Raw genomic sequence first — 45,833 nt, 5'->3', positions numbered from 1 at the left:
CCTCCCTTCCACCGTGCCACGTGGCAGCGGACATGGAGTGGCGCCCGTCGCCGCGCAGCGGGGCCGCTCCTGCTCTGAACGCGGCGGGCGGCACAGTGAACCACCCCGGGTTCGGTGGAGGCTCGATTTCGTGTAAGGGTTCGAGTCGTGGCACGTCTCTCTTCCTACCCGCCTGAGCTGCGCCCTCGTGCGGTGCGCATGGTCGCCGAGGTCCTCGGCGACCACCCGAACGAGTCGGCCGCGCTGCGGGCCGTCGCGGAGAAACTGGGCACCGGCTCGGCCGAGACGCTGCGCAACTGGCTCCAGCAGGACCAGGTCGACGCAGGGCAGCGCCCAGGGGCGACGACGGAGGAGTCCGCGCAGATCAAGGCGAAGAAGGAGATCGCCGAGCTGAAGCGCGCGAACGAGGTCCTCAAGGCCGCGGCGGGTACCTTCGCGGCCGGGCTCGACCGGCCACACCTGCGCTCGTAGCGTTCATCGACGGGCACCGGGGCCGCTTCGGCGGTGTCGAGCCGATCTGCCGCGTACTTCTCCGAGCACGGCTGCAGCATCGCCCCCTCCACCTACTGGACAACTTCCGGGTCTACGGCGCCCGCAAGACCTGGCGCGAGCTGAACCGCCGCGGCCACGCGGTGGCCCGCTGCACCGTCGAGCGGCCGATGCGCGAGCTCGGCATCACCGGAGCCGTCCGCGGCAAGCGCGTGGCCACCACAGTCCCCGACCCGTCCGCCCGACGGGCCCCCGACCCGGTCGACCGCGACTTCGTCGCCTCCGCACCGAACCGGTGCCGGGTCGCGGACCTCACCCACGTGGCAGCATTCGCCGGCGCCGTCCACGTCGCGTTCGTCGTGGACACCTTCTCCCGTCGCATCGTCGGCTGGTCCGCCGCGACCACGCAGCAGACCAGGCTCGTCCTGGACACCCCGGAGAAGGCCCTGTGGCAGCGCGACCGCGACGGACACCCGCCCAAGCGCGGCGAGTTGACACACCACAGCGACGCAGGCAGTCAGTACACGCCTTCCCGCCTGGCCCAGCACCTCGATGCCGCCGGCATCGCCGCCTCCACCGGGCCGGTCGGCGACGCCCACGACAACGCCCTCATGGAGTCCACGATCGGGCTGTTCAAGACCGAACTGATCAAACCCCGGCGGCCCTGGCGCACACTCTCGCAGATCGAACTCGCCACCGCCGAGTGGATCGACTGCTACCACCACCGCCGACCCCACGGCGAGATAAGCCACGTCCCGCCCGTCGAATACGAGAACACCTACCACCTCACAACCACAAAACCACAGGTCACAACCACAAACTGAGGCCTCTACCGAACCCGGAACGGTTCAACACCCGGCGCCTCGAAGCCGGACAGCTGGTCACCACCCCGGCCACAGCCTGACCGTAAGCCCCTCGGCAACCACCAAACCAAGCTGACCAAAGAGCAACCCAACCAGGCACCACCGGCCAGCCTCAAACGACACCGGCCCACCCGGACCGCCAGCACGTCAGCGCCGCAGCAGCCAGTGCGGGCCCACCGTCCAACCCAGGAAACGCCGACCGTCGGCACCGTCCGGCTCGACCCCGCCGCCAGCGGTCGCGAGCTGCAGGCCGGCCACCGCCGGGGCGAGCCGCGGCGGATGGTCGCGCTCGATCTCGGCAAGGACGGCCGCCTGCTCCTGCGGCGGGCAGAGCGACAGGTGGAAGACCAGCTGCCGCCAGGCGAACGCGGCGTTCTTCACCACCGGCAGCGGCCGCGGCAGCCGCTCGGCCAGCGCCACCAGCCGCCGCGCGGTGGTGAACGCGCCGAGTGCCGCCGCCGACCAGCCGCCCGTCGGCACGACGCCGACCGGTCCGGCGAGGACGGCCAGGTTGTGCGTGGTGAGGATCTGCGCCTGCTCGATCACCGTCCCGTTGGCGGCCACCGATCCGCGGCGTGCGGGGCTGCCGGCGCGACGGCGGCACAGCTCCGAGAATTCCCGGGCGACCACCGACCGCTCCCTGTCCTCCTCGGCACGCTGGGCGAGCGCCCACACCCCGGCGTAGTCGATGCCGAAGTACCGCTCGTACAGCGTCCCCTCGAGCAGGCCCGCGGCGATCCCGGCGGCCGCCGCGAACTTCGGGGTGAAGCCGCCCATGAAGATATCCGCCGCCAGCTCCTCGGTGAACGGCAGCGCGGAATCGGCCCGCCGCGCCAACCCGGCCAGCTCGCTGATCAGCGGGTTCGGCAGGATCGTCCCGGGGAAGGTGCCCACGGCCAGCTCGCCGAGCCGGCGCAGCGCGGCCAGCCCGCTCTGCTGGGCGGCCGGATCGCCGCTACGGTACGGGCCAACCGCCCGGACCCAGGGCAGTTCCTCCGCCCGGACCTGGTGGGCGTAGTCGAGCAGCAGCAGCGACCGCCGCCCGGCGAACGCGCGGTGACCGGCCGACACCAGGCCGCGCAGCGCCGGATCGGCGTGCGCCCCGGCCTCCGCCGCAGCGGCCAGCTGCGGCGCCAGCTCCGCCAGCACTTCGGCGGACGGCACCAACCCGCGCTCGACCAGCGTCTCGACGGGCGCGCTGGTCGCCGCCAGCACCGGCTTGAACAGCGCCGCCGGCACCGCGGCCCCGGCCGGGACACCGGACTCGGCCGCCTCGGCGGCGGTGACCGGCATCAGCACGGCGTCCGGATCGGCCAGGCCGTCGCCCTGGCCGAGCACCGCGAGACGGCTCAGCAGCACCTGCGCGATCGCGTGGTGGGAGGGCAGCGCGGCCTGCTCGGCCTGGGTCGCCCGCAGCGCGGAGTGGGTTTCGGACCCGGGCAGTCCGCGCTTGCGCACCATGCCGTCCACGGCTGCCCGCAGCAGTCCACGCAGCCGGGGGTTGAGCGGCTCGCCGGTGGCCGCGGTCTCCAGCGCGGACCGCAGCACGGCGAGGTTGGTCCCGTGCCTGCGGTGCTTGCCGCACAGCGGGTGCGCGGCGGCCAGCGTCCGGTAGCGCAGCAGCAGTTCGGCGCCGCGCCGCCGCCATTCGGGGCCCGGGTCCGCGTCGAGCGGCTGCCCGTCCTCCGTTGCCTCCAGCCAGTGCGCCAGCAGCTCGTCGGAGAACGGCAGCCACACCGTCAGCGCCTCGCGCTGGCTCTCCACCGACCGGTTCGGCCTCCGGGAGGCCAGGGCGGTGACGGCGTCGCCGACGGACCGCCGGTGGACCGCGTCGTGCGCAGCACCGGCGCTGTCACCCGGCGGGGGCGTGAAGCGCAGCCGCGCCGCGAAAGGCGCCAGCACCCCGACCAGTTGGAGAGCCGCCGACTGCTCGCCGACCCGCACCAGCCACGCCACGGTCAGCAGCGCCGCCTCCTCGGGCACCGTCACCCGGTAGCGCCCGCTGTCCAGCAGCGCCCACAGCCCGGCCAGCCCGGCCTCGGTGAGCGAGTACGCGAACAGCTCGGCCCGACCCTCCGGGATCCCCGCAGCCCGGCAGGCCGCCACCTCGTAGGGCTGCAACGGCCCCTCGGCGCAGGCCCGTCCGGTTGCGAACCCGCCGCGCTCCACCTCCGGCGTCACCCAGGCGGGCAGGCCTGCCACCGGCGTCCGGGAACCGATCCGCAGGCTGCCGTCCAGCATCCCTGCCAGCACCGCGCGCCAGCGGCCCGCCCGTGCGTCGGCGCGGGAACGGGTCGCCGGATCCGGGTGGGAGAGCGCCGTGGCGAACGCCCGGGCCAGCTGCCCGTGCGCGTAGTCGGTGGAGGCGGTCGTCGTCGAGTGCTGCTGCTCAGCGTTGCTGTCCATGGCCGACACGGCGGGCCCTGCCCCCGCACCCCCAGGCCCCGAGCCTGGTGCTCTCACTGATCGAGCTACGTGCCGCTGACCCGAAAAGTACGCGGCGAAACGAACGGAGGGCAACCGGAATTCCGGCCGCTCACCGTGTCCGCTCGTCGGGATCGATGCTGGTCCGCTGCGGTTTGAACGCGGCCGCGGCGCGCGCCCGGCCGGTCGGCTGAGGACCCGTCAGTCCACGCGGGCCTGCAGGTCGGCGAAGACGCTCCCGGCCGGGATGCGCGCGGGCACCATCGCGGCCGGGCAGGGCGGCCGGGTGCTGTTGTGGGAGCGGCGGTAGGTGCGCTTCCCGCGGCTGTTGTTCCTCCTCACCGGCACCGGTCGGCCCTGGAAACGCCTCCGGAAGACCTTCCCGTGCCTACTGATCGTCCTGGTCGGCACCACTACCGCCCAGGCCCGCACTGCGGTGGCGAACCTTCGCCTGGCCGCCGAGGAGTAGCGCGTCCTCGCCGAGATGCTCACCGCCGTCCCGGCCGCCGCCGCCCGCCTCGAGGACCTCCTCCAGCACGACCTCGCCTCCCCGTCTGGCACCCCCTCGCCGGACGGGAACGGCGGCCGTGCCCCTGGGTCGAGCCCTGAAGGGTCGAGCGCCGAGCAGGTTTTGAAATCAACTTGCGCAAAGCCAACTGTTTTAACTGTTGTTGCTCTTAGGTAGAGTGTTGAAAACTCGACAGCATTGGAGAGGCCATGAAGTATGCGTACACGCTCCGGGTCACCCTGGACTCGGGAGCGACCTGGAAGGACCACGCCGCCGACCCGTACGGGGTCCGGGAGACCGACGCCACGGCGGCCCAGCTGGCCTCCGACCTCCTGAACGAGGCATTCGAGGTCCGGCTGAAGATGGACGGCAGCGAGCCGCTCGGCGAGTTGCAGTGCTGCGTTTGGGACGGCCCCCGCGCGCAGGGAGCGCCCGCGGCCGTCGCGGCCTCGGGCACCGACCTGCAGTGGAAGGCCTTGGAGCGGACGCTCTCCGAGGTCGCCAACGACATCGCGCGCTTCGAGGAGGAGAAGCGCAAGGCCGACCAGGCGGCGGCCTCCGCCCAGACCGCGATCCTCAACGCCCGTCGGCGCCTGGAGAACCTCGCCCTCGCCGGCCTGCGCAGCAGCATGCCGCAGGTCATGATCGCCCACGGGGCGCGCCGCAGCCGCGAATGGGTCCGCCGCATCGAGGACGACGGCACCGGCAGCATGGCCGACGACCTGCGCGCCGCCGTGCTGGAGCAGCGCGGCACCTGGAACGCCAGGCGAGCCGTCGAAGCCCTGGCCGCCGCTGGCCACGACACCGACGACAAGGGCGCCCGCGCCGTCCTGCGCAAGCTCGCCGCCGACAGGACCATCATCAAGACCCACCCCACCTCGGCCATCTACGAGCCCAACCCCGACCAGCCGTAGGTACCCGCCTGCCGCCCCTGACCGCGCTCACCTCGACGACCCAGGCCTACCGGGCGGGGCTTCAAGGCGCCTCAACGAACGCTGGCGTGCCCACCAAGGTGCCGGCGCACCGCAGGCGGGAGCGTCCGATCGGGTGGGCCTGGCCGTAGCCGCCCTGAGCGCCGCGCCGGGCCGCTACGGTGCTGGCGGACCGGCCGGGTCCGCGGGCAAGGGGAGGATCGCCGTGGGACGTCAGAAGCCGGGCAGGGAGCGTCGGCAGCGGCCGGGGCGGAGCACGACCACCCCGGTTGGGGCCTGGAGGCGATCCCGCAGCCGGGCGGCTGGCAGGCCGACAGCAGGCTGTTCGAGGAAGTCACCGGGCGGCCTTCGCGGCGTGCCCGTCGTGCCAGGACGTGGCGCTGACGCTGCTGGTCTAGGACGCGGTGACCACGGCCCGGCTGGTGGAGCTGGCGTGCGGGGCGATCATCGAGCTGGTGCGCGAGATGCCGTCGGCCCTGACCGACCCCGGCGTGCCCGGCGCCGCCGGCCCGGAGTTCCGCCGCCTGGCCCGCGGCGGTCAGGGCGCCACCACCGACGGCGTGTACCGCGCGTGCGAGCTGATGACGACCCCCGAGCGGCGCGGCGCCGCGAACACCACCCTCGACACCCTCGTCGGCTACCGCGTCACCCGCCCCTGACCGGGCATCTGCCCGCGCTGTACGGCAGCCCCGCGCGCAGCTGACGTGCCCAAGGCCGGTTCTTCTCTGCGCTGTCGGGCTCTGGGGCCCCGAAGGCGGGAGCCTCGGCGCCTCTTCCCCACAGGGGCGGGTTCGCCGATACTGCGGAGGCTATCCGCTATCTGACCGCCCCACCGCTCCCGGTGTCGGCCGAGCCGATCGGCGCGCCGGGCCGCGGGGTACGGGCAAGGGACGCGAGGGGACGGCTCGCCTACCGTTCAGGCGGCAAGCCGTCCAGGAGTCTCAGCTACTGCGGCGGGTTGTCCTGCGTTCCCTCGTTGCCCAGCTGTTCCTTGAGCTTGTCCTGTGCCGTGTCCACCTGGCCGTTGTACTTGCCCTGGGTCTTCTCGTCAGCGAAGTCCCCCGCCTTGTCGATCCCCCGCGAAGCCTGGTCCTCGTGGCCCTTGAGCATTTGCTTCAGCTTGTCCATGACCGACATGTCAGCACTCCTCAGAGCCGGTTCGTCAGCAGTGGATCTCAGGATCACCCCCCGCGGCCGCCTCCGCATCCGCGGGATCCTGCCCTGCCGCATGCGCCGCCGGTTCACACCCGCACGGGTAGGACCCGGTGCGCTGCAAGGTGGGTGGCGAGATCCTGCCCGAGTGCCGGTGCAGCAGGGTGAGGGCGTCGGCGGGGCGGAGGGTGGCGGCTTCGACGCGGCGGCCGCAATTCATGGGGCGCTGCTCTTCGCTTGAGCGCCGCGTCGGCCGGTGAGGAAGGTCTGTTCTAGGCGGGCGGGGTCAGGGGGCCAGGAGGCGGACCTGCTCGTGGGAGCAGTTCAGGACCGCGGCGATGCGGCGCAGGGTCCAGCCCTGGGAGCGGGCGGCGGCGACGGCTTCGCGCTGCGCGCAGTGGTGGAGGTCGGCGAAGGCGGCGTTGAGGGTGGCCAGTGAGTGCAGGCGGTCGTGGACGGGGGCGTCCTTGAGCTGGTCGCACAGATCGGTGAGGTGTTGGGCGGTGCGGTCGACGGCCGCGCTCCAGGGGGTCGGGTCGGGCACGGGCGGCCTTCCGTTGTGCCAGGGGCGAAGGGGGGCCGCGCCCGCGCAGGCCTACCTACCCTACGCCTTGGCCCGTGACGCGCAGGGCGAGCAGGACGACGTCGTCATCGTGGTCGGGGCCGGCCAGGGTGTCGGCCAGCAGGTCGAGGGCCTGCGGCAGCGGGGTGTGGTCGGCGACGGCCCGGGCCAGGAGCGCGGCGGCGCGGTCGATGCCCTGTTCGAGGTCGCGGCCGCGGTGTTCGACCAAGCCGTCGGTGTAGAGGAGCAGGACGGAGCCCGGCTCCAGCAGGCGTTCGTGGACGCGACGGCCTTCGGGCAGGGCCAGGCCGGGGTAGAGCAGCAGGCCGTGCTCGGTGAGGCGTTCGGTGTCGCGGTTCGGGTGGACGAGCTGCGGGGAGGGGTGGCCGGCGTTGGTCCAGCGCAGCAGCCACGCACCGTGGGGGCGGGGGTGCAGGTGGGCGTGGACGAGGGTGCCGCTGATGCGGGTGTGCAGCTGGTCGTTGGCGCGTTCGAAGGAGACGAGGGCGTCCGCGGGGCTTCCCCCGCAGTCCACGTCGGCCTGCCGCAGCATGCTGCGGGCCTGGCCCATCAGGGTGGTGGCGTGCGTGTCGTGTCCGGTGATGTCGCCCACGGTGACGGCCAGCGGCCTGCGCCCGCCGACCGCGGTCAGGTGCGGAAGGATGGGGTAGGCGTCGTACCAGTCCCCGCCGACCATGTCGTGGTGGGCGGCGGGCCGGTAGAGGGCGGCGAGTTCGAGTCCCGGCGTGCGGGGGAGGTCGGTGAGCATGGCCTGCTGGAGTTGGCGTGCGACGCTGGTGCGCTCGTCCAGGTGCAGGGCCCGTTCGACCGCCAGTGCGGTGTATCCGGCGATCACCGTCAGGACGGCGCGTTCGTGGATGTCGGTCTCGTGCGGTTCGTCCCAGGCGGCCACCAGCGTGCCCAGGGTGGGGCGGCGGGTGCCGGGCAGGGGCACGCACACGGCCGAGTGCAGGCCCATCTGGTCGAAGACGACCACGGTGTGCGGATCGTAGTGGTCGACGAGTGTCTGGCGGTCGGGGACGCTGACCACGCGGTTGTCCCGCGCGGCCTGCGCGGTGGGCCACCCGTCGGTCAGGGCGTACAGGGGGACCTGTTCCTCCAGGGGCACCGGCCCGATGGTGGTGTCGACGGCGCGCCGCAGCTTGTCGTCGTCCCCGAGCAGGACCAGCCCCACGTACGCCGGTTTCAGGTCCCCGCTGACCAGGTCGCTCACCGTGGTGCGCACCTGGTCCAGGCCCAAGGTGTTGCCGAGTAGTTCGGCCGCCCGCAGCAGCAGTTCGGAGCGCTCCAGTTGGATCCGCAGTTTCCGCTCGCTCGCCCTGGCCGCTCCGGTGAACGCCTGCGCCTCTTCGAGGGCCTCCTGCGCGCCGTGGTGCGCCTCGTTGGCGCCCCGCATGCTCACCCGGAGCCGCAGCTCCGCCGCGCACACGCCGGCCAGGTCCTCCAGATCCTGGCGGTTGTGGCCGCTCCAGGCCCGCGGGCGGGGGTCGTGGACGGCCATGACCCCCAGGCACTCGCCCCGCGCGCCGTACAGGGGGGCGGCGGCGAAGGCCCCTTCGGCGCCGTCCGGCGCGGCCGCGTGACCGTCGGCCGCCCATCGGGTGAGGTCGTCCACCATCAACAGCTCACCGGTGCGTGCTACGTGCCGACGCAGCGCCGCGTGCCAGGGCTCTGCCGGTGAATGCTCCGGCGGCCAGCACTCGAGCACGTCGGCGTCAGCCGGGCCGGCCAGCACCGCGACGACCGCCTTGGGTGCGGCCAGCACGCTGGCGGCCAAGCGGGCGAAGCGGTCCACGAGTCCTCGCACCAATCTCACAGCGGGCGCATCGCCGGATCACGACGATGTCAACACAGTTGACAGACTCTACCCCGACCGCCCCGATCCACGGGCCGATCATCAAGCCGGTGGCCCGACCCGCCGCTCGTCGGTGGCCTTCGCGGCGCAGCGGGCGCAGGCGGGGCGGCGGGCTTGGTCGGCGGCGGCGCGCTGGGCGGTGAGGAGCTGGCCGTCGCCCGCCGGGCGCGGCGAGCCCCAGGCACTGACGCTCCTTGTCCGGCAGGCTGTCCCGCCCGGCCGTGACCGGCGGCGGGGCCGGTCGAGCACGGGTGAGCACCACCAGCACCCTCGACCTGATCCTGTTCGGCGGCGAGCCGGACTACGACGGTCTGAGCGGCCGGAACGGGGGCGATCGCCGAGGCCGCCGCCACGGGCGTGCGCACCGCGGCCTGGCCCGGACGCCGGCCGAGCGCCAGGACGACGAGGACAACCGGCAGGGCCTGGAGCGCTACGCGCGGGCCGTCGAGCGGACCCTGTCCCGGGAGATCGTGCTCGACCCCGACGGACCGCTGGAGGGTGAACTCCTCTACGAGTCTACGAGACTACGAGCTCGACGCGGCCAACTTCACCATCAGGTCGTGGAACGCCTCCGGGCCGACGGGCCTCCAGCCGACCGAGTGGAGGGCGGCCTGCTGGGTGGTGGCATCGCCGAGGAAGCAGCCCTCGTAGACGGCCACCCGGCCGTCGCTGTCGGCCAGGTAAAGCGCGACGCCCCAGGTGTGCAGCACGCCGGTGAAGGGCAGGCGACACAGCGGGAGACTCTGTCCGCCGGGCGACTCGGCTGCCGCGTAGGCGAATCCGGCACGGAAGCGGATCGTGACGGCGTTCACCTGCGGCCATCGCTCACGGGCGTGGGAGTTCAGGCGCTGGCGCAGGTGGTGCTGCATCGATTCCGGCGGGTTCTTCGGCGCGGCCCCGTCCTGCCGGGCGTGGCGTCGGCTCGCCATGATCGTTAGTCGTGCGTGGTGGGCAGCAGGCAGGGACGGCAGTTGCGGTGGTGCTGGGGAAGGCGGTGTGCGAGCGGCTGGTACGGGCGGTGGCTTCGGCCGAGTCCGAAGTACGGGCGGCGCTGCGGGCCCGGATCGTGCTCACGGCAGCGGACGGGTTCACCGATGGGGCTGTCGCCCGGGAGTTGGAGGTCGGCGTGAACACCGTTCGCAAGTGGCGCGGGCGGTTCGTTGCCGGCGGGGTGGAGGGCCTACGTGACGCCGTGCCGTCGGGACGGCCGAAAGCCCACGGGCGCGGGGACGCGAATCGCCAGGGTCGGGCTGCGGTGGGCGAGGGGTACCGGCGGCTTGCCGCCGGACCTGTTCAGGTTTCAGCAGGGCAGCTACCGGTTCAAGGGGGTCAGGGTGAATCACCCCGAGGTCACCCGGGTGGACCTGCACGCCTCGCCGCCGACCGCTGCGACCAAGGATTGCCTGGACATCTCGAACTGGACGGTGCACTCGACCGTTCCCGGAGGGAGCGCCTCGAAAGCGCCTGGCACCCGCCGCAGATCCCCGCGACGGCACGGGCCCGGAGGATGCCCGGCGGCACGTGGCGCAGCAGCTTGAGCTACGGCCGTGCGAGCGGACAACGGGAACGGGTCGGCGGCCGGTCGGTCGAGGGCGCTGCCCCGGAACGCGGTACGGCGCCGTGTCACGGCGCCGCGTCGCAGTGCCGCGTCACGGTGCGCCTGGTCGGTGTGGGTCGGGGGCCTCGTCCAGGGCACGCAGGCTGCTCTCCCAACGGTGGCGGCGTTGTGGGAGGGTCTGCTCCCACCAGGGAGCGCCCCGTTCGCCCAGACCGACTTTGGCGAGCTGGACCCGGGCCCGGGCGGCCTGCATCGCATCTCGGTCGTCGCCGATGAGGGCGAGCGCCCGGCGGGCCGCCATGAGGTGACGGGTCAGTTGCTCCCGGACCTCGTCTGGTAGTTCGGGATCGGTCGCCCGCCAGCGTCGGCCGCTGATCACGATGTAGCGGCCGTCAGGGGTGCGTTCGACGTGCTCGTTCTTCGCCATCCGGCCATGGTCGCGTGCCGGGCCGCGGGGCACACCCCTGCTCGTTCCGGCGTGATGCCCGCACGCACTTCGCGCAGTGACCGGCGCGCCGTCTGGGCCGAATCCGAGCAGCGGTACGGCCGCGTCACCGCCGCGGCGCGCAACGTCGGGGCCCCGCGTCCTCGGACGCGGGGCCCCGACGGCCTGGGTACGACGGATCAGATGGCGGTGCCGCCGTAGTAGCCGCCGACCTGGTTGCGGTAGGCCGGGTCATCGGCGTGCTTGTCCTTGTCGTACTCCGGGGAGTTCTTCACCTCGTCCTGGGTGCGGTTGACCCACACCGTCTTCTCCGCGTCGTCGACCCGGGTGATGGTGCCCGCCGGGAGGAGCACCTCGCGGCCGAAGATCCACGGGCCGGTGTCGACCACGATGTAGCCCGCGCCGACGTCCACGGTGTGCTTGTCGACCTTGCCGATGTGCCCGTCGCTCGCCTCGACCCGGTACCCGGTCAGGTCGGCGCCCGCAGCGTAGCCCTCGGCGCCCTCGTAGCCCCACATGGCCTCAGTCATTCGCTGCCTCCTCGTTCTCGGTGTGCCTCGTTCTCCGTACAGGGGGCCGCCTGCCCGGTCTCCGGGGAGACATGCCACACCTGTTCCGTCGCGGGCGGGGTCGGGGGGCCCGGCCGGTGGTCGTCTCATCCGCTGAGAACGGATTCGCTCCACTTGAACGGTTCGCTAGCGTTTCTGCTGACGGTCCGTCAATTTCCTGAAGGCGACGGCCGTCTTCGGCCTGCTCGGGCCGCAATCCGCCCACGGAAGGATCGAGGATGTTGAATCGCCTACGGACACGACTGGGCCGACACCGCCGGGCAGCCGCCCGCCTGGCGTCCGCACTGACGGCCCTGGCCGCCTTCACGGCCACGGCCGGCGTCGCCGCGACTCCTGCCCAGGCCGGGGACCGGCCCGGTGACGTCTGGTACACCGGGATCATCCGCAGCTGGGCGCAGGGCCGGTGCCTGGACGCCAACGACAAGAACGAGGTCTACACGATCCCGTGCAACGGGGGCCAGTACCAGCAGTGGCGGATCATCATCGTGACCCATGCCGAGAACGAGTGGGCCACGGTGCGACTCCAGAACGTGCAGACCCAGCGCTACCTCGACCCCGTCTGCGACACCTGCGGCTCCTGGCAGCCGGCGGTCGGGACGCATACCTGGCTGCCCGCCAAGGACTGGCTGCTCTTCCCGTCCAACGGTGACTGGAGCGCCTGGCGCTTCGCCTGGAACCCCGGGATCACCCAGCGGTGCCTGGACGCCGACACCCCGACCGACACCACAGGAGGCCACCCCTACATATCCTTCACGGACTGGCGCCCCGATCCGCCCGCGACGCTCCCCCCGAACTTCTGCAGCTCCAACTTCCAGGACTGGAAACTGGGCTTCTGAGCGACGCCCGCCCGGCAAGACATCCCCCCGCAACGGCGACGACCGTGGAGCGGGGAAGGGCCCCGGCCCCGAACGCCCGCCGCGCGCTACCGGGGCCGTGCCGCGGTGCTCGGAGAGGGAGGGGAGGAGGAGGGGGAGGAAGGGGAGGAAGCGGGGCAGACGGAGCTCCGGGTCGGTTGCGGGTAGGCGTCGGCCTGGGCCCTGTCCAAACCGGTGAGGATCGCCGGAAGCTGGGCCGGGTCGTTCAGGTAGTCGAGCACCGCGTGGTTGAACGCGGCCGCCATGGTGCTGGGCATGCTGTCCGAGGCGTCGAAGCACAAGGTGGCGGGCGAGGCCAGCAGCCCGTTGATCCGGCCGGCGATGCTGCCGGGCGCCTCCCGCGACAGCGCCTGCGTGACGGTGCGGTTGGCGGAGAAGGCCGCCTCCGGCTGGTGCTGCGGCCAGATCCGCTGGGCCTTCCGGCTGGCGAGGAAGGCCATGAACTTCTCCGCCCCGGGCGAGTCGCGGAACATCGCGACGAGGTCCCCCGACACCTCGTACGCCGGGGCCGGTGCCGGTGCGGACACCGGTGCGGATACCGGCCCGAGGTCGGGGAACGGGACGAAGTCGTAGTCCTCCCCCGGGAGGGGCCCGGTACGGGCCGCGGGGTCCGGGGTGACGAGGGCGCCGTGCCCGAGGTGGCAGCCGGGCGGTGCGGTGAAGAGCGGGTAGGCCCCCTCGCCGTAGCTGGTCAGGAGCGCGGTCAGCGGGCCGCCGTACACCGCGCCCTGGGCGGTGACGCTCCGGCCCCACTCCTGCCAGGCCGCGCTGACCTGCGGGGACGTCCACTTGAGCCGGCCGTCGACCCAGGCCGTGTACGCGTCGGCTCCCGACTGGTGCAGCAGGATGTCCTCGATCCAGTCGGTACCGGGCCACCCCGAGTTGGGCGGGTCCGCCACGGCCAGGCACCAGGGCGTCTCGCCGCGCCGGACCATCGACCGGCCGACGCCGACCAGGCCCTCCCAGCTGTCGATCGACCGGGCGTCGAGCTGCCGGCGGTCGTACCAGATCAGGCTCTTGACGGAGGCTTTGACGACGACGGCGTACGGGTGCTCCGTACCCGCCTGCCCGAGCCGGTACCACTGGGGGTCGTAGTCGGACTCCAGCAACTCGACGAGCCCCCTGCCCAACGCCCCGTCCCGGAAACCGTCCAACGGAACCAGGACCTGCTGCTGCGCGTAGGAACGCAGCGCCCCGGGATTCGCCATGACCGCCAGATCCGGCTCCTCGCCCTTCTGCACACCGGCCCGCAGCACCTGGTCGAGCGCCCGGGTGGGGGACGCGTGGACGGTGATGCCGGGGTTGTCCGCCTCGAAGGCATCGATGACCGCCTGGAAGGCCTCCTGCTCGGCTCCGGCGGTCCAGGGTGTCAGGACGGTCAGGACGCTCCGGTCGGACGGACCCCCGAGGCAGGAGGCGGACGCCGCCAGCAGGGTGAGGACCAGGAGGAGCCGGAGGGCCGTCCGGCGCTGCTGCCGCATCACCGGCCCCCGAACCGGTACTCGTCGATGCGCGGGTTCAGCGCACGGGCCGACGCCGCGGCTGCGGCCAGAGCCAGCAGCGTGACGACAGCCGCACGCCGGGAGGAGGCGGCGTCCGCTTCGGCGACCCCGTCCGTGAACTCGGCCACCGCCTGCCCCGGCCGGCGGCCTCCTTCCGCCGTCCCGCCCGCCGCGGGCCCGGGCGGCGGCGCCGTCAGACCGGTCCCGCAGGACCTGCTGGCAGCCGGGCAGGCCTGCGCGACGACGGCGAACAAGTCCTCGCCGGCCGCGGCAGCAGACCGGCCCGCCTGCTGCTGCGCCAGGGTGACCGCTTCGACGAACGGGCCGTCCAGGGCCGAGCGCAGGTGTCCGTGCGAGGTGTGCAGCGACTGGCCGCACCACAGGACCGCCGCGGCGAGGGCGAGCACGGCGGCCGTCAGCCAGGTGCTCGACCGGCGCCGGAACCGGCGGCGCAGCACGAACTGCGTCCGCGCGAACAGCACCAGCACCAGCACGAACGGCACCAGGAACAGCAGGTCCGTGGTGCCCGCCAGCCAGGCCGAGCCGCGCTGGGCGGCCAGGGTCGCGCGGCCCTGCGTCCGCAGCCGGTCCAGCGCGCCCGAGATCTCCCGGTACTGGAGGGTGGCGTACCACAGGGCCGGCAGGGCGCGGGTGAGCTCGCCGGTCTGCTGGTAGTCGGCGGCGGCCTGCTCGATCTCGGCGTTGTAGGCGACGACGAGCCCTTCGACGAGTTGCAGGTCGCTGGTGCCGGCCGGGCCCGCGACGTTGTACCCGGCCAGTTCCGCGAGGTTCTGGTTGATCGCGGCGATGTCGTTCTGGTACTGGTCGCCGAGCCCGCCCAGGACCACGGTGCCCTGGAGGAAGCCGTGCACCGCCACGCGTTGGGCGTCCGCGAGCGCACCGTAGGCGGCCTCGGCCCGCAGCAGTGCGGGGGCGGCCCGCCCGCCGACGGCGTCCGTCCCGCTGTGGGCCCGGCCGGAGACCAGCAGGCACAGGGCCCCGGTCAGCAGGCTGCCCGTCACCAGTGCCGCGCGCAGGCGGCGCAGGGTGCGCGCGGTCATGGAGGGTGTCGCCGGTTCGTCCGCCACCGGCTCGGGCGCCGGCGCGCCGGAGGCCGTCATTCGCCCACCGCCGGTGCGCCGCCGATGAACTCGTGGTCGCACGCGAGGTTCTCGCAGTACCGCGCGCCGGCCACCGAGACCCGCCGGCACTTCGGGCAGGCGGGCCCCGGGACCGACGGCCGCCCCGGCGGCGGGTCGGCGCGCGGCGCCGGGCTGCGCGAGGGGCCGTACGAGCTGCTGGTGACCGTGCCCATCATGGCCTGCAGGACGTAGTCCGGGTCCGTATCCGGCAGCAGGCTGACCAGGCCGCGGGCGGCGTCCTCGATCCGGACGACCTTGCCCAGCCGCCGCAGCGCGTCCTCGTTGCGCAGCTCCGTCGCCAGGGCCACCGCCCGGCCCCAGGCCGCGCACGCCCCGCGGGAGTCCCCCTGGCGCAGCAGCGCCCCGCCCCGCCACCTGAGCGCGTACAGCTCCTTCTCCTGTTCGTGGCGGTGCCGGTCGGCGCCGATGACGGTCTCCGGAGCCGACTGGTCGAGCCAGCGCGCGGTGACCACCTCCACCGGGCTGACCGGGGTGGCCCGTTCGGTGCCGATCGCACCGACGACCACCTCCACGGAGGCCAGGGTCTCCGCATCGGCACCGGCCCTCCGCTCGCCGGACACGGTGAAGGTCGCGACGAACCGGCGCGCCTCGCTGCTCCACGGACCGGTCGGGTAGTCGGTCACGGCCGCCCCGGCCAGCGGGCGGCGGTGGCCCAGCAGGTCGGCCACCGCCGGATAGGCCTGTTCCAGGACCGAGACCGACACCCCCGGGGCGCAGCGCACCCGCAGGGCCAGGTCGGGCAGTGTGCGGCCCATGGCGGTGCGGACCAGCGCGCGGAAGTCGGGGGCCAGGTCGGCCAGGTCGGGGACCGCGTCCGCGGTGCCCCGGAGCTCCTCGGCGATCCGCCTCAGCTCGGCGGGGTCCCAGTCCGCGCCGATGCCGCGGGCGTCGCAGGTGAACACGGAACGGCAGTCGGCGAGCACGGCCTCCATCGACCGCGCGGACCGGCCCTGGTGCTCGTTGCGCCCGTCAGTGAGCAGGAGCACGTGGCAGATCAGGTCGCGGTGCGGTTCGAGCAGTTCCCGGGCCTTGTCGAGCCAGGCGCCGATGACGGTGCCCTGGGCGCCGGGGGCGATCCGGTTGACGGCCTGCTTCGCCTCCGCGCGGGTGACGGCGTTCGCCGGAGCGAGGAAGGACTCCCGGGGATAGACCATGCTCGCCTCGTGGGTGCCGGCGACCACCGCGAAGCGGGTTCCCTCGCGCAGGGTGTCGATGGCGGCGCAGCTCGCCTCCTTGGCCCGCTGGAGCTTGGTGCGCGGGACGCTCATCGACCCCGACTGGTCCAGCAGGACGACCTCGGCGAACCCCACGTCGCCCGGGGGGCCCGGCGGGTCCCCCGCGGGGCCCGCCGGGGAGCCGGGCGCGGTGCCCGCGGCCACGCTGAGGTAGACGTGCACCTCGCGTTCGTCCAGGGAGCGGTACCTGTCGTAGTTGGCCTCGAGGGTGACTCTCGGCGCTTCGCGCATGTGCCGGTTCCCCGTCCTTAGCGAGAGGTTGACGTTGCGTCGGCCCTGCGGGTTCACCGGGCGGTGACCGGTCTCACGGCGTTGGCCAGGTCGACGAGCACGGTGTGCCGGTTCTCGTCCGGTGCCCACTGGGCGAACGCCCGGTACTCCTTCTCCAGCGCCGACCGGATCTCGTGCTCCGTGGCCCCGTCGTCGGGCGCGGCCGGGTCCGGCCGCGGGCCGCGTCGGCGGTCGAGCCCGGTCTGCGTGACCAGGCGGTCGAGCCTGGCCTCCGTGATCAGGACGGCGAGCCGGCGCCGCTCGGGTTCGTCCAACGGCAGTGCGGCCAGGGCCTGTTCGGCTTCGGCCAGGTCCGCGTGGCCGGGCAGGCCCCCGGGGCCCGCCCCGAGCCGCCCGGTGTGGGTGCGCAGTGCGGCGATCCGCGCCGCCCGGTGGTGCGGCGAGGTGTCGGGCACCTGCCTCAGCACCGAGACCGCACCGGCCCGGTCGCCGCGGCGGAGCCTGGTCCGGGCGTGGCCGAAGGCCGCGTTCTCGTACCAGCCGTCGGTCCGCCACACCGACAGGTAGGCGGCCGCTGCGGCGTCGAGTTCCTCGTCGCTCCCCGCCCGGTACTCGGCGCACAGTGCCAGCGCGAGCCGCGGCGCGAGTTCGCCCGGCAGCATCCGTTGGCAGGCGGTGAACATCTTCTCGGCGCCGCCGAACTGCTGCTCGGCCAGGGCCATCAGCCCCTCGTGCCAGTTGAGCCGCCACCCGGGCCGCAGCAGGCTCCTCGCCTGGTCGAGCGCGGTGCGCGCCGCTTCGAGGTCGTCGAGCCGCAGGTGCAGGCGGCAGCGCAGCAGCTCGACCCCGGGCGAGGGGGTGCGGGCGGCTGCCGGGGCCGCGTCGACGTAGGAGGCGAGCTGGGAGAGCGCGACAGCCGGGTCGGCACTGACCGACGCCCTGAGGAACCCGGCGGCGGGGTCACGGGCGTCGACCAGCGGTTCGGGCAGCCTGGCCGCTGCCGTGGCCGGCGCGGGCGGAGCGGCGGAGAGCGGACGGCAGCTGCCCTCGACCGCCGCCCGCCGCGCCGCGGTGCCGGTCCACCGCTCCAGTGGCGGTACCGTCCCGGGCCCGGGGTCGAGCAGCGTGGTGGAGCGGGTGAAGAGCAGCGACGGCGCGGTGTACTGGGCGCCGTCCCGGACGGAGACCAGCTCGCGCAGCACGCCGCTCAACTGGCCTGCCATCTCGGCGGCCGATCCGAAGCGCAGTTGCGGATCGGCGTTGGTGGCGCGGTCGATGAGCTGGCGCAGCGGGGCGAAACGGGCAGCACCGGGGTCGTCGGCGTACCACCCGAAGAGCGACTCCAGGGTCCGGCCGACCGTGTGGACGTCGGTGGCGACGGTGGGCCCGGTGACCATCAGCTCCGGGGCCATGTAGTCCTCCGAGTACGCCCCGCTGCCCGGCCTCCCGGCCTCGCGCACCGCGCCGAGGTCGATCAGCTTGATCCGGGAGCCGTGCACCATCAGGTTGCTGGGCTTCAGGTCGCAGAACAGGTACCGGCGGTCGTGGAGGTACTGGAACGCCCGGAGCACGCTCAGGACGTGGCCGATGACCTGTTCGGTCTCCAGCCGGCCGAACAGTTCCGGGCGCTCCAGCGAGTACCCGGGCACGTACTCCATCACCAGGTAGCCGTGGTAGCCGTGCCGGGAGCCGCCCGCCGGCTCGTGCGTCACGAAGTCGTAGATGTCGACGATGTCGTCGTGCCTGAGCTCGATCAGGAACCGCTTCTCCTCGGCGGCCTCCTCGACCCGCGCGGGGTCCTCCGCGTCGATCAGGCCCTTGAGCGCCACCGGGCGGTTGTTCAGGCGCTCGTCGTGGGCGAGGTAGACCCAGCCGAAGCCGCCGTGCCCGATGCAGCCCTCGACCCGGTAGCGGTCCGCCAGCAGCTCGCCCCGGCTGAGCCTCGGCACGAACGAGTAGGCCGTTCCGTCGTACGGGCAGCGCCCCTCCAGCAGGTTGGGCTGGCCGTCGAGGCCCGTGCCCACGGGGCGGCGGCAGGCGGGGCAGAGCCTGCGCTCCTCCGGGATCCGCGGCGCGGCCCGGACCGCCTCGTGCGGCTCCGGTCCGGCGATCGTCGGCTGCGTGACGAGGCCCAGCCCCCACCAGGGGCCGTCACCGGACGGGCGCGGCGGCTGCACGGGCTCCGCACGGTGCGCGGACGGGGCGCCGGCGCGGCCCGTGCCCGTCGGCCCGGCACCCCGGCCCGTGCCCGTCGGCCCCGGAGGCCCCGGGGCCCGCCGCCCGGTCGGAGGCTGGTGGCCGCCCGTCGGCGCGGCCGCCAGGGGCGGGAGCAGGCAGCGCCGGCAGTAGCCGGTCGCGTCGCGTTCGCCGCCGCAGCCGGGGCGGTTGCACCGGTTCACGTCCGTCTCCCGTCGATCTCGCGCCGGACGGCCCGGTGGTACTCCTCGACCCGGAGCTCGGCGAGCGGCAGGTCGCATCCGCCGCTGTAGAGCAGCCGCCGGGCCGCCTCGTACGGACCGCCCAGTTCCTCGATCAGGCCGTGCGCCGCGGCCTCCGAGCGGTAGGCGTCCAGCCGCCCCCGGGCCCGGTCGCGCCGGGCGAGCAGGGCCGTGCACTCGGCGTGCAGGCGCCGGGCCCGCGCGAGCGCCCGGGCGGCCGCCTCCTCGCAGGCGTCGAGCTCCCCCGGCCGCCTCCCTCCGGGGGCGGACCCCGTGGCGGCCGAACCGGTGTCCCGCAGCACCCGCAGGCGGACCGTGAGCGCGGCCGCGGCGGCGACCTGCGGCGGCGGCGTGCCGAGGATCCGCGGTGCGACGTGGTCACGGCGCGCCCGGGCGTCGCGCTCGGCCGACTCGACCTCCTCGACCGACCGTTCGAGCCGCTCCAGCCGGTGGCCGAACTGCGCCGTCCCGCCGGGCGGTCGGCCCGGCGGGACGGGCACGGCGGGCTGCGCGGGCACGGCGGGCTGCGCGAGGCTCGCCGCGACCGCACTGCGGACGTAGCGCGGAGGGGCGCCGTGGTAGGCGAGCAGCAGGCGCACGCCGATGCTCGGCGCCCGGGCGGCGATCGGTTCGAGCAGCCGGTAGTGCAGTTCGCCGGGGTCGGCCGCCAGGTCGACCGCGTTCACCACGACGACCACCGGCGAGCCCAGCTCCTGCAACCGGTGGGAGAGGTCGTCGGTGACGCGGTCGCTCAGCAGGCCCAGGCTCTCCGCGAGCTGCCCGGCGACCTGCTCCGTCGTCAGCCCGGTCGCGTCGACGGCGGCGTCCACCTCGCCCAACTGCGGGACGGTGCCCGGCGGGGCACCGCTGACGGTTTCGTCGGGAGCCGCCCGGCGGTAGCCCGGCACCGTCAGGCCCACCAGGCGGGACGTCAGTGCGACCGCGCCGCCGCCGCCGATCGCACACACCCCGCCCGGCCCACCGGAAGCCAGCCAGCCGACCAGGTGCCGGGTCAGCGCGAGCTGCACCGGGTCGGCCAGGACCTCCGGGCCCCGCGGTGACGGCCAATCACCCGACGCCACCTGGGAGGGGCGGCTCGCCAGATGCCCGTCGAGCACCGCGCTCGCGTACTTGTACAGCGTCCGGACCGCGATCATCCAGCTGCTCTCGGCGAGCGGCGCCCGGACGACCGCGATCACGCCGAGGATCTCACCGTTCGCGGCGAGCGCCGCCGCACCGCTGAACCCGCGGTCGACGCGCTGTTCCGTCACCGCGTCGAGCTGCACCCGCTCCCCGCTGAAGTCGTACGAGGCGATCTTCGCACTGACCGTCTGGCCGTTGTCGGTCCCCGCCGGAAAGCCGAAGATCCGCACGATCTCGTCGTGCTGCCAGGTCCGCCGGATCCTCGCCCGCGGCGCCCCCGGCACCGCGGACCGCAGGGCGAGGACCGCCACGTCCCCGCGCTGCTCCGGCAGCGGCGGCTGCCAGCAGCTCTCGACGACGGTCGCCGGGTAGGCCTCGTCAGGGCGCCCCGCGATCCGGACCCGGACCTCGCGACCGGCCCCCTGACCGGCGTCGACGGCCTCCTCGACCACGTGCGCGCACGTCAGCACGTACTCGCCGTCCAGCATCGTCCCGGCACCGTGCACGCGCCCCTGCATGTCCTCGATGCGCGCCAGCCAAGGATCCTCCCGCCCCATGGCGAAAAACGTTACCCCGGAAGTTATTTGACGGACAATCAGTTAGCACTATCGGATCATTTGCCAGCGGCCGGAGGGCGGCCGGTGACCACGCGCAGGAGCGCCTCCAGGATGCCGGTGCTCTCCGCGGCGGACAGGACGGCGGTCGCGGGGAGCCCGTCCGGCGTGCAGGCGATCTCCAGGAGCACGCGTGCCGCGTCGGCCAGCGCGGCCGCGGCGCTCTCTGCGCGCGCGACGGATTCGGGGGCGGGGCCGGTGGACAGGCCGAGGGCCGCGGCCGTGTGGCGCCGTTCGCGGCGGGCCTCGTAGGCGCGCTGGCGACACGACTGGCCGCAGTACTTGGGGCGGGTCCCCCGGCGACCGGCTTCGGGGACGGGTTTGCCGCACCAGACGCACGGGGGCGTCTCCGGGCGGGTGCCCGCCCCGGGGGCGGGTCGGGCGGCGGGGATGGCGGTGTCGTCCATGCCCTGATCCAACGCCCGCCGCACGGTGCGGGGGGACGGGGCGGGACCGGTTCACCTGAACGGCGGCCAGGTTCTCCCCGCAGCGGTGAGGGCCGGACCGGCGGCGCCGACGAGCCGACACCGCCGGGGCCGGGGCCGGGCTACAGGACGGTGAGGGCGATGACCCACAGGTGCGGGACGGGCGGGTCCGGCAGGACCACGTAGTGGACGATCAGGTCCGGGAGCACGATCTGCCGGACGGTGTCGTCCAGGTCCTCGCGGTCGCTGGGCGGCCACGACCAGGGGTCTCCCATGGCCTGCTCCAGGGCGCCCTGGAGCTCCTTGCACTGCTGGACGCCCAGGGTGCCGCGCACCAGGCCGGCCACCTCGCCGGAGAGCCGGGCGCGGAAGGGGAAACCGCTCACCGGCCGAAGACGTCCTCGAAGTCGACCCCGCCGCCCTCCGGCCGGCCGGCGCCGTTCCACTCGTGGACCGCGGCGGCGGCCAGCGCCCGGGCCCGGGCGGCCCGCTCCTCCCGGCTGCCGTGCGCGGCCCGGTAGTCGGCCGCGAGCACCCGGCCGAGGTGGGTGTCGAGGTCGACGCCCGCGCGCTGCGCCTCGGCGTGCAGGTGGGCCACGAGGTCGTCGTCCAGATGGGTCGTCAGCTCGACGGTCATGTCCTGATGGTACGGTCCCCGGCGCCCGCCGGGGCAGGAACGTCCGGGGCCGAGACGTCCGGGGCCGAGACTCCCGGGGGCGCCGCTCCCCCTCCGGGGCCGGGGTTCCGAAGGGGGACGTCGGTGGGCGGCCCGCGGTCTCAGCCCGAGAGGATGCGGGCCTTCTGGGCGGCCAGTTCGTCGTCGGTGAGGATGCCCTGTTCCTTGAGTGCCGCCAGTTGCTGGAGCTGCTCCAGTTTCTGGTCCATGGTCGGCGAAGCCGCGGCGGGCGCGGGCGGGACGGGCGCGGCGACGGGGGCGGGGGCAGGGGCGGCGGCGGGGGCCTGCTGCACGTAGGCGGTGTCCTGCTGGGCCCAGCGGCCGGCTTGGCGGCGGGAGACCCTGTTCGAGACGGCGGTGGCGGTGCCGGCGACGACGGCGGTGCGGGCCATTCCGCGGAGCAGTCCGGGCATGTGCTTCCTCCTGGGGGACGGGGCGGCAGCGGGCGGGTCAGCTCGACGGGCCGGGGGAATCGATCGTGTCGAGGACGTCGACGAGGTCCTGCAGCGGGACGCGTCCGCTGGCGATCATCCGGGCGTCGGCTCGGCGCAGGGCGGTGGCCAGGGGCGCTGCCCACCGGTTCTCGTAGAGCAGGACGGCGGCGCTGTCGCCCGGCTCCAGGAGCGCGCCCGCCTCGGCGAGGTCGGTGTCGCCCAGCAGGCCCGAGGAGGCGCCGTCGAAGACGGCGAGGTCGAGGCGGCCGTCGCCGGTGAGGTCGGCGATCTGGACGGCTCCGACCGTTCCGTCGTCGTCCTTGCGCAGGAAGGTGAGGTCCAGGATGCGGATGATCGCGCGGTCGACCAGGTCGATGAGCAGCGGGAGGCCTTCGCCGGTGAACCGACTGCCCGGGAAGGAGATCACCAGGTAGTCGACCGGGCCGAGCTCTTCCAACTCTTCCGACTCTTCCAGGTCGTGGGATCGGTCGTTCACGTCAGCTCCAGGAGGAAGACGTCGTCCGGCCGCCGGTAGCGCGACCGGGGCCGAGGCCCGGGAGGTGCCCGGTCTCGGTCCGGTCCCACGCTAACGCGCACGTTCGCTCGCCGCCCGGCGGCACCGGAACGGAGCCGGAGCGGAGTCGGGGCCGGTGGTGTGCGCTCCCCGCGCCCTTTGCCGGGGGAGGCCTGAAGATGGCGGGGAAGGTTCGGTGTCCTCGTGCGACCGGGAGGGTTGCTGTGAAAGACCTTGAGTTCACGCAGAAGCGCGCGCTGTCTCGCGCCGAAGCCGCCGACCAGTTGGAGGCGTTGGCCGCCGCGATCAGGCGGGGCGGCCAGGCGGAACTGGAGCTCGGGCCCGGCAAGCTGACCGTGCGCATCCCTGACGAACTGCACACCGAGATCGAGGTCGAACTGGACGGCGACGAGATCGAGTTGGAGGTCGAGATGTCGTGGCGCACGGGGTCGCCCGAGTAGTCCCGAGTAGTGGGGGGAGGAGGCAGGGGGTGTCAGCGAAGTGCCATGCCGCTGTGACGGCGGTCCGTTGACCGGTCGCGCCGGGCTTGCGAGCATCCGGCGCACGAGGTCGTCGCGCTGTCCCCGTTGCAGGTAGCCCGTGGTTCCCGGGCTACCACGCCGTCCCGTGGCCGACGCCCGACAGATGAACTCCCGTGCTGCCAGCGCTTGTTGCCAGGCCCGTTGCTGCCAGGCCCGTTGCTGCCGGGCCCGTTGCTGCGGGCCGGACGGGGCTGCCGCCGTGTCGCGGTACGCGGCCGGTCTGCTCGCGAAGGGGTCGGCCCGGCGGCCGGGGCGGCCGCGCACTCCGCTCGACATCAACACGCCGCACCACGTCGCGGCGGGCGTGCACGTCGCCCTGCCGCGGCCGACCTTCTCGCTGACGGATCTGCGCGGGCGGGTCGTGGCGTCCGGGCACCCGCCGAGGGCTCCGGGCACCTGCCGAGGGCCGAGTACGCGGGGCGGTGCCGACGGGGGTCGCCGTGCGGTTGCCCGGGTTCCTGCGGCGGCACGCGTACGGGCCGGAGGTGTTCGTGGCGGAGGTGCTGCCGATCCTGCGCGAGCCCTGCGGGCTGCCGCGGCCCGGCAACCGGTACGCGTTCGCCGGGGCCGTCAGCGGGTCCGCGTGGGCGACGCCTCCTGTCCGGGACGGGACGGGACGGGACGGGGCGGGGCGGGGCACGCGGGTGGGCCGCGGGGAGGGACTACACCTGCTCGCCGTTCCGGGCTGCGGCGGCTTCGGCGTCTGCGGGTGCTGGAGCGTGCGGGCCGCCCCCGGGCGGTTCCGCAGCGGGCCCGGAGGGGCCGGAGGGGCCGGACCGCCCGGCGGCGGCGCGGTGCAGTTCCGCCGTGAACTGCGCGCCCGCCAGCAGCGCCAGGTTGGAGAGCCACAGCCAGACCAGGAACACCACCGTCCCCGCCAGCGAACCGTACAGGCGGCTGTAGGTGCCGAGGACGCCGGTGTACAGCGCGAAGCCCGCCGAGAAGGCCAGCCAGAGCGCTGCTGCCAGGACACCGCCCGGCAGGCTGCCCCAGCGGCGCCACGCCGGTTCGGGGCCGGTCCGGAAGACGACCAGCACCAGCGCCGCCGCGACCGCCGCCAGCACGGGCCAGCGCACCACCGACCACACCAGCGGGGCCGTCCCGCCCAGGTGCAGCACCCGGCCCGCCCCCTCCGCGGCCGGGCCGCTCAGGATCAGTGCCAGGGCGCTGACGGCCAGCAGCACCAGCAGCACGGCCGCGGTCAGCACGATCCGCGGGGCCTTGCGCAGCGGGGAGCGGCAGTCGCTGGTGCCGTGCATCCGGTGCAGCGCCCGCCGGAAGACCGCCAGGTAGCTGCAGCACGACCACAGTGCGCTGCCGGTGCCCGCCGCCGTCAGCGTCCACCCGGCCGAACTGCCGCCCAGCGCCTGGGTCAGCACCTCGCCCAGTTCCGTCCCGGCCTGGCCCGGTACCAGCCCCGCGAGTTGCACCGCGGCCTCCCGGGCCGCCGCCGGGCTGATCAGCGCGAATCCCACCACCGTGGCCAGCAGGGCCGGGAGGATCGCCAGGACCGCGTAGTACGTCAGCGCCGCCGCGAAGTCCGTGACGTCGTCGTTCCACATCCTCAGCGGCGTGCGCCGCAGCGCCCGCCCCCACCGTCTCCTCCCGCCCGCCGACCGGACCACCGCGAACCCCCACCCGCCGAGAGAGCCGAACGCGTCCGAGCGGCCGCCCGGACCGGCTTCCCGCTCCGCGCGCCTCCAAACGGCACGGGGGTCGTCGCGTGCGCGTCCGTCCGGGAACGGGCGTGACCCGGAGGGCCGGTACGGGGTTGGACAGGCCATGGACACCCACGGCGTGGTCGTCACCGGCCGCTTCCCCGCTCCCGCCCCGAGCGCACCGAGCGCACCGAGCGCCCCGGACGACGGCGGGGGCGGCCGGTACGAGCCGGACCTGCAGGAGCGACGGGCGCTGGCGCGGGCGCGCGGGGCCGGGGAGCGGTCCGCGGCCTGGGTGCGGGCGCTGGCCGGGCGGCAGTCGGAGCAGGCCCACCGCCGGGCCCTGCTGCGCACGGCCACGGCGTTGGAGCGGGCCACCGGGGCGGCGATCGTGCCCGGCGGGGACGGCGCGGCCCTGGACGGCGGCAGCCGCTACCACCTGCTCGCGTCGTGGGCGATCGGTCCGGTCTACCACTACGGCCGGGACGCGCAGACGCTGCCCGAGCTGACCGGCACCGAGCGCCTGGCGCTGGTGGCGGCGTGCGCGCTGGCCGCGGCGATGGCGGGCACGGTCGGCGGCGACTTCGTCCCCGAGCTGGACGTCCTGGCCGACGCGTTGGAGGACGCCGTCCGGGCCGGGCGGGGCGGTGCTCAGAAGGCGTAGCGCACCCGTAGCCACGGGGCGCGGGCCTGGATCAGCGCGCGCAGCGCCTCGACGGCGGACGCCTTGACGCCGGTGCGGTAGCGCACGTTCCAGCTGCCGTTCTCGGAGCGCTTGGGCTGCTGGAGGTCCTCCCGCCACAGGACCTCCTCGGCGCGGGGGTGCCAGCCGAGGTTGACCTCGTGCAGGTCCTGGTTGTGCGTGAGCATGATGATCTCCGCGGCGGCCTGGTCCTTGACCCGGCCCGGGAGCGTGTCGTCCATGGCGCGCAGCAGTTCGTCCCAGTCGCGCTCCCAGCCCGGGCGGATGACCACCGGGGAGAGGTTGAAGTGCACTTCGTAGCCGGCGTCCAGGAAGTCGGCGGCGGCCGCGAGGCGTTCCTGGACCGGGCTGGTGCGGATGTCGAGGTGCCGGGAGTCGTCGGGCGGCATCAGGGAGAACCGGATGCGGGTGCGGCCCCGGGGGTCGAGTCGCAGCAGGTCGGGGTTGACGAACTTGGTGGCGAAGGACGCCTTGGCGGTGGGCAGGCGGCGGAAGGCCCGGACCAGGTCGGCGGTGTTGTCGCTGATCAGGTCGTCGACCGAGCAGTCGCCGTTCTCCCCGATGTCGTAGACCCAGGCGTGCTCGTCGCACTGGTTGGGCTCGCGCTTGGGGCCGGTGGCCGCGACGTGCCGTTCCAGGGCGGCGAGGACGCGCTCGACGTTGGTGAAGACGGTGATCGGGTTGGCGAAGCCCTTGCGGCGCGGGACGTAGCAGTAGGCGCAGGCCATGGCGCAGCCGTTGGAGAGGGCCGGGGCGATCCAGTCGGCCGACCGTCCGTTGGGGCGGACGCCGAAGGACTTGCGCTCGCCGAGGACCAGGGTGCCGCGTTTGATCCGCACCCAGCGTTCCACGTTGCCCGCGTTGCCGTGCAGGTCGGGGATGCGCCAGTGGGAGTCCGTCTCGACGAGCCGCGCGCGGGGGAAGCGGGCGAGGACCTGCCGGCCCCGCCAGGAGCGCGCGGCCGCGGGTTCGGCGTAGATCTCGGCCACGTCGAGCAGCCTGCGCGCCTGCTCCCCGTCGCGGAACGGCCGGTCGGCCCCCTCGGCGGCCGGTGCCTGGGCGGCCGCGAGCTCGTCCAGGTCGAACAGGCCCTCGGCCCCGTCTCCCGGCCCTCCGGGGCGCTGTCGCATGCCCACCAGTGTACGGACGGGCGCCCGGCGGCCGGGCCGGGAAGGCGGGGGCACGGGGCTCCCGGCCTGCCGGGAGGGGTGTCCGTCCGCGGGCGGGCAGTTCCGCGCAGCCGCTCCGCGGCCGCGGCTGCGGGGGTTCCGCCGTGCTGTCAGGCGGGGAGCAGGAAGAGTTCGTCGGTGTAGCACCAGGCCCAGTGCTCGCCGGGCTGGAGCGACCGGGCGACGGGGTGGCCGTCGGCGGCGTGGGCGTGACGGTGGGCGTGCTGCCGGGGGGAGCTGTCGCAGCAGCCGACGTGTCCGCAGCTGAGGCACGCGCGCAGGTGCACCCAGGTGCTGCCCTCCCGCAGGCAGTCCTCGCAGCCGGTGCTCGAAGGGGCGGGCGCTTCCCGGATTCCGTCCAGGTGGTGGCAGACCGGCTGGACGACGAGTCCCCGGTCGACCGCGACGCGCCATGCAGGTCGGTCGTTCACACCGCCCACGGTACCCGGCTACCGCGGCCGGTCGGGCCCGTCGGAGGCGGCTGCGTCCCGGCCGCCGGCGCCGAGCAGGCCGGTGGCGCGGAAGGGGTGGTGGTCGGCGATGCGCGGCACCTCGGTGCGGGACAGGCGGGTGACCAGCGGCGGCAGGGCGGCGCGGACGGGCTGGACGGCGCGCAGCCAGCCGGGGACGTAGACGGCCGGGGAGCGCCGTTCGACGGCCTTCACCAGCCGGGCCGCCACGGTGGGCGCCGGGTACACCTTGCGGGCGGGGCGGGGCATGTGCGCGCGCAGCTCCCGCAGGACGGTGTGCCGGTCGGCGTCGCGGACCATGTCGGTGTCGATCCAGTTCAGGTAGGCGATGCCGACCCCGACGTGCCGGTGGGCGAGTTCGGCCTGCAGGGCGTGCGCGAACGCTTCGACGCCCGCCTTGGAGGCGCAGTACGCGCTCATCATCGGCGAGGTGCCCATCGCCGCCAGGGAGGCGACCTGCAGGTGGTAGCCGTGGGTGGCGAGCAGGTCGGGCAGGAAGGCGCGGGCGCTGATCGCGCTGCCGGTGAGGTTGACCTCGACCACCCGCCGCCAGGTGGCGGGGTCGGATCCGGTGAACGGCCCGCCCTCGGCCACCCCGGCGTTGGCGACGAGCACCGACGGCGTGCCCAGTTGCTCCCGCACCCCGGCGGCCGCACGGTCCATCGCCGCGTCGTCGGTGACGTCGACCTCCCAGCAGCCGCTCCGCCCGGGCAGGGACCGGGCGACCTGCTCCAGCGCCGGCCCGTTGAGCCCGAGCAGCGCCACGGTCGCACCCCGCTCCGACAGGGCGGCGGACAGGGCCGCGCCCAGGCCGCGGGCGGCACCGGTCACCACGACGACCCGGCCCGCCAGGGGCGACACGCCCTTCCCGCCCGTCGGTGGTGTGCGCAGCGGATCGTCAGGTGGTCTCACGGCGCTGCTTCATCTCGGATTCGGCGATGTGCGCGCGGCCGCCGCCCAGGGCGGCGCGGACCTGCCGCTCGACCTCGGTGAAGCGCCGGTGGTAGCCGTCGTCGTACGCCTCGACGATCTGGAACGTCCACATGCCCGGCAGGACGTCCGCTCCCTGGACCTCGCGGGCGACCAGGTCGGCCTGCTCACCGTGCCCGGCCTCCCGCAGCCGGCGCACCGCCTCGCCGACCGTCCGGTCCGCGCCGCCGGTGAGCTGGTGGAAGTCGTACAGGCTCCCGCGGGCCCGCTGGGTGGTCTCCAGTGCCTCGGACAGCAGTCCCAGCGCCTCGACCGTCGCGTCGTCCGTGCCCGGTGGCCGCCCGTGCCGCCGGGGCTCCCGGGCTTCTTCCTGCGTACCGTCAGCCATCCCACTGCCCGCCTTCCTCCCGCGCTCCGCGGGTCCGGGTCCGTCGACCGGCCCCGCCGCGTCTGCCCGGCGGCGGGCGGGTCACACGCGAACACCGCGGCGGGGCCGCTCGGGGGTGAATCGTGTGCCGCGGGCGACTGGATCCCCGGGAGAGGGGATAGACGGAGAGGATGCCCTGCGCCGCTGGTGCGCGACGTCTCCGGGACGCCCGGACGGGATGTGCACCGGAACCCGACGGGAAAGCGAGCCCGATGTCCTCCGTACCACTGCCGACGTCCGCGGGGGGCCGAACCTCCCCGCGCCGAACCGCCCCGCCCGGGCGGGCCGACCGATCCGGCGTGCCCCGTTCCCCGGCCGGGGGGCACGGCTCCCCCGGCGGCGCGGGGGCGGCGCGGTGAGGCGCACCGTGCCGCCGTCCGATCACGTGGTCGTCGTCGGGGCGGGTCTGGCCGGGTTGTCCGCGGCCTGCCACCTGGTCGGCGCGGGGCGGCGGGTGACGGTGGTCGAGCGGGACGCGGGGCCCGGCGGGCGCGCGGGGCGGATCCGGCGCGGCGGGTACCTCTTCGACACCGGGCCGACCGTGCTGACCATGCCCGACCTGGCCGACGAGGCGTTCGCGGCGGTCGGCACCTCGCTGCGCGCGCACGTGGACCTGCTGCCGCTGCACCCCGCCTACCGGGCCCGGTTCGCCGACGGCAGCACGCTGGACGTGCACACCGACGCGCAGGCGATGGAGGCGGAGGTGGCGCGCTTCGCGGGGGCCCGGGAGGCCGCGGGCTACCGGGAGCTGCGCCGCTGGCTGGTCCGGCTCCACCGGGCGCAGATGCGGCGCTTCATCGACGCCAACTTCGATTCGCCGTGGCAGTTGCTCACCCCGGACCTGGTGCGACTGGCCGCGCTGGGCGGGTTCGGTCGGCTCGCTCCGCGGATCGGGCGGCACCTGCGCGACGAGCGGTTGCAGCGGGTCTTCTCGTTCCAGTCGCTGTACGCGGGGGTGGCGCCGGCCCGGGCGCTGGCCGCCTACGCGGTCATCGCCTACATGGACACGGTGGCCGGGGTGTGGTTCCCCCGCGGCGGCATGCACGAGCTGCCCCGGGCGCTGGCCGGTGCCGCCGCGGCGGCGGGGGCCGCGTTCCGCTACGGGAGCACCGCGGTGGGGCTGGAGCGGAGCGGGGGCCGGGTCACGGCCGTGGTCACGGACCGCGGGCGGATCGCCTGCGACGCGGTCGTCCTGACCCCCGACCTGCCGGTGGCGCACCGGCTGCTGGGGCGGGCGCCGCGGCGGGCGGTGCCGTTGCGGTTCTCGCCGTCGGCGGTGGTGCTGCACCTGGGGACCGACCGGACGTGGCCGGAGCTGGCCCACCACACCCTGTCGTTCGGCCACGCCTGGGAGCGGACGTTCGACGAACTGACCCGCACCGGCCGCCTGATGACGGACCCTTCGCTGCTGGTCACCCGCCCGACCGGCACGGATCCGTCGGCGGCCCCGGCCGGGCGGCACACCCACTACGTGCTGGCCCCGGTGCCCAACACCGTCATCGGTCCGGACGCCGCGGCCTGGGGCGACCTGGCGCCCCGCTACCGCGACCGCCTGCTCGACACCCTGGAGCGGCGCGGGCTGACCGGGATCGGCGCGGCCGTGGAGGAGGAGTGCCTGGTGACCCCGGCGGACTGGACCGCCCTGGGGCACGCGGCCGGCACGCCGTTCTCCGCGGCCCACACCTTCGCGCAGACGGGCCCGTTCCGGCCGCGCAACCTGGTGCGGGGCCTGGAGAACGTGGTGCTGGCCGGGTGCGGCACCACCCCCGGGGTCGGCGTCCCGACCGTGCTGATCAGCGGGAAGCTCGCCGCCGCCCGGATCACCGGCGCGACGCGTCCGGCCCCCGCGCGACGCCGCGCGCCCGCGGCCCCCGCCCCGCCGCCCGGCACCGGCGCGACGCCGGTCCCGTCCTCGACCGCAGGAGTGCTGCATGACGGCCCGTGAACTGGACGCCGCGGGGATCACCGCCCCCGACCTGCGGGCGGCGTACACCGCCTGCCGCGAGCTCAACGCCCGGCACGGCCGCACCTACTTCCTGGCGACCCGGATGCTGCCGCCGGAGCGCCGGTGCGCGGTCCACGCGCTGTACGGCTTCGCCCGCTGGGCGGACGACATCGTCGACGGGCTGGACCGGCGCGAGACGCCCGCCGAGCGCGACCGGCTGCTGGGGGTGCTGGAGCGGGACCTCGCCGAGGGCCTGCGGCGCGGCGGCGCGGACGAGCCGGTGGTGCGGGCGGTCGCGGACACCGCGGGGCGGTACGGCATCGCCCCGGTGCTGTTCACCGACTTCATGGCCTCGATGCGCGCCGACCTCACCGTCACCGACTACCCGACCTACCGGGACCTGTACGGCTACATGCACGGCTCGGCGGCGGTGATCGGCCTGCAGATGCTGCCCGTCCTGGGCACGGTGACGGGCCGCGCCGAGGCCGAGCCGTACGCGGCCGCCCTCGGGGTGGCGTTCCAGTTGACCAACTTCCTGCGCGACGTGGGCGAGGACCTGGACCGCGGCCGGGTGTACCTGCCGGCCGACCTGCTCTCGGCCCACGGGGTGGACCGGCCGCTGCTGGAGTGGAGCCGCCGCACGGGCCGGGACGACGCCCGCATCCGGGCCGCGCTGGTGGCCGCCGCCGCGCTGACCCGCGACGTCTACCGGGAGGCCGAGCCGGGCATCGCGATGCTGGAGCCCCGGGTGCGGCCCTGCATCCGGACGGCCTTCCTGCTGTACGGCGGCATCCTCGACGCGATCGCCGAGGGCGGCTACCCGGTGCTGCACCGGCGGGCGGTGGTGCCGGTGCGCCGGAGGGCGGCCGTCGCCGCGTCGGGGCTGGTCCGCGTCGCGGCGGCCAGGGTGCGGGCCCCGGCCCGGAGCGGGCCCCCGCCCGGGCCTCCTGCCGGGCCCGCTGCCGGGCCTGCGCGCCGTCGGCGGGCGGGCCGGAGGGCGGCGCGGTGAGCGCCCCGTCCCGCTGGAGGTCGCCGTTGCGGCTGCGCCGGGGTGCGGGCTGGGCGCGGCAGGAGCCGTCGTGGCGGGCGGCGAGACCCGCGCTGATCGCCGCCGCGCTGGAGCGGGCCGGGGCCCGGCCCTCGGGGAACTGGTTCGCCGTCGGCGCTGCCGGGGAGGTCGCCGTCGGCGGTCGGCCGAGCGGGCGGCTGGTGGCCGGTACGGAGGTGGTGCTGTGGCGGGACGCCGCGGGTGCGCTGCGGGCCGGGCCGGGGGTCTGCCCGCACCTGGGCGCGCCGCTGAAGGACGGCCGGGTGGTGTGCGGCACGCTGGTCTGCCGCTGGCACGGGCTGGCCCTGGACGGCGGTGCGGCGGCCGGGTGGGAGCCCTATCCGGTGCACGAGGACGGGGTGCTGGCCTGGGTGCGGCTGGACGCGGCGGGCGGCGAGGAGCCCACCGGGCGGCCGGTGGCGGTGCCGCGGCCCGGGCTGCGGGGGGCGCTCGCGGCGGTGTACACGGGGCTGGGCCGCTGCGAGCCCGAGGACGTGGTGGCCAACCGGTTGGACCCGTGGCACGGCTCCTGGTTCCACCCCTACGCGTTCGCGGACCTGGCGGTTCGGGAGGTCCCGGACGGCACCGGGGAGGACGGGTTCGTGGTGGACGTGTCGTTCCGGGTGGCCGGGCGGCTGGTGGTGCCGGTGCGCGCGGTCTTCACCGCGCCCGGGCCGCGCACGGTCGTCATGCGCATCGTCGAGGGCGAGGGGGCGGGGTCGGTGGTGGAGACCCACGCCACCCCGCTGACCGGCCCGGCCTCCCCCGCGCCGCGCACGGCGGTGGTGGAGGCGGTCGTCGCCCGTTCCGGGCGGCGCGGTTTCGCGGCGGCCCGGGCGCTCGCCCCGGTCCTGCGGCCGCTGGTGCGCCGCACCGCGGGCCGGCTGTGGCGCGACGACCTGGCCTACGCGGAGCGCCGCTGGGCGCTGCGCAGCACCGGCCGCTTCCCGGGCTGACGGGGCCCGGTCGGTCAGCGGGCCGCCCGGCGGGCCAGGGCGCGCAGCGGGCGGGAGCGGCCGGCCCGGGGCACCGTCCACAGGGTCTGGCCGGTGACGCCCCAGCGGGCGAGCAGGGTGTTGGCGGCCTGGAAGCCGGTGGTGGCGGCGCGTTCCATCAGGGCGACGGGCAGGTCGGTGCGGACGAGGTCCCCGGCGAGGACGACGGCGGGGTGCGGGGTGGTGACGCCGGGGCGGCGCGACCAGCCGCCGACCGGGAAGACCGGGCAGTCCTGGCGCCATTCGTGGCGGACGTCCACCGTCCGGGCGTCGCGGGTCTCCGGGTAGACCTCGTGCAGCCGGGCCGCCGTCCGTTCCTGGACCTCCTTCGGTTCGGCGTCCGCGGCCACGGCGTAGGCGTGCAGTTCGACCACGGACCCGCCGGTGCGGGCGGACCAGCGGGCCGCTTCGCCCTCCCAGCGCTCCAGCACGCTGACGTTGTCCAGTCCGTCGTAGCCGCTGGTGCCCAGGAAGCCCGGCCGGTCGGCGGCGACCGGCCGGTCCAGCCATAGCCGGGAGACCAGGAAGGGCGGTGCGGTGCGCAGCGCGGCGATGTCGGCGCGCCAGGCCGGGTCGCCCAGGTCCGCGGAGTTCGCGACGAGGCTGCGCAGGCCGGCCGGGTCCAGGGCGAGGACCACGGCCCGGTGGCGTTCGGTGCCCCGGCCGGGGGAGGTCACTTCGAGGTCCCCGTCGGGCAGCGGCCGGACCGCGTCGACGGCGGAGCCGGTGCGCAGGTCGACGCCGAGGGCGGTCAGGTAGGCGGCCAGCGGCTCCCACAGGGCTTGCGGGTAGGGCTCGGTGGGGACGTCGAAGAGCAGTCCTTCGGAGGAGCCGAGGAAGTAGATGTGGAACATCAGCAGCAGTTCGGCGGCGGACAGCTCGCGCGGGTCGGTGAAGAAGCTGCGGGAGAACACTTCGAAGGCGAGGTGGCGGGCGGCCTCGGGGAAGTTGATCCGCTCCAGCAGGTCGTGCGCGCTGGTGGTGTCGTGGCGCTCGAAGACCTCGGGGAGGCGGACGTCCAGCAGCGGGAGGGCGGCCCGGGCGTCCAGGGCGGCGAGGTCGCGCAGGCCGAAGGTGGGGCTGAGGGCGACGAAGCCGGCGGCGCTGAACGGCGGGGTGCGCGGCACCCGGGCGAAGCTGTCGGTCGTTCCGGAGCGTTGGCGCAGGGGGTAGTCGGGCAGGCCGACCAGCCGGGTGAGGCCGGGGTCGGTGCGCCGCAGCAGGCCGCGCAGGTTGTAGTACTGGCGGAAGAAGGCGTGGAAGCCGCGGCTCATGGTCGCGGTCGATCCGTCGGCGAGTCGGGTGCTCCAGCCCGCGACCCGCCCGCCCAGCACGGGTTCCCGTTCGTGGAGGACCACGTCGATGCCGCGTTCGGCGAGGGCGGTCGCGGCGGCCAGGCCGGCGATCCCGCCGCCCACGACGGCCACCCGGGGCGGTTCGGCGCCGGGGAAGCGGGCGTGGCCCGGAGCGGCGGGCAGCACTTCGGCCCGGCGGTCCCGCCCGTGCCGGGCGCGGGGGTGCGGGCGGCTCACGCGTGCGCCGCCGTGCGGTGCGCGGCGTGGTCGCGGTGGTGCCGGGGCGTGGTCAACGGTGGTCCTCACGGGTGGGCGGTACGGGTGCGGGGCGGGTGCCGGGCGCGGCCCGGCGGGGCAGCAGCGGCAGTTCGGCGGCCGACCGCAGCATGGGGCCGACGGGGCAGCGCAGGCCGATGCGGAGTTCCTCGCGGAGGGTGCTCGCGCCGTCCAGGAAGCGCAGCACCTGTTCGGCGGGGGTGCGGCGGAACAGGTAGGTGAAGAAGCGGGGCCCGTCGACGCGGCCGGTGTCCAGGGCGCGCAGCAGGACGGCGTCCATGGCCAGGGCCCGTCGGCGGTGGGGGGCGGGGGCCGGGGCGGGGCGGTGCGGCGCGGCCGGTCGGCCGAGGGCCTCGGTGATGGCGCGGCTCTGGCGCTGGACGGCGGCGAAGGTGTAGCCGGTGGCGGGGCGGGTGGCGCCGCCGGCCGTGCCGATGTGCACGTGCGCGGGGGCGGTGCGGCGGGGGAAGCGGCCGTCCGTCATCGGGATGGCGCCCTGCTCGACGTCCTCCACGGTGAATCCGCCCAGGCCCAGGACCTCTCCGGTGTAGGCGCGCAGGGCGCGCTCGTACGCGGGGGCGGTCAGCGGGTGCCGGGAGAACTCGGTGTACTCCACCAGGGCGCGGTCGGGGGCCAGCGGCAGGACGTACCCGAAGGCGAGGCCGTGGGCGGGCTGCGGAACGCGGAAGTCCATGAGGTCCGCCGCGGCCGGGTCGAAGCGCGGGCGGTCGGTGCGCACGAACCAGCCCCGGAAGTGCTGCAGCAGGGCGGTCCGGGCCAGCGGGGGCCGGGCGGGCGGCCTGGAGTCGAAGACGTACCGGGCGTCGAGGGTGAGCGGTCGGCCGTCCGGGTCGGCGGCGTGCACGCGGGCGCCGGGCCGGCCGTCGGGCCGCTCCTGCACGTGCCGGACCGTGGCGCGCAGGACCCTGGCCCGGGGGTGGGCGGCGAGGCGGCCGTGGACCAGTTCCTCGAAGGCGGTGGAGCGCAGCATCCGGTAGCGCAGGGGGGCGGGTGCCGCTTCGACGGCGTCGCCGTCCGGGCCGGTGATCCGCAGCCGGGACCACTGGGCGGTGACGGCCGCCTCGTACGCCCCGGGGCCGTCGTCCCAGAAGCACCAGGTCCGGGGGGCCGGGCGCAGCGGGCCTTCCGGTGCCTCGACGACGGTCACGTCGAACCGGGGGGCGCCGTCGGCCCCTTCCGGGTCGTGCCTGACCAGGGAGTCGGCCAGGCTGAGTCCGGCGGCTCCCCCGCCGATGATCACCAGGGCGAGGGGCGCGGTCTGCGCGGTGCCTCTCAACTCGCTTCCGCCTTCCGGCTCCGGACGGGGTGCGCCGTGGGCGTCGGGACTCCGCTGGTGGGGTGTCACGGTGGTGGTCCCAGCCTGGCACCCGGGCCCGGGTGCGGCCGGGTCATTCGTCGGGACATGCCGCCGTGTCCGCTGTCCGGCGGACCCGGCGGACTCTGCGGACCCGGCGCGGGCCGGTCGCGGCGAGGGTCGAAGCGGGGGTCGCCTCCTGCCCGGACGGTGCGGGGCGGGAGCCGACTTTGCACCCGGGCGCTGCCGGGTGGACCGTGGGAGGTGGAAGCGCACCGGCACGCCACGAGACTCGGGACCCCCGGGAGGACACCATGTCCGTCAGCCACTCCGTTCCCGCTTCGGCCCAGTTGCCCGGCCACTCCGTGCCGGTCGAGACCCCTGAGTGCGAGGCCTCGACCACGCACGGCATCTCCACCCCCGAGGCGGTGGAACTGCACACGGCCTGGCCCGGCTGGGTCCCCCTGCTGGTCATCATGGTGATGGTCGTCTGCTGCATCGGCTTCGCGCTCGGGCGGATCTTCGCCTGAGGGTGCTCCTGAGGGGCTGCCGTCCGGCGCCCCGGCGGGCCAGGCTGGTCAGCAGTGCCTGTGGCCGCGGTAGTGCCACCGGGTCGGGTCGCCGGGGTCGGCCTCGTAGGCGGCCCGGGGGCCGGTCCGGTCCCCGGGGACGACGAGGCAGGCGCCCTCGGCGAGTTCGTCGGGCGTCCAGCCCGCGACGTCCAGGAGCTGGCCGTCGAACGGGCCGCCGTGGAGTTCGAGGTAGGTGCCCCCCGGGGTCGGCCGCCTGCGCGGTGCGGAGCCGTAGACGGTGCGCCATCCGTCGTACTGCCGGTTCATGCGGTGTTCCTTGTCCTGAGCCACGAGGTCCCCCTCCTGCGGTTCCGGTCCTGCCGGTGCGGAACTCTACGCCCGCCGCCCCCCGGCGTCCACGAACCTCCGCTCCGGGATCCGTGCCCGCACCTGCGACGATGCGCCGGTCGTCCACCGGTGGCGGCGGGCGACCGGCGGACGCGGCGGGCACGGGCGGGAGCCCGGTCAGCGGGGGCGGTCGGCGAGGGTGCGGGCCGCGGCGGCGATCGCGTCGCGGGAGATCCCGGCGGCGTGCAGGAGTTCCTCGGTGGTGCCGGAGCCGGGGAGGCCGGTGGCGGCGAGGTGGGTGACGGCGGGGTGGGCGTCGGCGGCGGCGAGGGCGGAGAGGACGGCTTCGCCGATGCCGCCCTCGGGGTGGTGGTCCTCGGCCACCACCAGGGCTCCGGTCTCGCGGGCGGCCCTCAGCAGGGCCTCGGTGTCGAGGGGTTTGACCGAGTAGAGGTCGAGGACGCGGACGGGGACGCCGTCCTCGGCCAGCCGGTCGGCGGCGGCCAGGCACTCGTGCAGGGTCACTCCGGCGCCGACCAGGGTGACCCGGTCGTCCGGGCCGTGGCGCAGGGTCTTGGAGCCGCCGACCGGGAACTCCTCCTCGGGCCCGTACAGCACCGGGTAGGCGCCGCGGGTGGTGCGCAGGTAGGAGATGCCGGGCAGGTCGGCCATGGCGGTGGTGAGGGCGGCGGTGGCGGTGGCGTCGGCCGGGTAGAGGACGGTGGAGCCGCGGACGGCGCGCATCATGGCGAGGTCCTCCAGGCCCATCTGGGAGGGCCCGTCGGCGCCGATCTCCACGCCGGTGTGGGTGCCGCACAGGGACATGGTGATCTGGGAGACGGCGGCCATCCGGATGAAGTCGTGGGCGCGGGTGAGGAAGGCGGCGAAGGTGGTCGCGTAGGGCCGGAAGCCCCGGACGGCCATGCCGACGGCGGTGGCGACCATCTGCTGTTCGGCGATGTAGCTCTGGAAGTACCGGGCGGGGTGGGCCTTCGCGAAGTCCTCGGCGTGGGTGGAGTTGCCGACCTCGGCGTCCAGGGCGACCACGTCGGGGCGGGCGCCGAGGGCGGCGAGCGTCCTGCCGTAGGCGACCCGGGTGGCGACCTTCTCGCCGGGTTCGAAGCGCGGCGGTTCGACCTCGGGGGCGCGGACCTTGAGGGCGGGGCTGCCGTGCGGGGGCTGCGGGCCGCGCACCCGCAGGTCGCGCTCCCCGCCCAGTTCGGCGACGGCGCGTTCGGCGAGGTCCTCGGGCAGCGGCTTGCCGTGCCAGCCCTCCTGGTCGGCGACCTCGGCGACGCCCCGGCCCTTGACGGTGCGGGCGACGATGACGGTGGGCGCGGTGCCGTCGGCGGCCGTGGTCAGGGCCCGGTCGACGGCGTCCAGGTCGTGGCCGTCGACCACCAGGGCGCGGCAGCCGAACGCCTCGACCCGGCGGGCGTAGGCGTCGGTGTCCCACTGGAGTTCGGTGGGGCCGCTCTGGCCGAGGCGGTTGACGTCGATGATCGCGGTGAAGTTGCCGAGCCGGTGGCGGCCCGCCTTGTCCAGGGCCTCCCAGACGGAGCCCTCGGTGGTCTCGCTGTCCCCGCACAGCACCCACACCCGGAAGTCGCGGCGCTCCAGGTCGCGGCCGGCCAGCGCGATGCCCACGGCGCAGGCGACGCCCTGGCCGAGCGAGCCGGTGGCCAGGTCGACCCAGGGCAGTTCGGGGGTGGGGTGGCCCTGGAGGCGGTGGCCGAAGCGCCGGTAGGTGGTCATCAGCTCCTCGTCGCCGATCGCGCCCGCGGCCTTGAACATCGCGTACAGCAGCAGGGAGGCGTGGCCCTTGGAGAACACCAGGTGGTCGGCGTCCGGGTTGTCGGGCGCCTCCCAGTCGTAGCGCAGGTGGCGGGTCATCAGCACGGCCATCAGGTCGGCGGCGGACAGGCTGGAGGTGGGGTGCCCGGACCCGGCCGAGGTGCTGGCCCGGACGGCGTCGACGCGCAGCTGCTGCGCGAGGTCGTGGAGCCGGGCGGGTTCGGTGTCGGGGCCGAGGAGGGACTGGGTGGTCATGTCGGGCGGGCCTCTCTGGCTGGTCGGTCTCGGGAACGGGGACGGGGACGGGAGCGGGGACGGGCGGCGGGCCGGGGCGCGCCTACCCGCTGCGGCCGGGCCGACGCACGGACCGGGCGGCCGACCGGCTCCTCGGGACGGGGCCGGGTGTCGAACGGGTCGGGGTGGGTAGAGGTGGGAGGAAGTCGAGGAGGTGATGGAGATGGCAGCGACCACTGTGGTCCGGCGCCCCGCGACCCCGCGACCGCGTCCCCCGCTCGACCTGCGTACCCCCTCCGGCCGCCCGATGCCCTACTGAACCCGCCGTCCGGCGGAGGCCGGAGGACGGGACCGCGGGCACGGCGTCCGGGCCTTTCGCTTGCCCTCGGGGTGGCGGTGGCGCGCGCGCCCCGGTGGGCGTCCCGGTTTCCGGGGTTGGGGATGCAGGCAGCCGTTCGCACTCGTAGCGTTGAACGAGGGGGCGCCACCCGATCGGGTGGTGAAATCCAGACGAGGAGGCACATCTGATGCTTACTCAGTTCCGGACCGAAACGGCTCCGGCGTCACGCACCGCGACGTCGACCGAGGCCGCCGCCTTGGCGAGCCTGATGCTGGAGGACGAGGCCGTCGTGTCCGACGCGCCCACGTACTCCCCCGAGGCGGTGGGTGGTGGACTCCTGGTGCTGGGGCTGCTGCTGTCGCCGAAGCCCCCGAAGGAGAGGCCGACCCGGTAGTCGGGGCGGTTCGATCACGGCGGCTTGATCACCGGGCCGGTCCGCCGCGCGGGCCGGCCCGGTGCCGCACCCCGGTACCGCGTCCCGGTACCGCACCAGGAGGGACTCCGCAGATGCCGTTCGCCGAGACACCGCTGCGCGACGAGTACGCCGCCGCCGTCGAACGGGTGGCGCGCCTGACGCTCGACGCCCTCCGGGACGGCGCTCCCGCCGCCCCCCTCGCGCAGGAGCCGGTCGCGACCGCGCCCCGACCGCTGCTGGCGGCGGTCCGGGTCCTCGGCGCCGACCTCTTCGCCCCCCGGTTGCTCGCCGGGGCCGGGCCGGACGGGCCCACCGCCGCGCTGCTGGCCGAGGCCCGGCGGGTGCTCCCGGCTCCGCTGGCGCCGTCCGCGGAGGCGGCCCGGGTGGTCGAGTGGCAGGACTGGGCCGCCGGGCAGCTGCTCGCCCGCACCCCGTACGGGAGCGCGGTGCCGTGGCCGCCGGTGCTGCCCGGGCCGGAGGAGGTGGGCTGGCGGGCCTGGTCGGTGCGGATGGCGCAGCTGTCCGGGCTGGCGCTGCCCGGGCTCGACGGGCCGGTGCACGAGGGCGCCCGGGCGCACGCCCTGGAGCTGGCCCGCGGCACCGTCCGCTCGCTGCTGCGCCACGACCTCACCACCGCCGCCCGGCTGGTCCGCTGGGTCGCCTGGACCGGGGCCGAGGGCCTGGCGCCGCGGCTGGAGGTCGGGCCCGTGCTGGAGCGGATCCGGCTGGCCGGGGACGGCAGCGCCCGCACCGGGCTGGGCCTCGCCGTCGCCCGCCGCCTGTCCGAGCGCTCCGGAGGTCCCGGGGGCTCCGGGGGCGACCGGCGCCCCGAAGGTGACGGGCGCTCCGAGGGTGACGGGAGGCGGGCCGCATGATCGACACCCAGGTCCTCGCCAGTGCGCAGCGGCTCGGCTCCCGCGCGCTGTCCTGGCTGCACGCCGCGCACCGCGACGGCCTCGGCCGGATCCCGGACAACACCCTGATCGACTTCGGCGACGCCGACAACGCGTACAAGCCGCTCGGCGAGGTCGCGCTCGCCACCTCGCTGGTCCTGCGCGACGGCGTCAGCGGCCCCGCCGACTCCCGGGCCGCGCGCGAGCTGCTGGACGGCTGCTGGGCGCAGCTGCGCGAGGGCGACCTGCTGTACGAGCGCCAGTTGCACCACTTCACCATGACCGACCCGCTGGAGACCTACGGCCACTTCGCCCGGGCCGGGTACCGGCACCCGCCGCTGGAGGAGCTGCTCGACTCGCTCAGCCGCCTGCGGGCCTCGGACGCCGAGGAGATCCGGGCCAACCGGCGCCTGGGCGTCGCCAACGCCCGGCGGGTCGTCGGGCTCGACCACCGGCCGGACTGGGAGGCGCTGGCCCGCGGCACCTGGCTCGGCGCCCGGCCGGAGCCGTGGGCGGTGAACTGGATGACCGGTTACGACATCACCCACACCGTCTTCCACCTGACCGACTGGGGCGCCCGCCCGGAGGGCCTGCCCGGGCCGATGCGCGACTACGTCCGGGACTGGCTGCCCGTCTGGCTGGACGTCTGGGTGGAGGTCGGGCAGTGGGACCTCGTCGCGGAGCTGCTGGTGGTCGACGCCTGCTTCGGCGAGCCGACCACCGGGCGGCAGGGCTGGGACGCGCTGGCGGCCGTCCAGCACGAGGACGGGCTGCTGCCGCGCGACAGCGATCCGGTGGACGTGGACGGGGACCGCGAACGGGTGTTCCTGGACCACCAGCACACCGCGGTCGTCGCGGTGGTGGCCGGTGACGTCACGCTCGCCCGGGCGCTGCGGGCGACGGCGGGCGAGTGAGCGGGTGAGCGGCGTGGAGGCCGCGGTCGCCGCGGCGGTGCGGGCGGCCGCGGCCTCGTCCGCGACCGCCGTGGTGGTGGCCGTGGCGGTCGGCGACCGGGAGCAGGTGCGGTGCTTCGGGCGGACGGGGCGGGGGCGGGCGGCGGCGTGCACGCCGGACACCGTCTTCGAACTCGGCTCGGTCAGCAAGACGTTCACCGCACTGCTGCTCGCCGCGATGGCGGCGGGCGGCGAACTCGCCCTGACCGACCCGGTGGAGCGCCTGCTGCCCGCCGACTGGCCCGCGGTGGCCGTCCGCTCCGGCGGGCCGGTGCGGCTGCTGCATCTGGCCACCCACACCTCGGGCCTCCCCCGGCTGCCGCCGGGGCTGCTCGCGTCGGCCCTGCCCGCCTGGGGCGGCAACCCGTACGCGGCCTTCGGCGAGGAGGAGCTGCGGGCCGCCCTGGCCCGGACCACCGTGCGGGCCGCTCCCGGCAGCCGGTACCGGTACTCCAACTACGGGGTCGGGCTGCTCGGGCGGGCGCTGGCGGAGCGCGCCGGGCTGCCGTACGGCGAGCTGCTCGCGCGGCGGGTGCTGTCGCCGCTGGGGCTGGGCGCCACGACCTGCGCCCCGGACGCACCCGGGCGGGCGGTCGGGCACCGGCACGGGCGCGCGCTGCCGCCCTGGCGGATCCCCGGCCTGCCGGGGGCGGGCGCGGTCCGGGCGAGCGGCGCCGACCTGCTGCGCTACCTGCGGGCCCACCTGGACGGCCACCCCGCCGGGCTGGCGGCCGCCCTGCGGGAGGTCCGGCGGCCGCGGCTGCGGCTGCCGGGCTCCGGCGACGAGCTGTGCCTGGTGTGGAACCGGCGCGGCTCGGGCGGGCGGGAGCTGTACTTCCACTCCGGCGGCACCCGGGGCTTCACCGCCTTCGCCGGGTTCTCGCCGCAGGAGTCGGTCGCGGTGGCGGCACTGGCCAACGCCGGGCCGGTGCTGAACGGGCACTTCGTCCAGGCGGGGTACGAGGTGCTGCGGGCCGCGGGGCGGCGGGCCTGAAGCGGCCGGGCCCGGGCAGACGGGCACGTGGGAAGTCCGCGCTGGAGTGGAGGCGAGCACATGGCACCGATCGGTGGGCCGGAACGGCCGGAGGGGTTTCCCGAGCAGGGCTTCCCTGCGGAGGGGTTCCCCGCGGAGCAGGACGGGGTCGGGGCGGAGCTGGCCCGGATCGCCGCCGAGGCGGAGGAACCGGACGGCGGGTCGCGGGGCGGGACGGCGCGCCGGATGCGCGTGCTGGCGCGGCGGTTGGGCGGTGGCCTGGGCCGGGGCGGCCGTCGGCTCGGGACGGGTTCCCGCAACGGGCTGCGGGCGCTGACGGAGCGGCTGCTGGACGCGGCCCCGCGGATCCCGGTGCGGGACCTGGCGACGCTCCGGGCCCAGCACCCCGGGGCCCGGACCCCGGAGGAGCTGGCGGACCTGCTGACCGCCGGGGCAGTGCGGGCCTCGACGGCGGTCGGCGCGAGCGCCGGGACGGTGGCGGTGATGCCGCTGCCGCTGGTGATGCCGGTCGAGCTGGCGTCCGAGCTGCTGGCGTCCGCGGCGATCGAGCTGAAGCTGGTCGCCGAGCTGTACGCGGTCTACGGCCAGGCGCCGGACGGGTCGGCCCGGCAGCGCTCGTACGCGTACCTGGCGGTGTGGAGCGAGGGCCGCGGCCTGGACCTGTCCCGTCCGGGGACGCTGCTGGCGCTGAACCGGAGCGCGGCGCTGCGCCGGCAGGTGGGCAGGCGGCTGACCCGTTCGGGGCTGCGCAAGCTCCCGTCCCTGGCTCCGCTGCTGGCCGGTGCGGTGCTCGGGGCGCGGGTCAGCCGCACGGACACCCTGCGGCTGGCCACGACCGTCCGGCGGGACCTGCGCGGGCGCGGGCCCGGCGTCCCCGGCTACTGGGACGCTGCCGCCGGGGCCTGAGCGGACGGCCGGTCCGGTCCCGGTCCGGCCGTCAGTCGCGGTGGGCGCAGTCCTCGGCCTCCGCCAGGTAGCGGGCCACCGGACCCAGGGTCAGCAGTCCGCTGGCCGCGCCCGCGTGTTCGGCCCGGGCGGGGCGCAGGGCCGTCGCGGCGCGGGCGGCGGCGCCGGGTTCGCCGAGGCGGGCGGCGGCGCGGGCGGTGAGGGACCAGAGCGCCTCCTGCAGGTGGTCGTGGGGCGGTTCGGGGGCGGCGGCGAGGGCGGCGCGGGCCTCTTCGTCGCGGTGCCGGGCGAGCAGCACGAGGGGCTGCGTCCAGGGGCGGTAGGGACCCCAGTCGAGGGCGGGGTCGGTGGGGGCGGGCCGGTCGTGCAGGAGGCGCAGGCCCAGCAGGGCGAGGGCGAACAGGCCGCGGTGCAGGCCCGGCATGGCCGCCGTCGCGGCGAGGGCGTCCTCGGCGGCGCGGTAGCGGGCCGCGGCGGTGGCGGCGGTCGGTCCGCCGGGTTCGGCGCTTCGGGCGGCCGTGGCACTGGCCCGGTACCAGGCGGTGAGGACGGGGACGAGGGAGGCCTCGGTGGTGGCGGCAAGCCGTTCCGCGGCCTCGGCGTGCGCGGTCGCGGCGTCGTGGTCGCCGCGGGCGGAGGCGGACTGCAGGCGGACGAGGTGCCCCAGCACGGCGAAGTTCGGCAGGTCGTGGCGGGTGGCGAGGTCGAGGATCTCGGCGCCGGTCGCGTCCCGGGCGGCCGCGAGGCCGGGTCGGGCGAAGGTCTGGAGGAGGACGCCGTTGAGGGCGAACGCCAGCAGGGCGGGGTCGTCCAGGCTCCGGGCCAGCGCCTCGGCCTCGCGGGCGGCGCGGGCGGCGCGCGCCCCGGCGGCGCTGTCGGCCAGGTCGGCGCTGCGGCTCTCGACCGCGACGGTGGCCAGCAGGCGGGCGCGCAGGTCGGCGGGCCCCGCGGGGCCGAGGGCGGCGAGGCTCCGTTCGGCGGCTTCGACGACGGCGCGGGACTGCCCGGGGTCGTCGGCCCGGCTCCAGAGGGCGGGCACGTCGTAGGCACCGATGACGCGGGCGGTCAGGGCGGCGTCCCCGGTGCGCTCCGCGGCCAGGACGGCGGCGAGGCGGTCGCGCCGCGAGTGGGCCAGGGCGTCGCCGCCCGCCAGGGCCAGGGTGCGGGCGAGTTCGACGGTGGTGCGCGGGCCGAGCCGGACGCCGGTGGTCCACGTGGTGGGCGGGGGCGGGGGCGGGGGTTGCGGGGTGTCCTGGAGGATGTCGGTCTCCAGGCGGCGGAGGTCGGCGCCCGGGTCGAGGCCGAGCCGGTCCGCGAGCATGGTGCGGGCGCGGCGGAGGGTGGCCAGCGCGTCCGCCTGGCGGCCGGCCCGGTGCAGGGCGCGGGCCAGCAGCCCCCAGGCCGGTTCGCGCCAGGGGTGCTCGGCGACGTGGGCGCCGAGTTCGGCGACGAGTTCGGCCCCCGTACCGGAGTCGAGCAGGATGCGGGCGCGCAGTTCCGTCGCCTCCAGGCGCAGTTCCTCCAGCCTGGTGCGCTCGCGCCGGGCCCAGGCGGCGTCGGTGACGTCGGCGTAGGCCGGGCCGCGCCAGGCGGCGCGGGCCGCGTCGAGGTCGGCCAGCGCGTCGGGGGTGCGGCGGGCCCGGGCCAGGGCGTCCTCGAAGCGGTGCACGTCGACGGCGTCGCGCGGCAGGCGCAGGGCGTAGCCGGGACCTTCGGTGACCAGGAGGCGCGGCGGGGTGCGGGGCGGCCGCTCGGGTTCGAGGGCGCGGCGCAGCGCGGCGACGAAGGTGCGCAGTGCGCCGACGGCGCGTACCGGCGGGTCGGTCCACAGGTCGTCGACGAGGGTGTCGGTGGCGACCATCCGGCCGTCGGCGGCGACGAGCCGGGCGAGGACCTCGCGGTGGCGCGGTCCGCCGAGGTCGACGGGGGTGCCGTCGTCGTGGAGGGCCCGCACGGCGCCGAGCACGTCGATTCGCATGTCCCCCATCTTCCGGGGCCGGGACCCGCGGCGTCGAAGCGTGCTGATCGGCTGCTGATCGCCGTCGGCCACGCTGGTCGCACCAGTCCCCGGACCGACGCTCCCGCCGGTCCGCCGACCCCAGGAGAGGGGCCTTCCATGACGCTCACCGTTCCCGGTTTCGACCGCGTCCGCCTGCCCGGCGCGGACGGGGTGGAGCTGTTCGCCGCCGTCGGCGGCAACGGCGGCGGCAGCCCGGTCGTGCTGCTGCACGGCTTCCCGCAGACCCACCTGATGTGGCGGCACGCCGCCGTCCGGCTCGCCGAGCGGCACACGGTGGTCTGCCCCGACCTGCGCGGCTACGGCGCCAGCGACAAGCCGGTGGCCACCGGCCCCGAGGTGTACTCCAAGCGCGCCATGGCCGCGGACGTGGTCGCGCTGGCCGCGGCGCTCGGCCACGAGCGCTTCGCCCTCGTCGGCCACGACCGGGGCGCCCTGGTCGCCTTCCGGGCCGCCCTGGACCACCCGGAGACGATCACCCACCTGGGCGTCCTCGACGTCGTGCCGACGCTGGACACCTGGGACGTGCTGCGGGGCGTCCGGGCGGCGGTCGGCTACCACCTGTACCTGATGGCGCAGCCGCCCGGGCTGCCGGAGACGATGATCGCCAACAGTGCGGACGTGTTCTTCGGCTCGTTCCTGGACGCCTGGGCGGGCGACCCCGCCGCGATGCCGCCGGACGTGCGGGCGGAGTACCTGCGGGCGAGCGCCGCGGCGGTGCCGTCGATCGTCGCGGACTACCGGGCCTCGGCGGGCATCGACGTCACGCACGACCGGGCGGACCTGGACGCCGGGTCGCAACTGGCCATGCCCGTGACGGTCCTCCAGCAGGACTGGGGCAGCCAACTGGGCTACGACGCGGCCGGGGGTCTGGCGGGCGTGGGCACCGGACCTGGAGCACCGGCTGACCGGCGCGGGGCACTTCATGGCCGAGGAGGCGCCCGACGAGGTCGCGGGGGCGATCCGCGACCTGCTGCTCCGCTGAGCCCTGCGGCGGCTTGCGGGGCGGCGGCGGGAGGGAGGGAG

Annotated in this window: 43 protein-coding genes, 1 tRNA gene and 3 pseudogenes; 17 read left to right on the top strand and 30 right to left on the bottom strand. The window is 75.6% G+C overall.

The window, feature by feature from the left end; genetic code table 11:
• Positions 1-198: 198 nt before the first annotated feature.
• Positions 199-1,313, top strand: a pseudogene (locus OO57_RS41460) (IS3 family transposase).
• A 186-nt stretch (positions 1,314-1,499) separates the two neighbouring features.
• Here OO57_RS41460 and OO57_RS25065 read toward each other — a convergent pair.
• From OO57_RS25065 to OO57_RS44080, 4 genes are all read right to left on the bottom strand, one after another.
• Positions 1,500-3,758 carry a hypothetical protein gene (locus OO57_RS25065; protein WP_033254896.1) on the bottom strand — a complete coding sequence of 753 codons (2,259 nt, stop codon included), beginning with the start codon at positions 3,756-3,758 and terminating at the stop codon, positions 1,500-1,502.
• Positions 3,758-3,833 (bottom strand) — tRNA-Pro (locus OO57_RS44090). The genes OO57_RS25065 and OO57_RS44090 overlap by 1 nt, the downstream gene beginning before the upstream one ends.
• Before the next feature lie 144 nt (positions 3,834-3,977).
• Positions 3,978-4,124: a hypothetical protein gene (locus OO57_RS44085; protein WP_158715225.1), complete on the bottom strand. Its 147-nt coding sequence runs from the start codon at positions 4,122-4,124 to the stop codon at positions 3,978-3,980.
• 40 nt (positions 4,125-4,164) lie between these two features.
• Complete coding sequence (locus OO57_RS44080; protein WP_158715224.1) at positions 4,165-4,314, bottom strand: hypothetical protein; 150 nt, start codon at positions 4,312-4,314, stop codon at positions 4,165-4,167.
• 179 nt (positions 4,315-4,493) lie between these two features.
• Here OO57_RS44080 and OO57_RS25060 point away from each other — a divergent pair, with 179 nt between their 5' ends.
• Together OO57_RS25060 and OO57_RS25055 are read left to right on the top strand one after the other, a co-directional pair.
• Positions 4,494-5,198: a hypothetical protein gene (locus OO57_RS25060; RefSeq protein ID WP_033254895.1), complete on the top strand. Its 705-nt coding sequence runs from the start codon at positions 4,494-4,496 to the stop codon at positions 5,196-5,198.
• 422 nt (positions 5,199-5,620) lie between these two features.
• A complete protein-coding gene (locus tag OO57_RS25055; RefSeq protein WP_033254894.1) occupies positions 5,621-5,875 on the top strand; it encodes a hypothetical protein in 255 nt (84 codons plus the stop codon).
• Positions 5,876-6,161: 286 nt separating this feature from the next.
• On the opposite strand, the gene OO57_RS25050 is transcribed toward OO57_RS25055, so the two are convergent.
• The 4 genes from OO57_RS25050 to OO57_RS39795 form a co-directional block, all read right to left on the bottom strand.
• Complete coding sequence (locus OO57_RS25050; protein ID WP_033254893.1) at positions 6,162-6,353, bottom strand: antitoxin; 192 nt, start codon at positions 6,351-6,353, stop codon at positions 6,162-6,164.
• A 301-nt stretch (positions 6,354-6,654) separates the two neighbouring features.
• Positions 6,655-6,912 carry a helix-turn-helix domain-containing protein gene (locus OO57_RS25045; RefSeq protein WP_033254892.1) on the bottom strand — a complete coding sequence of 86 codons (258 nt, stop codon included), beginning with the start codon at positions 6,910-6,912 and terminating at the stop codon, positions 6,655-6,657.
• Between the two features lie 55 nt (positions 6,913-6,967).
• Positions 6,968-8,758, bottom strand: coding sequence for a SpoIIE family protein phosphatase (locus OO57_RS25040; protein WP_158715223.1), 1,791 nt, complete (start codon positions 8,756-8,758; stop codon positions 6,968-6,970).
• Between the two features lie 572 nt (positions 8,759-9,330).
• Positions 9,331-9,735, bottom strand: a complete 405-nt coding sequence (locus OO57_RS39795) for a hypothetical protein (protein ID WP_051778216.1) — start codon at positions 9,733-9,735, stop codon at positions 9,331-9,333.
• Between the two features lie 11 nt (positions 9,736-9,746).
• Between OO57_RS39795 and OO57_RS47425 the strand changes: the two are divergent.
• Positions 9,747-10,010 (top strand): annotated as a pseudogene (locus tag OO57_RS47425) (helix-turn-helix domain-containing protein); the annotation flags it as partial.
• 445 nt (positions 10,011-10,455) lie between these two features.
• Here the strand turns inward: OO57_RS47425 and OO57_RS41450 are convergent.
• Together OO57_RS41450 and OO57_RS25025 are read right to left on the bottom strand one after the other, a co-directional pair.
• Positions 10,456-10,791, bottom strand: a complete 336-nt coding sequence (locus OO57_RS41450; RefSeq protein ID WP_081973943.1) for a hypothetical protein — start codon at positions 10,789-10,791, stop codon at positions 10,456-10,458.
• Positions 10,792-10,988: 197 nt separating this feature from the next.
• Positions 10,989-11,339: a PRC-barrel domain-containing protein gene (locus OO57_RS25025; protein ID WP_033254889.1), complete on the bottom strand. Its 351-nt coding sequence runs from the start codon at positions 11,337-11,339 to the stop codon at positions 10,989-10,991.
• 257 nt (positions 11,340-11,596) lie between these two features.
• Between OO57_RS25025 and OO57_RS39790 the strand changes: the two genes are divergently transcribed.
• A complete protein-coding gene (locus tag OO57_RS39790) occupies positions 11,597-12,214 on the top strand; it encodes an RICIN domain-containing protein (protein ID WP_051778215.1) in 618 nt (205 codons plus the stop codon).
• 86 nt (positions 12,215-12,300) lie between these two features.
• On the opposite strand, the gene OO57_RS25015 is transcribed toward OO57_RS39790, so the two are convergent.
• The 10 genes from OO57_RS25015 to OO57_RS24970 all read right to left on the bottom strand — a co-directional run bounded on the left by OO57_RS25015 (position 12,301) and on the right by OO57_RS24970 (position 22,610).
• Positions 12,301-13,734 (bottom strand): ABC transporter substrate-binding protein, encoded by a 1,434-nt coding sequence (locus OO57_RS25015; protein ID WP_051778214.1) that lies wholly within the window; start codon positions 13,732-13,734, stop codon positions 12,301-12,303.
• Positions 13,734-14,816 carry a hypothetical protein gene (locus OO57_RS25010; protein ID WP_158715221.1) on the bottom strand — a complete coding sequence of 361 codons (1,083 nt, stop codon included), beginning with the start codon at positions 14,814-14,816 and terminating at the stop codon, positions 13,734-13,736. Before OO57_RS25010 ends, OO57_RS25015 begins: the two co-directional genes overlap by 1 nt.
• 56 nt (positions 14,817-14,872) lie before the next feature.
• On the bottom strand, positions 14,873-16,384 hold the full coding sequence (locus tag OO57_RS25005; RefSeq protein WP_051778213.1) for a vWA domain-containing protein: 1,512 nt from the start codon (positions 16,382-16,384) through the stop codon (positions 14,873-14,875).
• Positions 16,385-16,437: 53 nt separating this feature from the next.
• Positions 16,438-18,561 carry a serine/threonine-protein kinase gene (locus OO57_RS25000; RefSeq protein WP_158715220.1) on the bottom strand — a complete coding sequence of 708 codons (2,124 nt, stop codon included), beginning with the start codon at positions 18,559-18,561 and terminating at the stop codon, positions 16,438-16,440.
• A gap of 218 nt (positions 18,562-18,779) precedes the next feature.
• Positions 18,780-20,522: a S1 family peptidase gene (locus tag OO57_RS24995; RefSeq protein WP_081973940.1), complete on the bottom strand. Its 1,743-nt coding sequence runs from the start codon at positions 20,520-20,522 to the stop codon at positions 18,780-18,782.
• A gap of 56 nt (positions 20,523-20,578) precedes the next feature.
• On the bottom strand, positions 20,579-20,986 hold the full coding sequence (locus OO57_RS24990) for a hypothetical protein (protein WP_033254886.1): 408 nt from the start codon (positions 20,984-20,986) through the stop codon (positions 20,579-20,581).
• A gap of 140 nt (positions 20,987-21,126) precedes the next feature.
• The gene (locus OO57_RS24985) at positions 21,127-21,390 is read right to left on the bottom strand and encodes a hypothetical protein (protein ID WP_033254885.1); all 264 of its coding nucleotides are present in this window, start codon (positions 21,388-21,390) and stop codon (positions 21,127-21,129) included.
• On the bottom strand, positions 21,387-21,641 hold the full coding sequence (locus tag OO57_RS24980) for a hypothetical protein (protein ID WP_033254884.1): 255 nt from the start codon (positions 21,639-21,641) through the stop codon (positions 21,387-21,389). Before OO57_RS24980 ends, OO57_RS24985 begins: the two co-directional genes overlap by 4 nt.
• 140 nt (positions 21,642-21,781) lie before the next feature.
• On the bottom strand, positions 21,782-22,093 hold the full coding sequence (locus OO57_RS24975; RefSeq protein ID WP_033254883.1) for an SHOCT domain-containing protein: 312 nt from the start codon (positions 22,091-22,093) through the stop codon (positions 21,782-21,784).
• 37 nt (positions 22,094-22,130) lie between these two features.
• Positions 22,131-22,610, bottom strand: a complete 480-nt coding sequence (locus OO57_RS24970; RefSeq protein ID WP_234337492.1) for a DUF6325 family protein — start codon at positions 22,608-22,610, stop codon at positions 22,131-22,133.
• A 242-nt stretch (positions 22,611-22,852) separates the two neighbouring features.
• On the opposite strand from OO57_RS24970, the gene OO57_RS24965 reads away from it, so the two are divergent.
• Complete coding sequence (locus OO57_RS24965; protein WP_081973939.1) at positions 22,853-23,089, top strand: amphi-Trp domain-containing protein; 237 nt, start codon at positions 22,853-22,855, stop codon at positions 23,087-23,089.
• 743 nt (positions 23,090-23,832) lie between these two features.
• Here the strand turns inward: OO57_RS24965 and OO57_RS24960 are convergent.
• Positions 23,833-24,954, bottom strand: a complete 1,122-nt coding sequence (locus OO57_RS24960) for a YihY/virulence factor BrkB family protein (protein WP_418909912.1) — start codon at positions 24,952-24,954, stop codon at positions 23,833-23,835.
• On the opposite strand from OO57_RS24960, the gene OO57_RS24955 reads away from it, so the two are divergent.
• Positions 24,953-25,492 (top strand): hypothetical protein, encoded by a 540-nt coding sequence (locus OO57_RS24955; RefSeq protein WP_033254882.1) that lies wholly within the window; start codon positions 24,953-24,955, stop codon positions 25,490-25,492. The two genes, OO57_RS24960 and OO57_RS24955, sit on opposite strands and share 2 nt — an antisense overlap.
• Here the strand turns inward: OO57_RS24955 and OO57_RS24950 are convergent.
• The 4 genes from OO57_RS24950 to OO57_RS24935 all read right to left on the bottom strand — a co-directional run bounded on the left by OO57_RS24950 (position 25,480) and on the right by OO57_RS24935 (position 28,488).
• Complete coding sequence (locus OO57_RS24950; RefSeq protein ID WP_033254881.1) at positions 25,480-26,661, bottom strand: spore photoproduct lyase family protein; 1,182 nt, start codon at positions 26,659-26,661, stop codon at positions 25,480-25,482. The genes OO57_RS24955 and OO57_RS24950 overlap by 13 nt on opposite strands.
• Positions 26,662-26,810: 149 nt before the next feature.
• Positions 26,811-27,062, bottom strand: coding sequence for a UBP-type zinc finger domain-containing protein (locus OO57_RS24945; RefSeq protein ID WP_033254905.1), 252 nt, complete (start codon positions 27,060-27,062; stop codon positions 26,811-26,813).
• Positions 27,063-27,149: 87 nt separating this feature from the next.
• On the bottom strand, positions 27,150-28,031 hold the full coding sequence (locus OO57_RS24940; RefSeq protein ID WP_033254880.1) for an SDR family oxidoreductase: 882 nt from the start codon (positions 28,029-28,031) through the stop codon (positions 27,150-27,152).
• A 37-nt stretch (positions 28,032-28,068) separates the two neighbouring features.
• A complete protein-coding gene (locus OO57_RS24935) occupies positions 28,069-28,488 on the bottom strand; it encodes a hypothetical protein (RefSeq protein WP_051778211.1) in 420 nt (139 codons plus the stop codon).
• Positions 28,489-28,882: 394 nt separating this feature from the next.
• On the opposite strand from OO57_RS24935, the gene crtI reads away from it, so the two are divergent.
• The 3 genes from crtI to OO57_RS24920 are packed head-to-tail and all read left to right on the top strand — an operon-like array spanning position 28,883 to position 32,476.
• The gene (gene crtI, locus OO57_RS24930) at positions 28,883-30,472 is read left to right on the top strand and encodes a phytoene desaturase family protein (protein WP_106974100.1); all 1,590 of its coding nucleotides are present in this window, start codon (positions 28,883-28,885) and stop codon (positions 30,470-30,472) included.
• Positions 30,459-31,481, top strand: a complete 1,023-nt coding sequence (locus OO57_RS24925) for a phytoene/squalene synthase family protein (RefSeq protein ID WP_033254879.1) — start codon at positions 30,459-30,461, stop codon at positions 31,479-31,481. The genes crtI and OO57_RS24925 overlap by 14 nt, the downstream gene beginning before the upstream one ends.
• On the top strand, positions 31,478-32,476 hold the full coding sequence (locus OO57_RS24920) for a DUF5914 domain-containing protein (protein ID WP_033254878.1): 999 nt from the start codon (positions 31,478-31,480) through the stop codon (positions 32,474-32,476). Before OO57_RS24925 ends, OO57_RS24920 begins: the two co-directional genes overlap by 4 nt.
• Before the next feature lie 14 nt (positions 32,477-32,490).
• On the opposite strand, the gene OO57_RS24915 is transcribed toward OO57_RS24920, so the two are convergent.
• Entirely contained in the window at positions 32,491-34,047 is a 1,557-nt protein-coding gene (locus tag OO57_RS24915) for an FAD-dependent oxidoreductase (protein ID WP_033254877.1), read from the bottom strand.
• A gap of 52 nt (positions 34,048-34,099) precedes the next feature.
• The gene (locus OO57_RS24910) at positions 34,100-35,383 is read right to left on the bottom strand and encodes a lycopene cyclase family protein (protein ID WP_051778210.1); all 1,284 of its coding nucleotides are present in this window, start codon (positions 35,381-35,383) and stop codon (positions 34,100-34,102) included.
• A gap of 332 nt (positions 35,384-35,715) precedes the next feature.
• On the opposite strand from OO57_RS24910, the gene OO57_RS24905 reads away from it, so the two are divergent.
• Positions 35,716-35,931, top strand: coding sequence for a DUF6480 family protein (locus tag OO57_RS24905; RefSeq protein WP_033254876.1), 216 nt, complete (start codon positions 35,716-35,718; stop codon positions 35,929-35,931).
• Positions 35,932-35,979: 48 nt separating this feature from the next.
• Here the strand turns inward: OO57_RS24905 and OO57_RS24900 are convergent, their stop codons facing one another.
• Entirely contained in the window at positions 35,980-36,240 is a 261-nt protein-coding gene (locus OO57_RS24900) for a hypothetical protein (RefSeq protein WP_033254875.1), read from the bottom strand.
• A 198-nt stretch (positions 36,241-36,438) separates the two neighbouring features.
• Positions 36,439-38,310 (bottom strand): transketolase, encoded by a 1,872-nt coding sequence (locus OO57_RS24895; RefSeq protein WP_033254874.1) that lies wholly within the window; start codon positions 38,308-38,310, stop codon positions 36,439-36,441.
• Positions 38,311-38,816: 506 nt separating this feature from the next.
• Between OO57_RS24895 and OO57_RS24890 the strand changes: the two genes are divergently transcribed.
• From OO57_RS24890 to OO57_RS24870, 5 genes are all read left to right on the top strand, one after another.
• Positions 38,817-39,023 (top strand): hypothetical protein, encoded by a 207-nt coding sequence (locus tag OO57_RS24890; RefSeq protein WP_033254873.1) that lies wholly within the window; start codon positions 38,817-38,819, stop codon positions 39,021-39,023.
• Between the two features lie 113 nt (positions 39,024-39,136).
• Positions 39,137-39,919 carry a hypothetical protein gene (locus OO57_RS24885; protein WP_051778209.1) on the top strand — a complete coding sequence of 261 codons (783 nt, stop codon included), beginning with the start codon at positions 39,137-39,139 and terminating at the stop codon, positions 39,917-39,919.
• Positions 39,916-40,851, top strand: a complete 936-nt coding sequence (locus OO57_RS24880) for a DUF6895 family protein (RefSeq protein ID WP_033254872.1) — start codon at positions 39,916-39,918, stop codon at positions 40,849-40,851. Before OO57_RS24885 ends, OO57_RS24880 begins: the two co-directional genes overlap by 4 nt.
• 4 nt (positions 40,852-40,855) lie before the next feature.
• A complete protein-coding gene (locus OO57_RS24875; protein ID WP_199811319.1) occupies positions 40,856-41,884 on the top strand; it encodes a serine hydrolase domain-containing protein in 1,029 nt (342 codons plus the stop codon).
• 60 nt (positions 41,885-41,944) lie between these two features.
• Positions 41,945-42,790: a hypothetical protein gene (locus tag OO57_RS24870; protein WP_051778208.1), complete on the top strand. Its 846-nt coding sequence runs from the start codon at positions 41,945-41,947 to the stop codon at positions 42,788-42,790.
• Between the two features lie 31 nt (positions 42,791-42,821).
• On the opposite strand, the gene OO57_RS24865 is transcribed toward OO57_RS24870, so the two are convergent.
• A complete protein-coding gene (locus OO57_RS24865) occupies positions 42,822-44,768 on the bottom strand; it encodes an AfsR/SARP family transcriptional regulator (RefSeq protein ID WP_033254871.1) in 1,947 nt (648 codons plus the stop codon).
• 138 nt (positions 44,769-44,906) lie between these two features.
• On the opposite strand from OO57_RS24865, the pseudogene OO57_RS38615 reads away from it, so the two are divergent.
• Positions 44,907-45,792: pseudogene (locus OO57_RS38615) on the top strand (alpha/beta fold hydrolase).
• Positions 45,793-45,833: the final 41 nt, after the last annotated feature.

Source organism: Kitasatospora phosalacinea, assembly GCF_000717185.1.
GTDB lineage: Bacteria > Actinomycetota > Actinomycetes > Streptomycetales > Streptomycetaceae > Kitasatospora > Kitasatospora phosalacinea_A.
Note: the sequence above shows the minus strand (reverse complement) of the source record. Positions and strands in the feature narration are given on the sequence as shown.

Excerpts from the sequence above, each read along its gene's own strand:
- OO57_RS24935 (WP_051778211.1), bottom strand. The coding sequence starts at position 28,488 with ATGGCTGACGGTACGCAGGAAGAAGCCCGGGAGCCCCGGCGGCACGGG.
- OO57_RS24880 (WP_033254872.1), top strand. The coding sequence starts at position 39,916 with ATGATCGACACCCAGGTCCTCGCCAGTGCGCAGCGGCTCGGCTCCCGC.
- OO57_RS24895 (WP_033254874.1), bottom strand. The coding sequence starts at position 38,310 with ATGACCACCCAGTCCCTCCTCGGCCCCGACACCGAACCCGCCCGGCTC.
- OO57_RS25010 (WP_158715221.1), bottom strand. The coding sequence starts at position 14,816 with ATGACCGCGCGCACCCTGCGCCGCCTGCGCGCGGCACTGGTGACGGGC.
- OO57_RS24900 (WP_033254875.1), bottom strand. The coding sequence starts at position 36,240 with ATGAACCGGCAGTACGACGGATGGCGCACCGTCTACGGCTCCGCACCG.
- OO57_RS24975 (WP_033254883.1), bottom strand. The coding sequence starts at position 22,093 with ATGCCCGGACTGCTCCGCGGAATGGCCCGCACCGCCGTCGTCGCCGGC.
- OO57_RS25065 (WP_033254896.1), bottom strand. The coding sequence starts at position 3,758 with ATGGACAGCAACGCTGAGCAGCAGCACTCGACGACGACCGCCTCCACC.
- OO57_RS24950 (WP_033254881.1), bottom strand. The coding sequence starts at position 26,661 with ATGCGACAGCGCCCCGGAGGGCCGGGAGACGGGGCCGAGGGCCTGTTC.
- OO57_RS25025 (WP_033254889.1), bottom strand. The coding sequence starts at position 11,339 with ATGACTGAGGCCATGTGGGGCTACGAGGGCGCCGAGGGCTACGCTGCG.
- OO57_RS25050 (WP_033254893.1), bottom strand. The coding sequence starts at position 6,353 with ATGTCGGTCATGGACAAGCTGAAGCAAATGCTCAAGGGCCACGAGGAC.
- OO57_RS25015 (WP_051778214.1), bottom strand. The coding sequence starts at position 13,734 with ATGCGGCAGCAGCGCCGGACGGCCCTCCGGCTCCTCCTGGTCCTCACC.
- OO57_RS24890 (WP_033254873.1), top strand. The coding sequence starts at position 38,817 with ATGCTTACTCAGTTCCGGACCGAAACGGCTCCGGCGTCACGCACCGCG.
- OO57_RS24980 (WP_033254884.1), bottom strand. The coding sequence starts at position 21,641 with ATGACCGTCGAGCTGACGACCCATCTGGACGACGACCTCGTGGCCCAC.
- OO57_RS41450 (WP_081973943.1), bottom strand. The coding sequence starts at position 10,791 with ATGGCGAAGAACGAGCACGTCGAACGCACCCCTGACGGCCGCTACATC.
- OO57_RS39795 (WP_051778216.1), bottom strand. The coding sequence starts at position 9,735 with ATGGCGAGCCGACGCCACGCCCGGCAGGACGGGGCCGCGCCGAAGAAC.
- OO57_RS24905 (WP_033254876.1), top strand. The coding sequence starts at position 35,716 with ATGTCCGTCAGCCACTCCGTTCCCGCTTCGGCCCAGTTGCCCGGCCAC.
- OO57_RS24995 (WP_081973940.1), bottom strand. The coding sequence starts at position 20,522 with ATGGGGCGGGAGGATCCTTGGCTGGCGCGCATCGAGGACATGCAGGGG.
- OO57_RS24885 (WP_051778209.1), top strand. The coding sequence starts at position 39,137 with ATGCCGTTCGCCGAGACACCGCTGCGCGACGAGTACGCCGCCGCCGTC.
- OO57_RS25005 (WP_051778213.1), bottom strand. The coding sequence starts at position 16,384 with ATGCGCGAAGCGCCGAGAGTCACCCTCGAGGCCAACTACGACAGGTAC.
- OO57_RS24990 (WP_033254886.1), bottom strand. The coding sequence starts at position 20,986 with ATGGACGACACCGCCATCCCCGCCGCCCGACCCGCCCCCGGGGCGGGC.
- OO57_RS24865 (WP_033254871.1), bottom strand. The coding sequence starts at position 44,768 with ATGCGAATCGACGTGCTCGGCGCCGTGCGGGCCCTCCACGACGACGGC.
- OO57_RS24955 (WP_033254882.1), top strand. The coding sequence starts at position 24,953 with ATGGACACCCACGGCGTGGTCGTCACCGGCCGCTTCCCCGCTCCCGCC.
- OO57_RS24870 (WP_051778208.1), top strand. The coding sequence starts at position 41,945 with ATGGCACCGATCGGTGGGCCGGAACGGCCGGAGGGGTTTCCCGAGCAG.
- OO57_RS24960 (WP_418909912.1), bottom strand. The coding sequence starts at position 24,954 with ATGGCCTGTCCAACCCCGTACCGGCCCTCCGGGTCACGCCCGTTCCCG.
- OO57_RS39790 (WP_051778215.1), top strand. The coding sequence starts at position 11,597 with ATGTTGAATCGCCTACGGACACGACTGGGCCGACACCGCCGGGCAGCC.
- OO57_RS24925 (WP_033254879.1), top strand. The coding sequence starts at position 30,459 with ATGACGGCCCGTGAACTGGACGCCGCGGGGATCACCGCCCCCGACCTG.
- OO57_RS25060 (WP_033254895.1), top strand. The coding sequence starts at position 4,494 with ATGAAGTATGCGTACACGCTCCGGGTCACCCTGGACTCGGGAGCGACC.